The sequence below is a fragment of the Paenibacillus sp. J2L1-98 genome (assembly GCF_056269405.1).
The window spans coordinates 288,239-345,909 of sequence record NZ_JBWDNW010000004.1 but is presented as its reverse complement, the minus strand read 5'-3'; the positions used below and the strand labels follow the sequence as shown (position 1 = coordinate 345,909).

General features: G+C 48.5%; 52 protein-coding genes, 1 tRNA gene, 1 pseudogene and 1 other annotated feature (2 of these 55 running past the window's edge). Of the genes and pseudogenes, 6 read left to right on the top strand and 48 right to left on the bottom strand.

Features of this window, described 5'->3' with window-relative positions:
- The 8 genes and pseudogenes from AC0YNZ_RS11775 to AC0YNZ_RS11740 form a co-directional block, all read right to left on the bottom strand.
- Nucleotides 1–154, bottom strand: partial view of a septum site-determining protein MinC gene (locus tag AC0YNZ_RS11775; protein ID WP_475826778.1) — the start only. 512 nt of this gene lie to the left of the window's left edge; 154 of the gene's 666 nt are visible here — the first part of the coding sequence; it begins with the start codon at nt 152–154; its stop codon lies off the left edge, out of view.
- 65 nt (nt 155–219) lie between these two features.
- Nucleotides 220–744: a rod shape-determining protein MreD gene (mreD, locus tag AC0YNZ_RS11770; RefSeq protein ID WP_475826777.1), complete on the bottom strand. Its 525-nt coding sequence runs from the start codon at nt 742–744 to the stop codon at nt 220–222.
- Nucleotides 741–1,625 carry a rod shape-determining protein MreC gene (mreC, locus tag AC0YNZ_RS11765; RefSeq protein ID WP_475826776.1) on the bottom strand — a complete coding sequence of 295 codons (885 nt, stop codon included), beginning with the start codon at nt 1,623–1,625 and terminating at the stop codon, nt 741–743. The genes mreD and mreC overlap by 4 nt, the downstream gene beginning before the upstream one ends.
- Before the next feature lie 37 nt (nt 1,626–1,662).
- Complete coding sequence (locus tag AC0YNZ_RS11760) at nt 1,663–2,691, bottom strand: rod shape-determining protein (RefSeq protein WP_110774354.1); 1,029 nt, start codon at nt 2,689–2,691, stop codon at nt 1,663–1,665.
- Nucleotides 2,692–2,730: 39 nt separating this feature from the next.
- A pseudogene (gene radC, locus AC0YNZ_RS11755) lies at nt 2,731–3,419 on the bottom strand (RadC family protein).
- Between the two features lie 93 nt (nt 3,420–3,512).
- Nucleotides 3,513–4,142, bottom strand: a complete 630-nt coding sequence (locus tag AC0YNZ_RS11750) for a Maf family protein (protein ID WP_475826775.1) — start codon at nt 4,140–4,142, stop codon at nt 3,513–3,515.
- A 54-nt stretch (nt 4,143–4,196) separates the two neighbouring features.
- A complete protein-coding gene (locus tag AC0YNZ_RS11745; protein WP_475826774.1) occupies nt 4,197–4,439 on the bottom strand; it encodes a DUF4321 domain-containing protein in 243 nt (80 codons plus the stop codon).
- A 61-nt stretch (nt 4,440–4,500) separates the two neighbouring features.
- Complete coding sequence (locus tag AC0YNZ_RS11740) at nt 4,501–5,907, bottom strand: hypothetical protein (RefSeq protein ID WP_475826773.1); 1,407 nt, start codon at nt 5,905–5,907, stop codon at nt 4,501–4,503.
- 206 nt (nt 5,908–6,113) lie between these two features.
- On the opposite strand from AC0YNZ_RS11740, the gene AC0YNZ_RS11735 reads away from it, so the two are divergent.
- Nucleotides 6,114–6,338: a hypothetical protein gene (locus AC0YNZ_RS11735; RefSeq protein ID WP_475826772.1), complete on the top strand. Its 225-nt coding sequence runs from the start codon at nt 6,114–6,116 to the stop codon at nt 6,336–6,338.
- Between the two features lie 686 nt (nt 6,339–7,024).
- On the opposite strand, the gene AC0YNZ_RS11730 is transcribed toward AC0YNZ_RS11735, so the two are convergent.
- The 29 genes from AC0YNZ_RS11730 to AC0YNZ_RS11590 all read right to left on the bottom strand — a co-directional run bounded on the left by AC0YNZ_RS11730 (nt 7,025) and on the right by AC0YNZ_RS11590 (nt 40,398).
- Nucleotides 7,025–7,897 carry an SDR family oxidoreductase gene (locus AC0YNZ_RS11730; RefSeq protein WP_475826771.1) on the bottom strand — a complete coding sequence of 291 codons (873 nt, stop codon included), beginning with the start codon at nt 7,895–7,897 and terminating at the stop codon, nt 7,025–7,027.
- Nucleotides 7,898–7,999: 102 nt separating this feature from the next.
- On the bottom strand, nt 8,000–8,416 hold the full coding sequence (locus tag AC0YNZ_RS11725) for an Rrf2 family transcriptional regulator (protein ID WP_475826770.1): 417 nt from the start codon (nt 8,414–8,416) through the stop codon (nt 8,000–8,002).
- A 72-nt stretch (nt 8,417–8,488) separates the two neighbouring features.
- The gene (locus AC0YNZ_RS11720) at nt 8,489–8,944 is read right to left on the bottom strand and encodes a MarR family winged helix-turn-helix transcriptional regulator (protein WP_475826769.1); all 456 of its coding nucleotides are present in this window, start codon (nt 8,942–8,944) and stop codon (nt 8,489–8,491) included.
- Between the two features lie 42 nt (nt 8,945–8,986).
- Entirely contained in the window at nt 8,987–9,754 is a 768-nt protein-coding gene (locus AC0YNZ_RS11715) for a pirin family protein (protein WP_475826768.1), read from the bottom strand.
- Nucleotides 9,755–9,791: 37 nt separating this feature from the next.
- The gene (locus tag AC0YNZ_RS11710; protein WP_475826767.1) at nt 9,792–10,145 is read right to left on the bottom strand and encodes a DoxX family protein; all 354 of its coding nucleotides are present in this window, start codon (nt 10,143–10,145) and stop codon (nt 9,792–9,794) included.
- A gap of 332 nt (nt 10,146–10,477) precedes the next feature.
- Entirely contained in the window at nt 10,478–10,891 is a 414-nt protein-coding gene (locus tag AC0YNZ_RS11705) for a cupin domain-containing protein (RefSeq protein ID WP_475826766.1), read from the bottom strand.
- Between the two features lie 328 nt (nt 10,892–11,219).
- On the bottom strand, nt 11,220–12,614 hold the full coding sequence (murC, locus tag AC0YNZ_RS11700; RefSeq protein ID WP_475826765.1) for a UDP-N-acetylmuramate--L-alanine ligase: 1,395 nt from the start codon (nt 12,612–12,614) through the stop codon (nt 11,220–11,222).
- A gap of 7 nt (nt 12,615–12,621) precedes the next feature.
- Complete coding sequence (locus AC0YNZ_RS11695) at nt 12,622–14,007, bottom strand: bifunctional folylpolyglutamate synthase/dihydrofolate synthase (protein ID WP_475826764.1); 1,386 nt, start codon at nt 14,005–14,007, stop codon at nt 12,622–12,624.
- Between the two features lie 30 nt (nt 14,008–14,037).
- Entirely contained in the window at nt 14,038–16,680 is a 2,643-nt protein-coding gene (locus tag AC0YNZ_RS11690; protein WP_475826763.1) for a valine--tRNA ligase, read from the bottom strand.
- A gap of 57 nt (nt 16,681–16,737) precedes the next feature.
- Nucleotides 16,738–16,978, bottom strand: a binding site (T-box leader).
- 118 nt (nt 16,979–17,096) lie between these two features.
- Entirely contained in the window at nt 17,097–18,401 is a 1,305-nt protein-coding gene (locus AC0YNZ_RS11685; protein ID WP_475826762.1) for a LysM peptidoglycan-binding domain-containing protein, read from the bottom strand.
- A gap of 89 nt (nt 18,402–18,490) precedes the next feature.
- Nucleotides 18,491–19,495 carry an RluA family pseudouridine synthase gene (locus AC0YNZ_RS11680; RefSeq protein ID WP_475826761.1) on the bottom strand — a complete coding sequence of 335 codons (1,005 nt, stop codon included), beginning with the start codon at nt 19,493–19,495 and terminating at the stop codon, nt 18,491–18,493.
- A gap of 12 nt (nt 19,496–19,507) precedes the next feature.
- On the bottom strand, nt 19,508–20,809 hold the full coding sequence (gene hemL / locus AC0YNZ_RS11675; protein WP_475826760.1) for a glutamate-1-semialdehyde 2,1-aminomutase: 1,302 nt from the start codon (nt 20,807–20,809) through the stop codon (nt 19,508–19,510).
- Nucleotides 20,810–20,813: 4 nt separating this feature from the next.
- Nucleotides 20,814–21,812 (bottom strand): porphobilinogen synthase, encoded by a 999-nt coding sequence (gene hemB / locus AC0YNZ_RS11670; protein ID WP_475826759.1) that lies wholly within the window; start codon nt 21,810–21,812, stop codon nt 20,814–20,816.
- 17 nt (nt 21,813–21,829) lie between these two features.
- Nucleotides 21,830–23,383 carry a uroporphyrinogen-III C-methyltransferase gene (gene cobA, locus AC0YNZ_RS11665; RefSeq protein ID WP_475826758.1) on the bottom strand — a complete coding sequence of 518 codons (1,554 nt, stop codon included), beginning with the start codon at nt 23,381–23,383 and terminating at the stop codon, nt 21,830–21,832.
- 5 nt (nt 23,384–23,388) lie between these two features.
- Entirely contained in the window at nt 23,389–24,360 is a 972-nt protein-coding gene (gene hemC / locus AC0YNZ_RS11660) for a hydroxymethylbilane synthase (RefSeq protein ID WP_475826757.1), read from the bottom strand.
- On the bottom strand, nt 24,360–25,004 hold the full coding sequence (locus AC0YNZ_RS11655) for a precorrin-2 dehydrogenase/sirohydrochlorin ferrochelatase family protein (RefSeq protein WP_475826756.1): 645 nt from the start codon (nt 25,002–25,004) through the stop codon (nt 24,360–24,362). The genes hemC and AC0YNZ_RS11655 overlap by 1 nt, the downstream gene beginning before the upstream one ends.
- Before the next feature lie 35 nt (nt 25,005–25,039).
- Nucleotides 25,040–25,852 (bottom strand): cytochrome c biogenesis protein CcsA, encoded by an 813-nt coding sequence (gene ccsA / locus AC0YNZ_RS11650; RefSeq protein WP_475826755.1) that lies wholly within the window; start codon nt 25,850–25,852, stop codon nt 25,040–25,042.
- A gap of 22 nt (nt 25,853–25,874) precedes the next feature.
- Nucleotides 25,875–27,257: a glutamyl-tRNA reductase gene (gene hemA, locus AC0YNZ_RS11645; RefSeq protein ID WP_475826754.1), complete on the bottom strand. Its 1,383-nt coding sequence runs from the start codon at nt 27,255–27,257 to the stop codon at nt 25,875–25,877.
- Between the two features lie 199 nt (nt 27,258–27,456).
- A complete protein-coding gene (gene speD, locus AC0YNZ_RS11640; protein WP_475826753.1) occupies nt 27,457–27,855 on the bottom strand; it encodes an adenosylmethionine decarboxylase in 399 nt (132 codons plus the stop codon).
- 281 nt (nt 27,856–28,136) lie between these two features.
- Nucleotides 28,137–28,811 (bottom strand): YjgB family protein, encoded by a 675-nt coding sequence (locus tag AC0YNZ_RS11635; protein WP_475826752.1) that lies wholly within the window; start codon nt 28,809–28,811, stop codon nt 28,137–28,139.
- Nucleotides 28,812–28,980: 169 nt separating this feature from the next.
- Complete coding sequence (locus AC0YNZ_RS11630) at nt 28,981–29,571, bottom strand: non-ribosomal peptide synthetase module (protein WP_475826751.1); 591 nt, start codon at nt 29,569–29,571, stop codon at nt 28,981–28,983.
- Nucleotides 29,572–29,770: 199 nt separating this feature from the next.
- Nucleotides 29,771–30,358, bottom strand: a complete 588-nt coding sequence (gene yihA, locus AC0YNZ_RS11625; RefSeq protein WP_110772095.1) for a ribosome biogenesis GTP-binding protein YihA/YsxC — start codon at nt 30,356–30,358, stop codon at nt 29,771–29,773.
- Nucleotides 30,355–32,724 carry an endopeptidase La gene (lon, locus tag AC0YNZ_RS11620; RefSeq protein ID WP_475826750.1) on the bottom strand — a complete coding sequence of 790 codons (2,370 nt, stop codon included), beginning with the start codon at nt 32,722–32,724 and terminating at the stop codon, nt 30,355–30,357. Before lon ends, yihA begins: the two co-directional genes overlap by 4 nt.
- 37 nt (nt 32,725–32,761) lie before the next feature.
- On the bottom strand, nt 32,762–34,465 hold the full coding sequence (gene lonB, locus AC0YNZ_RS11615) for an ATP-dependent protease LonB (RefSeq protein ID WP_475826749.1): 1,704 nt from the start codon (nt 34,463–34,465) through the stop codon (nt 32,762–32,764).
- A 244-nt stretch (nt 34,466–34,709) separates the two neighbouring features.
- Nucleotides 34,710–35,819, bottom strand: a complete 1,110-nt coding sequence (gene ispG, locus AC0YNZ_RS11610; RefSeq protein ID WP_475826748.1) for a flavodoxin-dependent (E)-4-hydroxy-3-methylbut-2-enyl-diphosphate synthase — start codon at nt 35,817–35,819, stop codon at nt 34,710–34,712.
- A 197-nt stretch (nt 35,820–36,016) separates the two neighbouring features.
- Nucleotides 36,017–37,273, bottom strand: coding sequence for an ATP-dependent protease ATP-binding subunit ClpX (clpX, locus tag AC0YNZ_RS11605; protein WP_076271649.1), 1,257 nt, complete (start codon nt 37,271–37,273; stop codon nt 36,017–36,019).
- Between the two features lie 16 nt (nt 37,274–37,289).
- Nucleotides 37,290–37,883 (bottom strand): ATP-dependent Clp endopeptidase proteolytic subunit ClpP, encoded by a 594-nt coding sequence (clpP, locus tag AC0YNZ_RS11600; protein ID WP_056629141.1) that lies wholly within the window; start codon nt 37,881–37,883, stop codon nt 37,290–37,292.
- Between the two features lie 230 nt (nt 37,884–38,113).
- Nucleotides 38,114–39,403 carry a trigger factor gene (gene tig, locus AC0YNZ_RS11595; RefSeq protein WP_475826747.1) on the bottom strand — a complete coding sequence of 430 codons (1,290 nt, stop codon included), beginning with the start codon at nt 39,401–39,403 and terminating at the stop codon, nt 38,114–38,116.
- An 89-nt stretch (nt 39,404–39,492) separates the two neighbouring features.
- Complete coding sequence (locus AC0YNZ_RS11590) at nt 39,493–40,398, bottom strand: hypothetical protein (RefSeq protein WP_475826746.1); 906 nt, start codon at nt 40,396–40,398, stop codon at nt 39,493–39,495.
- 239 nt (nt 40,399–40,637) lie between these two features.
- On the opposite strand from AC0YNZ_RS11590, the gene AC0YNZ_RS11585 reads away from it, so the two are divergent.
- Nucleotides 40,638–40,714: transfer RNA gene (locus tag AC0YNZ_RS11585), tRNA-Arg, on the top strand.
- Between the two features lie 541 nt (nt 40,715–41,255).
- Here the strand turns inward: AC0YNZ_RS11585 and AC0YNZ_RS11580 are convergent.
- The 8 genes from AC0YNZ_RS11580 to AC0YNZ_RS11545 form a co-directional block, all read right to left on the bottom strand.
- Nucleotides 41,256–41,984: a ThuA domain-containing protein gene (locus tag AC0YNZ_RS11580; protein ID WP_475826745.1), complete on the bottom strand. Its 729-nt coding sequence runs from the start codon at nt 41,982–41,984 to the stop codon at nt 41,256–41,258.
- Entirely contained in the window at nt 41,985–43,085 is a 1,101-nt protein-coding gene (locus tag AC0YNZ_RS11575; RefSeq protein ID WP_475826744.1) for a Gfo/Idh/MocA family protein, read from the bottom strand.
- A gap of 29 nt (nt 43,086–43,114) precedes the next feature.
- Complete coding sequence (locus AC0YNZ_RS11570) at nt 43,115–44,659, bottom strand: ABC transporter substrate-binding protein (protein ID WP_475826743.1); 1,545 nt, start codon at nt 44,657–44,659, stop codon at nt 43,115–43,117.
- Nucleotides 44,660–44,724: 65 nt separating this feature from the next.
- A complete protein-coding gene (locus AC0YNZ_RS11565) occupies nt 44,725–45,612 on the bottom strand; it encodes a carbohydrate ABC transporter permease (protein ID WP_475826742.1) in 888 nt (295 codons plus the stop codon).
- Nucleotides 45,613–45,730: 118 nt separating this feature from the next.
- A complete protein-coding gene (locus AC0YNZ_RS11560; protein ID WP_475826802.1) occupies nt 45,731–46,663 on the bottom strand; it encodes an ABC transporter permease in 933 nt (310 codons plus the stop codon).
- A 226-nt stretch (nt 46,664–46,889) separates the two neighbouring features.
- Nucleotides 46,890–48,503 carry a response regulator transcription factor gene (locus tag AC0YNZ_RS11555; RefSeq protein WP_475826741.1) on the bottom strand — a complete coding sequence of 538 codons (1,614 nt, stop codon included), beginning with the start codon at nt 48,501–48,503 and terminating at the stop codon, nt 46,890–46,892.
- A gap of 18 nt (nt 48,504–48,521) precedes the next feature.
- Nucleotides 48,522–50,264, bottom strand: coding sequence for a sensor histidine kinase (locus AC0YNZ_RS11550; protein WP_475826740.1), 1,743 nt, complete (start codon nt 50,262–50,264; stop codon nt 48,522–48,524).
- Nucleotides 50,265–50,577: 313 nt separating this feature from the next.
- Nucleotides 50,578–50,910 (bottom strand): hypothetical protein, encoded by a 333-nt coding sequence (locus AC0YNZ_RS11545; protein ID WP_475826739.1) that lies wholly within the window; start codon nt 50,908–50,910, stop codon nt 50,578–50,580.
- 140 nt (nt 50,911–51,050) lie between these two features.
- Between AC0YNZ_RS11545 and asnB the strand changes: the two genes are divergently transcribed.
- Nucleotides 51,051–52,895 (top strand): asparagine synthase (glutamine-hydrolyzing), encoded by a 1,845-nt coding sequence (asnB, locus tag AC0YNZ_RS11540; RefSeq protein ID WP_475826738.1) that lies wholly within the window; start codon nt 51,051–51,053, stop codon nt 52,893–52,895.
- A 71-nt stretch (nt 52,896–52,966) separates the two neighbouring features.
- Here the strand turns inward: asnB and rdgB are convergent, their stop codons facing one another.
- The 3 genes from rdgB to AC0YNZ_RS11525 form a co-directional block, all read right to left on the bottom strand.
- Nucleotides 52,967–53,629 (bottom strand): RdgB/HAM1 family non-canonical purine NTP pyrophosphatase, encoded by a 663-nt coding sequence (rdgB, locus tag AC0YNZ_RS11535; RefSeq protein WP_475826737.1) that lies wholly within the window; start codon nt 53,627–53,629, stop codon nt 52,967–52,969.
- Between the two features lie 5 nt (nt 53,630–53,634).
- The gene (gene rph / locus AC0YNZ_RS11530) at nt 53,635–54,372 is read right to left on the bottom strand and encodes a ribonuclease PH (protein WP_475826736.1); all 738 of its coding nucleotides are present in this window, start codon (nt 54,370–54,372) and stop codon (nt 53,635–53,637) included.
- Nucleotides 54,373–54,608: 236 nt separating this feature from the next.
- Nucleotides 54,609–55,670 carry a GerMN domain-containing protein gene (locus AC0YNZ_RS11525; RefSeq protein ID WP_475826735.1) on the bottom strand — a complete coding sequence of 354 codons (1,062 nt, stop codon included), beginning with the start codon at nt 55,668–55,670 and terminating at the stop codon, nt 54,609–54,611.
- Nucleotides 55,671–55,798: 128 nt separating this feature from the next.
- Between AC0YNZ_RS11525 and AC0YNZ_RS11520 the strand changes: the two genes are divergently transcribed.
- From AC0YNZ_RS11520 to AC0YNZ_RS11510, 3 genes are all read left to right on the top strand, one after another.
- The gene (locus tag AC0YNZ_RS11520; protein ID WP_475826734.1) at nt 55,799–56,338 is read left to right on the top strand and encodes a phosphatidylglycerophosphatase A family protein; all 540 of its coding nucleotides are present in this window, start codon (nt 55,799–55,801) and stop codon (nt 56,336–56,338) included.
- A 59-nt stretch (nt 56,339–56,397) separates the two neighbouring features.
- The gene (locus AC0YNZ_RS11515) at nt 56,398–57,078 is read left to right on the top strand and encodes a TIGR00266 family protein (protein ID WP_475826733.1); all 681 of its coding nucleotides are present in this window, start codon (nt 56,398–56,400) and stop codon (nt 57,076–57,078) included.
- Nucleotides 57,079–57,219: 141 nt separating this feature from the next.
- Nucleotides 57,220–57,671, top strand: the 5' portion of a protein-coding gene (locus tag AC0YNZ_RS11510) for an aminoglycoside phosphotransferase family protein (protein ID WP_475826732.1). Its footprint extends 442 nt past the window's final position; only the first 452 of its 894 coding nucleotides appear in the window; it begins with the start codon at nt 57,220–57,222; the stop codon falls past the right edge of the window.

The following is a 57,671-nucleotide window of genomic DNA, read 5'->3' as shown; positions in this document are numbered from 1 at the left end:
TGTGAACGAGAGGACCTGTGAGCAGCTGTTGATGCGTTTTTTCCAGCTTGTACTGCAGTTCATCTAAAAGCGTCGCGAATTCACACTTATCGTCGAGAAGGAACACGAGACCTTCTTTTACACCCTTTATAATAATATGCTGCCTCTCGGTCACGTTCGTCCCTCCCCAACCTAATGGATTCTTGCTCCGTCTAACAAATTCCTGCATGCACCGCTATTTTATTCCTCAGACTTCTCCGATTTCACTTTTGTCTGCCCTTCGAACCATTTTCTGGCAGGTACATAGCAGGCAAGGGCAAAAGCCAGCTGCAGAAATAAACTTGGAAGGATATGATCGATCAGTGCCCATGCGTAGCTTTCATTCGTAATCCGAAATACTCTGTAGATGAAAAAAATGACGCTGTCATACAGCAGGCAGGCAAAACCGACAATTGAAATCGCCATCATGATCGTTGAACGACGGCGCTCCAGCAGTACGCCGGTAAAATAACCCATCAGCCCCATTATGAAAGCATTTATGCCAAGCAAATGGCCAAAATAAACAACATCCTGAAGCATCCCAAAGCTTACTCCAAGCAATAGGGCCAAATGTCGTCTGCTGTAGAGTCCGGAGAAAATGACTACAACAAAAACAAAGTGAGGAATGATCCGATGACCGAAGCCGGCCGGAATGATCCATGGCATCACGGCTCCCTCCACAATGAAAAGGAGAAACATAAGCAGGAGGATTCGGTTCATGCTCATTTCCCGGCTTCCTCCAGTTCAGGAACCTGAACGACAAACACCTCGGTCAAATGATCAAAGCTGGCCGCGAGCTTGACCGAAGCAGTATACGTGAGACCAAAATCGCCAAGCTGCATCGTTTCTACCGTTCCGACTACGAGCCCTCTTGGATAAACGTTGCCTAGACCTGATGTGATAACTGTATCTTGTATTTCCATCTTATCGTTTTCGGCGATCTTCGTCATAACGAGCCTGGACGTTTCTTTGTTGTAGCTGCTTAAAATACCGAATGAGTCATTCTCGCGTCCCATGATCGTTACCGCTATGGAATTGAACGTTGGCGATGCTTCGTCCAGCTCCGTGATCGGGGTTACAGCAGCTGTAAAAGGCGTAACCGAGCTTACGAGTCCGATCAAACCATCGACGGTCGTTACGGCCATATTCGGTTTAATGCCATTTTTCGAACCCAAATTAATCATCATCGTCCGATTGTTCGCGTCATTGCTGACGGATATGACCTGCGCGATCAAATAATTATAATTATACATTTCCTTTTGCTGCTGCGTGAACTTAAGCTCTTCCTTCAGACGCTCATTCTCTTTCTCTACGAAATTATAATTGATCTTATCGCGAGAATAAGCAGCCGCAGTAATGCGCAGCTGTTCGTTTTCTTCATAGATCGTACGCAGATTGCCGATATCCTCAAAGAAGCCCGCTATATAACCAGCGGGCTTGTAAAACCATTGCTGCACGTATGCTGCCGAATCCTTCACAAATTTTTCCGGCCAAGTCAATTCCTTGCGATCGCTTAGCGAGAAGCCGATGACCGCTATGCACAAAATAAACCCGATCATAAGCGTAAACATACGCTTATTCCGCATCAGCCTAAACAGCTCGATCACCTGCCCATATCATATCCGTTTCCCCATTAGACGTTATCTAGCGTCTCGAACGAGAAGCTGATCTAGCTTTGAATAAATGAATGTTATCGAGTGAACGGCCCGTACCGATCGCTACGCAATCAAGCGGATTATCTGCAACGATAACCGGCATGCCCGTCTCGCGCTGCAGCAGCTTGTCCAAATTGCGAAGCAAAGCGCCGCCTCCCGTGAGCACGATTCCCCGGTCCATTATATCGGCAGACAGCTCCGGCGGACATTTCTCCAGCGTCACTTTAACCGCATCGACAATGGCGTTAACCGTATCTGCTAATGCTTCCGTAATCTCATCGGATGAAATCGCAAGCGTCTTAGGCAGACCCGAAACAAGATCGCGTCCGCGGATTTCAATCTTTTCCGGACGATCGAAAGGAAGCGCTGAACCGATTTCCATCTTCAGCTGCTCTGCTGTTCTCTCCCCGATCATGAGGTTATATTGCCGTTTAATGTACTGAATAACCGCTTCATCCATCTCGTCGCCAGCCACTCGAATAGACCTTGCCGTAACGATGCCGCCTAATGAAATAACGGCAACTTCCGTCGTTCCGCCGCCAATGTCGACAACCATGCTGCCTGTCGGCTCCCAAACGGGCAAATCAGCCCCGATGGCTGCTGCGAACGGCTCTTCAATCGTATATGCCTCGCGAGCTCCCGCTTGCTTAGTCGCATCTTCAACCGCGCGTTTTTCGACCGCTGTAATGCCTGACGGCACGCAAACCATCACGTTTGGATGGCGCGGGAATAAAGAGCGCTGTTTTTGCGCTTGGCGAATGAAATATTTGATCATCGTTGCCGTCGTTTCGAAATCAGCTATAACGCCATCCTTCATTGGACGGACAGCACGAATATTGCCCGGCGTTCTGCCTATCATTTTTTTGGCTTGCTCGCCAACTGCTTCGATCGTTTTTGTATCAGTACGAAGGGCCACTACCGAAGGTTCCCTTACTACAATTCCTTTTCCTTTGACGAATACGAGCGTATTCGCTGTGCCTAAGTCAATACCCAAATCTTTCGAAAAACCACCAAACATGTTGTTGCTCCCTTCTAATTGCCACATCACTTTATTATATTACATATAGCCTTGTTCCTTCAAACTAACAAATTTTCCGTCTCCGATAACCAAATGATCAAGCACTTCTATTCCGACTAGCTGCCCGGCTTCCGCCAGACGCCCCGTTAACGCGATATCCTCCGGGCTAGGCGCGGGATCTCCGCTGGGGTGATTGTGAACGCAGATGATGGATGCGCTTTTCTCTGAATAGCTGCACGAAATACTTCGCGAGGGTGGACAAGCGACGCGTTTAGCGTGCCGACTGATAGAGTTTCGCGGGCAATAATATGATTCTTGGTATTGAGAAACAAACAAACGAAGTGCTCCTTCTTCAAATAGCGGAGCTCCTCCATCACATAGTCCGCAGCATCCTGCGGCTTGCGAACGGTAACCGCATCGCTGATCCGGCTCCGCGTAATCCTTCTCCCCAGCTCAATACCCGCGCGAAGCTGAATCGCTTTGGCAGGGCCTATACCCCGAATGGCTGTCATTTCTTCCATGCTCATATCCATCAAATTACGCAAGCTGCCGCATTGCTTCAGTATTGCTCCTGCCAGATGAACGGCGGATTGCCGCTGCGTGCCTGTTCGCAGCAATATAGCAAGCAACTCGGCATGGCTAAGTGCTTCGGCCCCATATTTCATCATGCGCTCTCTTGGACGTTCTTCATGGGGGACATCACGCAAAATCATAGATTGCGGCTCCATGTCCCAATCCCGCCTTTTCAAAAAATAGAATGCAATCATATCCTGCCTAATTCTTAAAAAAATAAATCCGATCGAATTGTTTCAAGCCCATCTTTAAAAAACCGCAATGTCATAAGAAGCCAGCATGTCCGAAAGAAGTGACAGCGGCAATCCAACAACATTAAAATAACAGCCGTCGATTTGCTCCACTATCGTCGACCCTAGACCTTGAATTCCGTAAGAGCCTGCTTTGTCGCGCGGCTCGCCGGTTGCAACGTACCTTGCGATTTGATCCTCGCTTAGTGACTTCATAATTACCTTTGTCATGCGATGAGCCGTCTTTGCTTCCCCAGTTGACGAATGTACGCATGCTATGCCTGTATACACCTCATGGGCACGCCCTTGAAGCCGTCTAAGCATAGCTTTAGCCTCATCATCATCAGCAGGCTTACCGAGCACGTCGCCATCCAGCACAACAATGGTGTCCGCACTAATGATTAGAGACGATGCAGCCTCCTGCTTTTGCTGCAGCAGCTTTAATGCCGCATTAGCTTTGCGCAGGCTGAGTTTCTCCACGACCTGCACCGGTGACCAGCCTGCTTCAATCGTTTCATCCGTATCTGTAGACAAAATATAAACCGGCAAAGAAAGGTCCAGCGATGCGACCAGTTCTTTCCGGCGCGGTGACGAAGAGGCCAACACAAGCTGGCTTATCGCTTCGTTGCGTGATGTTTTAGATTCCATAAAATAATGGCTGCGCTCCTTCTTGCTTGTTTCCGTTAGTCAATGACCGCCGCTCTACGTTTTGCGGTACAGCCAAATCGCGATTATAACTCCAATCAAGCTGAACAAGCTGAACTGAAGATGAAGCGATAAGTTGAAGCTGAGCACATATAGATCAATGGCAGGAGACCATGATGCTTCGATCGGTTTCGTCAAAAAAGAGATGCCTTGAACTGGAGCCAGCCATCGCGCCACTAGAGCGCCGGCTAATAAGCCAAGAATGATAAAAATGAGAAGAATCCAGCCGTTTTTCTTCATCTTTCAACGCCTCTCGCCATGAAATGACACCTAACACTATTATACGCATGATATGATTCGTTTACAATGCGCTGATGGTCTCAAACCATTCTTTTTGCGTAATGATAGCTTTCATCAGCTGTGTTTGCGTCGACCATAAATGGGCGCGAGACGGTTTTTTATCATACTCAACCATTGATTTTGCTGCCGAATTGACCGCTTGAATGACTTTGTCGAGATAGGCTTTGCCTTCCGTATCCATTATACCTATTCGCACCGTTGCTGCGTTTTCGGTCCATTTTTGATACTCTGACTGCCATGAGGCGGCAGCGGCTTCGCTAATTGAAGATAATGCCGGCTGCTCCAGCTGAGCAAGTACCAATTCATCCAACATTTGGACGAGCTCCTCAGTCTGCTCGAAGAAGGTTTGCGCTGCAGCTTGGTCGCCTTCAAACGGCATTTTGGCCGGTGTAGCTATACTCACTTCCTTGATGTACAAATCTAAATCCGGCATCATCTCGCGAACCGTCTGCGCTTTGCCGCGATCGCCAGCCATTCCCGCGTATACGCGATAATCGGCAGCACTTGTCATAGCGGCGCCGGCAAGTCCCTTCTCTTCCAGCTGCACAAGCGCGGCATCCCTGCCCTCCGTATTGCTGAAAACGCCGAACTGCAGCAAATAGTAAGTCCGGTCCAGCCCTTTGAGGCTAATCATCACTGAATTCGAATCAGGTTTTGTATCGGGATTATTATCCGCTGCAGGCAGCGTCCCATCACCGTTTTTACCTCCACTCACAGTTGCTCCCTGGCCTGTTTCACCGGTATCTATATTGCCTGTCACGGTCTGCGAATCTGGTTTGTCGCCTGCCCCTTCAGGCCAAATGCTTGCTCCTGTAAATAAAGACAACAGCAAATAACCGAACAACGCTCCCGTAGCGAGCGCAGCCGCGACCGACAAGAACACATTAAACCATGATGGCGCTCCTGCTCTGCGCTTGATTCGCGAGTAGTGGAGCTTATTCCTGTTAGATTCATCATAAACGCGCTCATCTATATCAGTCTGAAGAGGCTCCTGCACATCCTCCGGCTTAAAATAGCTTTGTTCGCCAGCAGAGAGATTATTCTCCTGCTTGACGGGAACCTCCATTAGAGCTGTTTTTGAGCTTTTCGCCTTGTCTTTTTGCTTGGCCGGGGCAGCCGAAACCGGTATTGTATCGGTATTTCTTATTAGCTGCTCCAGTGCGCCGATATCCTCCTGGAATGGACTGTTCCAAGGGCTGATTTCGCTGATCGAATGCTGCTCCGTAGACGGGTATAGCGGTATTACGTTCATTTTTGCCGGTTTAATAGCATTATTATTATTAGGAGCAGCGTGAGTGACATCGTTACCGGCAGGAGACTCCTGCTGTTTGTCAGTGCTGCGGTTTTCTTCGTACACAGATTTTCCGTTACGGTCAAAACGATAAGTAATACGGTTTTTGTTATTCATTTCATTCACTCCTTGTCCCGTTCTTCTATTTTAATCTATGAGACTTTTAAGAGAATTAGACCGGGGCCCTAGCTCTTTGAGGGTTTTCTACCCGGCGCCTTCAAGGGAGTTTTAAAGCTTTTCGAAAAGTTCAAACTAAATGGAGGAGCTTTTAAAAGCTTTTCGAACCCTCCCAAACCCTCCCTTCCAAGGGAGGGCCCCAAGGGTTGCACCCTCTGGACACCCGCAAATGGACTAACGTAGGAGGCAGACAGGCGCTCGCGAGCTGCGTTTTTGGAGGAGCGCTCTCCATCCCTGCGGGACACGCTGTAAGTTGGGGAGACATTGGCTTGCGGGTTGCGTTTGTGTGGGGCATTCCATCCCTGCGGGAATCGTTCGAAGTTGGGGGCACCGGCTTGCGAGCTGTGTTTGTGCGGGTGCGCCATCCCTAAGTGACTCGTTGGAAGCTGATGCCTGTCCTAATAACGGGATAGATTTATTTTTTAGTTTTATTTTGCGTGCTTAATTTGGAACTTTTTAAATTTAAGTGGTGTTTAACACCATTTTTAGAAACTAAACAGCCTTTTTTAAACATAATTTCTGATTTAGCGCATTTAGTTCTACGAAGTGCAGCTAATCGGCCTTTTTGTAAAAGACAACTTATTTTAAGTAGATCAACTGAAACTAAACCGAGTTGAGAACTATCATGCGCATTCAGTATCACTCCAGCGTAAGCAGAAGACTGCGGGGCGCTTCATTATGGATGGTTCACTAAACCCTGCGAGACCCGCTGGAAACCGTAGGTCTTTACTCACCTCCAAGCTCTGATTAACATTGGCGATAGTCTGATGCTTAGCTGCTTAATATGAAAAGGAGCGTACTTTCCTTATAGGATAAGCAATAGAATTGATTTCTTAGTTAGTTTGGGGTTGACGCTTGATGTGCCGTTAGGCGTGTGTTTTGTTCGAGGTTAGTGCTCTTTAGCTTATCTGGGGAGGAGCGCGTGAAGGTTTAAGTGCATTTTACGAAATTAATTCCAAGATAAAATTGAAATGCTGTGTAGGTGTTCCATGAAAATATAGTAGAAAACTAAAACCGCCCTCTCATTACGAAAGGCCGGTTTTCTAAGTAAATTCATTTATTGCGCTTGTGAGATTTCATTAACGATTTGAGTCAGTGCCTCTCTGATTGGTGTAACTGGACGACCGATCAGCTTTTCGAAATCGTTGCTTTCGATCTCCAGCGCTCCTTCCCGGATGCCTTGCTGGATACCTACGAGAATAGGGATGACGAAATCGGGAACACCCGCGCCTTTTATGATTTCGGCATACTTGGCATCATCGACTTGCTGCACGGATACTTCTTTGCCTAATACCGATTCAATAACAGACACTAGTTCTTCTTGAGTCATCAGTTTACCCGAAAGCTCATAAATGGTATTCTCATGCCCATTTCCCGCCAATACTGCTGCAGCTGCCTCCGCGTAATCTTGTCGCGTTGCCCAACCTGCCTTGCCGTTCCCAGCAGACGTCACCCACGGCGCTCCTGCCAGCACACCTTGAATATTCCCGATCTCATTCTCCAAGTACCAGTTGTTTCGCAAGATGGAGTATGGAATGCCCGTTTTGATAATGGCTTCCTCCGTGACACGGTGCACCAGAGCAAGGAACAACTTGCTTTCACTTGCATTTACTGCACTCGTATATGCAATAAATTCAACTTGTGCACGTTGTGCCGCTGCTACCGCATTTGTATGCTGCCGAATTCTTGTTTCGTTGTCCCCATCTGCAGATATGATTAATAGCCGATTTATACCTGCAAAGGCGGAATCCAATGTTTCCGGGCGGTCAAAATCTCCATGTCGAACTTCTACTCCCTTAGCTTGCAGCCCTTCCGCTTTTTCCGGATTGCGAACACTGACAACCAGTTGACTCGCTGGTATAGATTTCAATAACGTCTCTACAACTTTTGTTCCCAATTTGCCTGTCGCGCCTGTGATTAATATTTTCATTTTTCTTTTCCCTCCAAGGAGTTTTTTGTTGTAATTCCAATTGTTATAACTTATTTAGTTACAACTAATGTATAAAATAAAAGCTCTTAAAGGAGCTCTCATTTATTTGAAGCTTGCTGTGAGTTGACTCAAAGTTGTTTGTGCCAGCCTGTGTTCCAAAGCGGATTGAGCCTCCTTCAATTCGGATTGGAGAGCTGTCTCAATGTTCCGCCCAACTAGGCATTTCACATTCGGATCTTCGTGAACACGGAATAATTGGTTTTCTTCGATCAAATTTACAGCGTGATAAATATCAAGAAGCGTAATTTTCTCAGGTGCTTTGAGCAGAGAAGCGCCTCCTACCCCAGGACGTACTTCCACTAATCCTGCCTTTTTCAACATCCCCATAATTCTTCGGATTACCACAGGATTTGTATTTACGCTACCCGCAATGAAGTCCCCTGTCAATTCGTTCGAACTGACAGCAATCAGAGAAAGGATATGAACAGCCATTGAAAAGCGCGTGCTTATTTGCTTCAAGTTTATCACCACCGTTGTAACCATTATAGTTACTACTATTTGTTATGTCAATGCCCGTACCGTGAGTTGAATTTATTTACTTAAACTTTGACTAGCACCTAATCCGAGCCTTTTTAAAAGATCCGTTAACTGTATTTTTTCCTCATTGCTTATATAAGACAAATTTCTGGAAATGACTTCAACGTGTTGAGGAAAGATTTCTTGAAATAAACTCTGACCTTTGTCAGTTAAAACGACATTTGAAGCTCGACGGTCTGTTGGACTTGGATTCCTCTTTACGAATTCATTTTTTTCAAGCTTATCCACAACGTAAGTGATGCTGCCACTAGGAATAGACAATATTTCACTTATTTTTTGGATGGTGTGGGGTCCTTTATTATAAAGAAGTTCCAGAATCATAAAATTCTCTGGACTAATGCCGTGACTTGCTATATCTTTTACGACATGATCAAAAATAGTTTTACTAGCCTTTAGCCAGACTCGGAAAAGCCGTAAATCAATCTGACTCTGTTCATCCCCTTGATACATTCACCGAACCTCCTATTCCATAACTTAAAAATTACAATAGGTTTATCTTAGTTTATTGTATAAAGGATAATCAACTTCCTCCGGAACTTCAATCAAAAAGATTCTAAGGTCTTTATCTAAAGCTTGAATTGCTACTTCTCCGCCTTGTCCTGATTGAACGATAACAAAATCTTTATGTGTAAAACGAGTTGGTTGATTCGTGTCTACTGTTAAAGCCCCATCGCCTCTGATGGCTAAACCAGCTAATGTCCGCTTTTGCGGTAGACTATGGGTATAAACCGAACCATTTGGAATACGTATATCCCACATCCCTGCATCTGTCACAATTTTCATTGGTGAACCGTTTCCTAGTATGGTCTTAATCGTCACACCTTGTTTATCGATTACGGAAAAATCCTCAGAATTGTATTGTGAATAAGTTGGTGTACGTTTTACTGCCTGGCTTAAATGCGGTTCAAACCAAATTTGAAAAATTTCCGACGGTTCTTTTAATGCTTCTGCATGATATACACCGGAGCCTGTTTGCATGAGTTGGGCGCCTCCAGCATCTACAACACTTTCCGTACCAAGCGTGTCACGATGATAAGCGTTACCCTTGATTACATAAGAGATGATTTCAAAACCTTGATGCGGATGTAAGCCAATTTCTGCGGGTCCCTGAGAATGTCCCCAAGCCCAGTAAAATAATGGTCCTAACCGGTCTATTAATGAGCCTTCTCCAGAAAAGCCAATCGGCTTTTGCTCTGTTATTTTACCGCCATCGAATTGTCCGTTCGCTTGATCCTGTGGTTTAATAATTTTAACTTCCATCTCTCTCTCTCTCCATTCTATAAATAAATTGGGTTTATCAAAGCAAAGAGCTGAGGTTTAACAGGAACACTGCTAATCCTAAAATGAATAAAATGATCGGCATCATCATTTGTTGTACAGTATCTTTTATTTTAATATGAGTAAAAATGGCCCCGATCATCGTTACTACAATGAATAAACCACCCCAAGCAGCCAATGTCTTATTCCAAATACCTGCAATAACTAAAATCGCCGAAATGACTTCTACCATTCCTGTAAATACTCTGAACCATCCGGGATACCCATAATGCTTAAATCCTTCCACCATTTGTTTTGATCCGAACTTCATTAATCCAAACATGATAAAACCTAAACCTAAAATAACTTGAAGAACAATTGATAATATACTCATTACCATTCTCTCCTTATATCTTAATATTATTTATCCTATAAGTAGATATCCTAGTTATAGGATATATATTTATGCTAACACTAGGATATATTCGTGTCAACAAAAATCTCAAACCTACCCCATAACGAAATAGAGGCTGCCGAACGTTGTCGGCAGCCTCCTGTCGGAATGGCGCTTACGAAAACATACTTCATCCGAAAAGGATGCAATCAGTCCCATGAAATAAGAACCTGGTCCATAACCGGAGCCAAACAACAAGAAAAACATTGCATTGGCATTTCCTCTACAGTATCCAACGTGTCGCAAGAATATAAAAGTTAAGCAGCCTGTTATTATAAATTGTTATACTCTTCATCCGTTACGGGTTCCAACCATTCGGTGTCTCCCATTTGGACGTTTGTGCTTATCGCAATATGAGTAAACCAACTATCCGCTGCAGCTCCATGCCAATGCTTCACATCCGGAGCGATCTTCACTACATCTCCTTCACGAAGCACTTGTGCCTGTTTGCCTTCTTGCTGATAATATCCTGTGCCGCCAGTTACAAGCAGAATTTGGCCACCTGCATGCTTATGCCAATTATTTCTTGCACCTGGTTCAAACGTTACATTGCCGATCGGGCAATTAAAGGTAGGGTCAGAAGGAACAATCATTTCAAGCCAGGCTGTTCCAATGAAATAGTTATTAGTGATTTTTTCACCTTTCGGGAAGATTACACTTTCAGATAATTCCTTTGCTTGATTCATTTTTCATTCTCCTCGTCTAATAAATTTAGTTTTTACTTCCCTTTCGAAAAGAATTCTTTTGCTGCTACAAAAATAAGTATTGATACGTTAATAAACATCTGTCTATAATTATAAACAGATATAGAACGCAAACAATTGTTAGATGAGCGCCATTTGTTAATTAGTGAACGAAAGCTTGATAATTGTTTATTATCTTAGAAAGCCTGGCGACCCTAAATGTCATAGAACGTTAGCAAAGTGCTTGTTCATCATTCCGATCGCGGCTCGCAGTATAAATACAAAAAATGCCCGGGCGATTCCAAATAGGAACCACCCGGGCATTATGCGTTTAGTGAGCTGCTTTCAACGATTTGGCCAGAGAATCCGCTACCTTCCAGATATCGCCTGCACCCATCGTTATGACAAGATCGCCTGGTGCGATCCGTTTAGTCAAGTGAACAAGTACCTCTTCTTTAGTCGGAATATACTCGGTGTTAGCGTTGCTGTTGCTCTTGATCAGCTCTACCAGCTTCCGCGAGGTCACACCCTCGATTTGAAGCTCACCCGCCGGCGAGTAAATATCGGTAATGATTACTTCGTCCGCCTCAGGGAACGCGCGGCTAAATTGTTCGAACAAGAAGAACGTCCGCGTGTAACGCTGCGGCTGGAATACCGCAATAATACGTTTGCCTGTCGCTTTAGCCGCGCTGATCGTCGCTCTGATCTCCGTCGGGTGATGGGCGTAATCATCAATGACCAAAATATCATTAACTTCTCCAAGCACCTGGAAGCGGCGTTTAGCGCCTCTGAACGATTGAATCGCCTCTGCGATTTTGTCGAAAGACAAGCCCGCTTCAAGACATGTAATTACTGTAGCCATCGCGTTATATACGTTATGAAGCCCTGGAACAGATAATTCTACATCACCAAGCGCCGCCCCGTTATGCGTCATCGTAAAGGACACCTTGCGGTCACCCAGCACGATGTTCTGTGCTTTATAGTCTGCATCGCTGTCAATTCCGTAGGTAACAAGCTGCGAAGATTCACTATTGCCCTTATACACCTGCGGTATCAGTTCTTTAACCGTCTCGTCATCCGCGCATACAATTGCCTTTCCGTCCGCTTTCACCTGCTGCAAAAATTGCACGTAGGCAGCCTTCAGCTTAGCGAAATCGCCGTCATAATTTTCAAGATGATCCGGCTCGATATTCGTCACGATCGCCAGCGTTGGGTGATAGTGCAGAAACGAACCATCGCTCTCATCCGCTTCAGCTACGACATATTCACCTTTACCTGCTTTTGCGTTTGTGCCTACATTAACGATCTCTCCGCCGATAATATAGGTAGGATCTGCATCGCAAGATTCCATTACAAGCGCAATCATCGAAGAAGTCGTCGTCTTGCCGTGCGCGCCTGCCACCGCGATTCCTTTGCCAGCGTTCATCAATCTGGCCAGCATTTGTGAACGGTGCAAAACGGGAATGTTAAGCTCCTCTGCGGCCTTCCTTTCCACGTTGTCCTTTGAAAGCGCTGTGGAGTAAACGACCAGATCCGCTCCCTTTACATGCTCCGGCTGATGACCGATATAAATGCTGGCACCATTTGCTGCAAGCTTCTCTGTTAATTCTTGACGAGCGACATCGGACCCAGTCACCTTATAGCCCATTTCCAGCATAACGCGGGCAATGGCACTCATTCCGTAACCGCCGATTCCGATGAAATGAACGTGTTCTGCCGTATTCAAAGACGGTTCACCAACCTTTTTCAGAATCCGAGTTGTACAATATGCGGGAGCGAACGTCAGCTATTAAATAAAGCGTGCCTGTCACGACCCCAAGGTCTGTTTCCCCGGTTAACTGTTGTAATTTTTGTAAAGCAGTTTGCCAATTCTGTTCAACGATCAGCTCGAAACGATACTTATCCGGCTGCTGCTGCTGCATTTCCAGTACCAAATCTGCCAAAGCGCGGGCTTCTTTTTTCATCCGAAAATCAGGCTCGGTCACAATAAGCGTATCCACTATTGGTAGTATATGCTTAAGAACATCCTGATGATTCTTATTCTCCAGCATACCCATCATAAGATGTAAACGATCATACTTATAGGTGTTTATTAACGCGTCGGCGAGCGATTCTGCACCTTCCGGATTGTGGGCGCCATCGATCAAAATCCGAGGCTGCTGCGAAACCATCTCAAGACGTCCAGGCCAAGCGGCTGCTCGAAGCCCTTCCGCCAGTACATCATCCTCGACAACAAGCGCATTGTATTGACGCAGCACCTCAAGGGTCATAACTGCAACTGCCGCATTCGCACGTTGATGCGCGCCGTTCAGTGTGATCGTTAGCGGCTCAATGCTGCGGAACAAATTATCAAAGCGGAAGGTTTGCTCATCCTCGCGAACCGACAGCACCGTCTCATGAAACTGCTCGCCAAGCAAATAGAGCGTGCTTTGCTTCTCGGCTGCAACCCGTTTAATGACCTCAACCGCTTCAGGCTGGGATACCGCGCTTACGACCGGAATTCCTGCTTTAATAATGCCTGCTTTCTCGCTGGCAACGGCAGCGATCGTATCGCCAAGCCGGTCCATATGATCATGGCCGATATTCGTAATGACCGAAACGACCGGATGTACGATATTCGTCACGTCGAGACGGCCGCCTAGTCCTGTCTCCCATACGACATAATCAGGATATGTAACCTTGGCATAGAAAAGCACGGCAAGTGCTGTAGACACCTCGAACATCGTCGGCGAACCGAGCTCTGTCTCCGCAAGTGCTTCTACATGGGGCTTCAGCTCGTTTGCCAGCTTTAGAAGCGTCTCTTCTTCGATATCGACTCCGTTATATTGGAACCGGTTCGTAAACTTCGTTATATACGGCGAAGTAAACGTCCCTACATCATATCCGCTTCGAAGCAGCACGCTAGTCAAGTAAGCGCAAGTTGAACCTTTGCCATTCGTTCCTGCAATATGAATAAACTTCAGTCTGCGATGCGGATTTTCCAGCAGCTCCATCAGCTTCTCGATCCGCTCAAGACCTGGACGAATGCCAAATGGAATGAGACCTGTAATCCAATCAACCGCTTCTTGGTAAGATTGCAGCGGCTCTGCCGGCCGCTGCTCTTTTGTTTGATCCGTCATTCTATTCGAACCTTCTTCCGTTTTGCAGCGTTATCCGCGCAATTCCGCAATTCTAGCCAGCACTTTATCGCGTTTGTCTGCATAATCATTCATTTTGGCGCGCTCTTCATCGATAACCTTAGCCGGCGCTTTCGCTACAAAGCCCTCGTTGCCGAGCTTCTTCTCAACCCGCTCTACTTCAGCGTTCAAATGTTGATGTTCCTTCTCCAGACGGGCGATTTCCTGCGCGATATCGATCAAACCGGCAAGCGGCAAGTAAAGCTCAGCCCCTGTTAGAATAGCAGTCATCGCTTTGTCTGGTGCAGCAATATGCAAGCCCGTTTCCAGCTTAGACGTACCGCAGAAACGTTTGATAAATTCTTCATTGCGGGACAAAATCGCTGCTTCCGCTTCACCTGAAGGCTTGATCAGCATTTCAATCTTCTTGCTCATCGGTACGTTTACTTCCGCACGGATATTGCGCACCGCACGGATCATCTCCATCAACAGCTCCATTTCTTTCACCGCATCCGGTGCCTCCAGCGCTGTATCATACACCGGCCATTCTGCCATTGTAATCGTCTCGCCAATATGAGGCAAATGCTGCCAAATCTCTTCGCTGATATAAGGCATGAACGGGTGAATGAGACGCTGAGTCTGATCGAGCACGTAAGCAAGTACCGATTGTGTAGCCTTTTTCGCTGCTTCATCCGTATTGTATAGGCTAAGCTTCGCAAATTCGATATACCAGTCGCAAAGGTCATCCCAGATGAAGTTGTACAATAAGCGTCCGGTTTCACCGAACTCGTAGCTGTCAATTAAACGGGTGACATCGCGAACCGTTTCATTCAAGCGATGCAGAATCCAGCGATCCGCCGTACCCAAGCTAACGGTAATATCGATGTCCTTCGCTTCAACACCTTCCAGATTCATCAGCGCGAAGCGTGATGCGTTCCAGATTTTGTTCGCGAAGTTGCGCGCTTGCTCAACCTTCTCCCAGCGGAAGCGCAAATCCTGTCCCGGCGTGCTGCTTGTCGAGATCATATAACGCATGGCATCCGCTCCGTATTTCTCGATAACCTCAAGCGGATCGACGCCATTGCCCTTCGACTTGGACATTTTCTGGCCTTCGGAGTCACGAACGAGGCCGTGGATCAAGACGTCCTTGAATGGAGACTGCTCAGTAAACTCAAGTGCCGTAAAAATCATCCGCGCAACCCAGAAATAAATGATATCATAGCCGGTAACGAGCACATCCGTCGGATAGAAGCGTTTCAGATCCTCCGTTTGATCGGGCCATCCGAGCGTTGAGAACGGCCATAGCGCGGAGCTGAACCAAGTATCGAGCACATCGTTGTCTTGGGTAAGGTGGTCTCCCTCCATATCCTCGCGGGATACGTGCATCTCACCGGTCGTTTCGTCATACCAAGCCGGAATCCGGTGACCCCACCACAGCTGCCTGGAAATACACCAGTCGCGTACGTTTTCGATCCAGTGCAAATAAATTTTCTCGAACCTCTCCGGTACGAAGTTGACACCTTTACCAGCCTTCTGAGCTGCAATCGCCGCTTCAGCCAGCGGCTTCATCGCAACGAACCATTGTGTGGACAGGTACGGCTCAACAACGGCGCCGCTGCGCTCGCTGTGTCCAACCTGATGCACATGATCCTCTATTTGAATGCAAATTCCTTGTTCCTGCAAATCTTTTACGAGCTGTTTGCGGCAATCGGCGCGGTCCATGCCTTGGTACGGACCTGCTTCAGCGTTCATCGTTCCTGACTCATCCATAACGGTAATTTGAGGCAGGCTGTGACGCTCTCCAACCTCGAAGTCGTTCGGGTCATGCGCCGGCGTTATTTTCACAGCACCCGAACCAAATTCCTTATCTACGTATTCATCAGCGATAATCGGAATTTCACGACCGACAACCGGAAGCACGATCAGTTGGCCAATCAGATGCTTATAGCGTTCATCCTCAGGATGAACGGCTACAGCCGTATCGCCCAGCATCGTCTCCGGACGGGTCGTCGCTACTGTAATAAAGCCGGAGCCGTCCTTCAAGGGATATTGCAAGTGATACAGATGCCCGTTAATCTCCCTGTGCTCTACCTCAATATCGGAAAGCGCCGTGCGAGCGGCAGGATCCCAGTTAATGATTTTTTTGCCGCGGTAGATAAGCCCCTTCTCGTAGAGACGTACGAAAACCTCGCGTACTGCCTTGGAGAGACCTTCGTCCAGCGTGAACCGCTCTCTTGAATAATCAAGGGAAAGCCCCATTTTTGCCCATTGCTCACGAATCGTATTCGCGTATTCTTCCTTCCATTCCCAAACCTTCTCGAGAAAAGCTTCCCGGCCAAGGTCATAACGGGAGATCCCTTGCTCCCGCAGCTTCTGCTCCACTCTTGTCTGAGTTGCTATGCCCGCATGGTCTGTGCCTGGCAGCCAAAGCGCATCATAGCCCTGCATCCGCTTCGTTCTGATCAAAATATCCTGCAACGTAAAATCTAACGCATGCCCAATATGCAGCATTCCGGTAACGTTTGGAGGCGGGATTACAATCGTATACGTTTGCGCGTCCGGGCGTTTGCCTGCCTCGAAATATTGGCCCTTCATCCAGTAATCGTACCATTTCTGCTCTGCTGCCTTCGGATCATAGGTTGTCGGCATTGCAGTAGTCGTTTGATTTTCTGACATTCGTTCCATCCTCCATAAATCGATCTACAAAAACAAAAAAAACCTTCCGCCCTTATCATAAAGGACGAAAGGTTTAGCTTCCGTGGTACCACCTTTGTTCCATGCGAACGATATTCGCACAGCACTCAAACAGATAACGGCTGCGGCCGGCCTGACTTCGGTAGAGCACAGTCTGCTCCTACTTGATCCAGGCAACTCCGGGGCGACTCGTAGCAGTCACTTCCTGCAGAACCTCTCAGCGTAACGGTTCCACTCTCTGAAGGCTTTGCTGCGTACTATTCCCCTTCAACGTCGTTATAACGCATATATACTCAATCATACCTTTGTTGAACGTCTGAGTCAACCAAACTCACATAACAAATGCCCTTATTACTCCTATTTATGAGTAAAAAGGGCATTTTCATCATTTTTGAGCGCTATGGAATGTATAAAAGCTGTCCTTCCGACACGCCGGAATCGTCCAACCGGTTATAATTGATTATTTCTCTCGGATGCAAGCTGTAACGTGAGGCGATAACGTCAAGCGTCTCATCCCGCTGCACGATACACATCCGAATTTTGCGGAATTCCGTATCCTCCGAACGCTTGCCTAGAAATAAATTTTTCCATTCGATCTCATCACCCGATGCTTGCGCTTTCGCTTCCTCGACCGCCCGCTGCTGAGCGACGACCTTCTCTGCGGCCTGACGAGCCGCTTGCTCACGCCTGCTGGTCTGTAGCAGCGTGTGAAAACCGACATCAGCCGCCAATCCGCTGCCCTCTTGAGGCTGCTTGCCTGATAACGCGATGCGAAGCTCCTGCTTTTCCTGCCCGGAAACCGGCTCCTGAGGCGCAAAAGCTTCCGTAATCGGAGAAAGCGGCGGCTCCTTCGCTTCGGACTCCGCTCGTTCCTGCTCAAGCGCTTGCTGCGAGTCAGGGAATGATGCTTCATCTTGTGAAAAATCAGTAGAAAAATTCGAGAACGCTTGGGATGTCGCTAGCCAGCCTTCATCATTCGTTTGCTGTGAGGCTAGTGTAATTTCTTGCTCATCTTCCCGGAGTTCTTCTTCCTCTTCTTCTACTACTTCTTCAGACTGCTGTGCTTGGGCAGCGAACAACTGGGAGGATGACCACCCTGTGTCAAACGATGCAGCCGAAATCGTTACTGCAGCCTCTGTTTCATCCGTCATCTCCGGCCCCTGCTGGAAAGAGTGATCCTCTTGCGCAGCGAAATAGATCTGCTCCGGTATGTACGGCTGTTCATGATCGGCGTTCTGACTGTTAAAAAAATGCGAAGCTTGTTCATCATAGGCTTCCCGTTGATGGACGACAGTAAACGGTTCTTCCCGCCAAATTTCCTCCTGCTCCTGAACAGGCTGAGCGGAGATGCCTCGCAAGGAAAGGACACCTGTAATGTTTAATGTGCGGGCAGACAATAAATCGACGTCGAAATTATCAATTTCGATCGAAATATCGTCCAGTCGTGATATGCGGTTCATCGGCAGCGTTATCTCGACGGGTATCCAGTGCTCAAGCGTCTGCGAGTGTTCGGAATCATTTTGACTCCTATAAACCCCGCTCAAGAGCAGCTGTCCTCTAAGCACGGCATGATCCCCCTGATCGATTACTTGAATACGGGGAACAAGCTCAATTTCCTCCAGCTCGTCAATTGCCGCAACATCATCGGGCAAATGGACGCGCTCGTACACATCAAAGCGTAATCCGTTGGTTTGATCCGACACGCCTTAGTCCTCCCCTCTCGTACTGAATGCTTGGGCTAACGTTACATTCACTACTTATCTATATGGCAGGCAGGGCAGGAGCATGACTATCATTTTGAACGGGTATGTATGTTTTCTGAAAGACGCATCAGCCATTGCGGCCAAGGCGAAGAGGCTTCGGTAAGAGAATCCGTCCATGGATGAGGAAAAATCAGCCTTTCCCCGTGCAGAGCCTGATGCCCGAGTAACCGCGAATCCCCTCCATACAAAGCGTCTCCGACCAGCGGATGGCCGATATGGCTCATATGAACTCTTATTTGATGGGTTCGTCCCGTTTCCAGCCTTACTCTAATTAAAGACAGCTGGGAGCTGGTCTTAATAACCTCGTAGTGCGTAATAGCCTGCTCGCCGTTTTCCGAGACGCGGCGCCTTGCACGGTGATGCCGGTCCTTCCCGATCGGCAGGTTTATCGTGCCGGATGGCCCGGGCATTCGCCCGTGCACCGCTGCGATATAGTGCCTGTCAATTGCCTTCGCCCGCATGGCCTCATCGAGCTTCCACTGCGCTAAATCATTTTTGGCGTATAAAACAGGACCGGACGTATCATCATCGAGTCTATGAATATGCCTTACGTTCAGCGGATCGCCTTGGCTGAGCAGATGTCTGGCGGCCGCCTCGTCTAAAGTTCCGGTTTGCCCGGGAGCACCTTCGTGCACGGCCATCCCTGCCGGCTTGTCGAACACGATGCAAAAATCATCCTCATAAATAACAGCAGGCGCTTCCCTATTAGAAGGCACTGACGCTCTGCGGTACAAACCGTCACTTCGCGGGTCTACGGGCGGAAAGGCTAACAGCTGCAGCATATTGCCGTTCCACTGGATGCCTCCAATAGAAAACAACCGGTTGATCCACTTTGGCGGAAACAAGGAACGGGCCAGCAGCCACTGCCGCACAACATGCGGATGACTGCCAGCCCGCGGCTGCGCAAGCACCGGCGAATCCGCCGGCTCCTTTTCCGTATCGGGATCAATGGCTGCAGAAACAGGATCAGAACCAAGAGCTGACCAATCCAGCTCAAGCCACTGCCCCTTCCGCGTTGCTTGCCCATTGATCATGTCACTTTCCTCCTACAGTCGACTAAACGAGGTATCATGGGCTTCGATCGTTGCATCGATATCGTCATTCGTATGAACCGCAGAGACGAACATGCCTTCGAACTGAGAAGGAGCAATGCTGACTCCCAAATCGAGCATCGATGCAAAATACTTCTTAAACCGTTCGAGATCGGATGTTTTAGCCGTATCGTAGTTAATGACAAACGTATCGGTGAAGAACGGGCATACCATCGAGCCTACACGATTGATCGTGCTTGCAACGCCATGCTTGCGTGCATTCGCCTCAAAGCCGAGCTGAAGCCTGACCGCTTGACGCTCAAGCTGCTCGTAAACCTCCGGCGTAAGCAGCTTCAGCGTCGTGTAACCTGCAGCCATTGCCAGCGGGTTACCCGACAGCGTTCCCGCTTGATAAATCGGGCCGCTTGGGGCAATCAGTTCCATTAGCTCGCGTTTTCCGCCGTAAGCGCCCACCGGCAAGCCGCCGCCAATAACCTTGCCGAAGCAGGTTAAATCCGGTTTGATATCATAAAGGCCTTGCGCACAGCTGTAGCCGACGCGGAAACCCGTCATAACCTCGTCAAAAATAAGAACGGCGCCGTATTGAACCGTTACATCCCTCAGTCCTTGCAAAAACCCGGGCAGTGGCGGCACAACGCCCATGTTGCCTGCAACCGGCTCAACAATGATGCAAGCGATTTCCTCGCCAAACTTCTCGAATGCGAGCTTCACCGATTCAATATCGTTATAAGGTACTGTAATCGTATTAGCAGCCACATGCTCTGGAACGCCGGGGCTGTCAGGCAGGCCCAGCGTCGCAACGCCCGAGCCTGCTTTGATCAGCAAGCTGTCCGCATGACCGTGATACGAGCCTTCGAATTTCAAAATTTTGCTGCGCTTCGTGTAGCCTCTCGCAAGTCTTAGTGCACTCATCGTCGCTTCCGTGCCGGAGTTAACCATTCGAACGATGTCAACCGAAGGAACACGCTCGCAAACGAGCTCCGCCATCAACGTTTCCAGCTCGGTCGGAGCGCCAAAGCTCGTTCCTTTCTCAGCCGTTTTTTTAATCGCCTCAATTACCTCCGGATGGGCATGTCCCATAATTAACGGCCCCCATGAGGCAACGTAATCGATATAGCTGTTACCGTCGATATCATATATGCGACTGCCTTGACCCCGTTCCATATATACAGGATTCAAGCCAACCGATTTAAACGCTCTAACGGGACTGTTCACTCCGCCTGGAATGACTTGCTTCGCTCTTGCGAATGCAGCCACCGAGCGCGCGTCATTTCTAAGGCCCGACTGATCACTCATCTGCTTACCCCTCTCCTCTCAACCAACGAGCCGCGTCCTTTGCATGGTACGTAATGATCAGATCAGCGCCGGCACGCTTCATACCCGTTAAAGTTTCAAGTACGATCGCGCGTTCATCAATCCATCCATTGGCAGCAGCGGCCTTTACCATCGAGTATTCTGCACTTACGTTATAAGCGGCAACAGGCAAATTATATTTATCCTTAAGCAGTCTTAGTATGTCCAAATAGGCTAACGCTGGCTTTACCATAAGCATGTCAGCGCCCTCGGCAATATCCGACTCCGCTTCGCGCAGTGCTTCGCGCACGTTCGCAGGGTCCATCTGGTACGTCTTGCGATCGCCGAATTGCGGCGCCGAATGGGCGGCATCACGGAATGGACCGTAATAAGCGGAAGCAAATTTTACTGAGTACGAAAGAATTGGAATATCGCTAAAGCCTGCTTCATCCAGCCCTTCGCGAATGGCGAGCACAAAGCCGTCCATCATGTTCGAAGGCGCGATAATATCAGCCCCGGCCTCTGCTTGCGACACGGCAGTCTGTACGAGCAGATCCAGTGAAGAGTCGTTATCGACTTCAGCTATCCCGGATTCCTCGTGGATATGAACGATACCGCAATGACCGTGATCGGTGAATTGGCATAAGCAGGTATCCGCAATGACGACAAGCTCCGGCGCCCACTCTTTGACAGCTCTAATCGCTTGCTGAACAATACCATTCGCATCATACGCGGAAGTGCCAATTGCATCCTTATGCTCTGGAATGCCGAATAACAGAACGGATTGAATACCGGCAGCTACGACATCGCGAATTTCTTCCTCCAGGCGATCCATGGAGAAATGATACACTCCCGGCATCGAAGGAATTTCATCTTTAATGTTTTGACCGTAAGTAACGAAGATCGGATATATAAAATCATTTGCGCTCAGCACCGTTTCTCTTACCAGACTCCGGAGAGCGGACGTTTTGCGCAATCTGCGATTTCTGACTGTCGGAAAACCCATAACTCATTATTCCTCCCTCACTGTAATGGCTTGCTGCTAAGCTGATAATCGACGATCGCTTGGAGCAGCCCGTCCAGCGTTGAATCTTCCGGCTCAATCGCAACCTTCAAGCCTGCTTCAACAGCCGTCTGTGTTGTAATGGGCCCAATACTCGCAACCGAAATGTCCGCCAGCAATTCCGCGGGATTCGATATCCCTTTGCGTTTCAATACCTCCAGCAGATTTGTCACCGTTGAAGAGCTCGTGAACGTGATCATGTGAATCTCTTTCTCGCGTATCCAATCGAGTGCCAGCTCATCCTGTTGATCTGCCAGCACCGTTTCATATACGTCTATTTCCGTAGGAATAAGCCCTTTAGCCTTCAGCTCTCGCGGCAATACTTCACGCGCTAGATCGCCTCGCGGCAGCAGCACTCGTTCACCGGCCTTCAGCCGTGGACCAAGCTGTTCAAGCAGCCCTTCCGCGTGGAATTTCACAGGCAGTTCTTCGGCCATTAAGCCCCGCTGCGCAAGTGCTTCTGCCGTCTTCGGACCAACCGCTGCAATTTTGGCGCCAAAAAACCTTCTAATGTCAATTTGAAATTTACGGAGCCATCCGAAGAAAAACTCAACGCCGTTTACACTCGTAAACATGAGCCATTGATATTGCTCTGCTTGCTCCAGCTGCTCACGCAGTAATTCAATAACAGCCGGATCAGAAGGCTCGATCGTTTCAATAACGGGAAATTCGCAGGGCTCTCCACCGAGCGTTTCAATCTGATCCGCTAGCTCGCTCGCCTGCGCTCTAGCGCGCGTAACCAGTATCCGCAAGCCGAAGAGCGGCTTTTTCTCATACCATTGCAGCTTCTCACGCTGCAAGACAACCTCGCCGACGACGATGACGGCAGGCGGCTGGAAGTTAGCCTCTCTGACGATCGCCTCAATTGTTTCAAGCGTGCCGACAATGGTACGCTGCTCGACTCTTGTTCCCCAGCGGATGAGCGCAACCGGCGTTTGTGGCGGTTTGCCGTGCTTGATAAGCTGCTCGGCTATGTATCCTATTTTGGAAACACCCATCAGGAAAATAAGGGTTCCCGTTGCATTCGTAACTTTATCCCAGTGAATGGAGCGGTCCAGCTTATCCGGGCTCTCATGGCCTGTTATGATGGATAAGGATGAAGCGAGGTCACGATGCGTGACCGGAATACCCGCATATGCGGGGACGGCGATCGCCGAAGTGATGCCGGGAATAATTTCGAACTCAATCCCGTTATCATAGAGCAGCTCCGCCTCTTCGCCAACCCGTCCAAAAATTGTAGGATCTCCGCCTTTCAGACGGGTAACCGTCTTGCCTTGCAGCGCCAGATCCACGAGGAGCTGGTTAATCTCCTCCTGCTTCATCGTATGGCGGTCTGGCAGCTTGCCGACGTAAATTTGCTCCGTTCCCGGCTTCACATGCCTCAGCAGCCTAGGGCTTGCTAAACGGTCATATACGACAACGTCGCAAGCCTCTAAACATTGCAGTCCGCGCACAGTAATCAGCTTCGGATCTCCTGGTCCGGCGCCAACCAAATAAACCTTCCCCTTATCCAAGCTAATCATCCCCCAATTTCAGCTAAAATGCGGTCTGCACCACGTGCAATGAGCGCAGCTGCAACATCCCGTCCAAGCTGCTCAGGGTCCGCACCCTGCTTTATTTCCTTCAAAATTGTCGAGCCGTCCGGCGATCCTACCATGCCCGTCATCACCAGCTGGCGTTTCCCGTCAGGACCTTCATCTTCTTCGCCGAGCACGCAATATGCGCCAATAGGTACTTGGCAGCCGCCGTTCAAAGTGCCCAAAAAGCTGCGCTCAGCGCGTACAGTCAGTTCGGTCTCATTGTCATTGATTAGTGCCAGCAATTCCCGAATCTGCCCGTCGTTCTCGCGGCATTCAATGCCGAGTGCGCCTTGGCCTACAGCAGGCAGACATACATCTACAGGTATATTGGAGGAAATACGGTCCTGCCAGCCCATGCGCGTAAGCCCTGCAGCAGCAAGCACAACCGCATCAAAGCCTTCGGTTTCCAACTTACGAATACGGGAATCGATGTTGCCCCGAATGGATTCCAGTTGAAGATCCGGTCTCGCGTTTTTGAGCTGGCTCGAACGACGCAGGCTGCTCGTTCCAACGCGCGCGCCAAGCGGCAAGTCATCCATGCTGCTTCCCTGGCGCATAACCAGGCAATCTCTTGGATCGACACGCTTTGGAATCGCGCCATTCATTAACCCTTCCGGCAGCTCGTAAGGCATGTCCTTCATGCTGTGAACAGCCAAATCGATTACCCCGTCAACGAGCGCTTGCTCGATCTCCTTCACGAATAGTCCTTTGCCGCCAACCTTGGACAGTGTGACATCGAGTATACGGTCACCCTTTGTCACTATTTTTTTCACCTCGAAGGAATAATCGAAGCCATGCTTTTCGCTGATTCGTTTCAGCTCATCGATGACTTGTCCCGTTTGTGTCAAAGCGAGTGCACTTTGCCTTGTTCCTACGACGATCACTCTCTGCCCCTGATTTGTTGTTGCCATTATGTAAGCCCCCTGTCTATCCGATGAAGCAGGCTTTGCAGCCACTCATCTATGTCAATGTTGTTCCGCTTCTGCTGCAAGGCCTCTTCGGCCGCAAGCTGCAGCACGGTCTGCCTGTCCTGCTCATCAAGTATTCTGCTTCGCGCGCGCTCACGCAAGCGGCGAAGCCGCGCAGTTATTTCTTCATATTCCGCTCCGTATTGCTCTGCCAGCTCCAGCTTAATTCGCTGCGACAAAGCGGGACTTGCGCCAGAAGCGGTAACAGCAAGCAATAAATCTCCCCGCCTGACGATGGAGGGAGAAATGAATGAGCTGTTGCTCGATTCATCCGCCGCATTTACCAAAATGCCAAGCCGTTCCCCGTCAGCCGCTATCGCCGCATTTACCCGGTTATCATTTGTTGCTGCAAAAACCAGCCATGCCCCGAGCAGGTCATCTTCCCTGTACTCGCGCTGCCAGCTGCGGATCTTCCCTTCAGCGGCTAAGCTCTCAATTGCCTTAGTGAACGACGGGCTGACCACCCATACATCATCGGCCCCTGCTTCCAAAAGTCCGATCAGCTTCCGCTGAGCGATGCCGCCGCCGCCAAAGACAACGCACCGTTTGCCTTTCAGCTGTAAGACGACCGGATAAAATCCATTCATTGGGGCAGTACCTCCCAGTTACCTCGTTCGATTCGTTAATGAAATGAGGAAAAATAATTGGAAAATAAATTTAAGAGCAGCAAGCTGAACGAAAAAATATACAACCGCGCCAATTGAAAGCCGGGCCGTTTCAGCCTTGCTCTTTGATACACGTATATAATATACATAATCAAAGTTCCAAAGGATGACAGCACCTTCCAATCAAGCAGAAGCGCGGCTCGCCCTTCGACGAGCAATGAGGTTACCGCTATTGCGAGCGACATCGCCAGCAGCGGGACGCCGATAATGACCGCCCGGTCCCCATAGCGTTCAATGACATCCAAACTCGGCAGCCTTCGCACGAAGTTAGTCCACCGCTTTCGTTTTAACTGATTATGCAAAAACATATACATGCCAGCGAATAAGGCTCCAAGCGTCAGAGCCGCGTATGCGCAGAGAACGAGGCTGATATGAATGTACAATAGATCTCTCGTCGTTTCCCAAACCGCAAGCGATTCACCGTCACCGGGGTTGCTGTAGAGGTTGAGCGCTAACACCGCAAAGCTGATTACATTTACAAAGAACACGACGAAATCAATTTTTATAAACCGGCTAATCACCAACGATATGGTGACTAGAAGCCAGGAAAAGCCTAACCAGTACTCAAACGCCGTTACAGCGGTCATTTGCAGATGGGATACGATGCGGGAAACCAAATAACCAGTCTGTAAAACCCAAACAAAAATAAGCAGCCCTGTACCCATCCGTTTTGCTCTCCGACTTGCGTTCATGAAGTCGGAGAAATAAAACAGCAGGCTCAGGGCGTAAATATAAAGTATCGCATCATATAAAAAGTTTTGCGTCACCATAGCTCCTCCACATTGCGGCCCTCTATCTTGTAATAGGTGCTAATACCGCCGCGGCTGCATGGGGTTGAACGTTTTTCTTTTTTGCTGCAGCGACAGTATCTGTTGCCGTTTCAAGCTCCGCTTGACGCGTCTTAGCAAGCTCATTCTCCAGCGCAAACAGCTTGACGAACATATCCATCGCTTCGTCTGATCGCTTCTCGCCGGCCATTTCTTTGATGCGTATAATCGGATCCTGCATCATTTGATTAACAATGCTCTTCGTAAGCTTACGGATGACCTTAAGCTCATGCTCGTCAAGGTCAGGCAGCTTATTGGTCAAGCTGTTCATCGTTTCCTCATGAATGCTCGCTGCTTTCGTTTGCAGCGCTCTAATAAGAGGAACCACGCCAAGCGTTTTATACCATTGCTCGAACAGATCTATTTCCTCGCTGATCATGGCTTCGATTTTGGCAGCCTCCTGACGGCGATGCTCAAGGTTACTCTCCACAATGCCTTCCAGATCATCAATATCATACAAGAACACGTTCTCGACTGCGGCAATCGATGGATCCAAATCACGCGGAACCGCAATATCGATCATGAAAAGCGGCTTCGCTTTGCGCCGCTGCATCGCAGCCGCAACCTGCTGGCGTGTCAGCACGTATCCATCCGAGCCTGTAGAGCTAATAATAATGTCCGCTTCGTGCAGCTTCTCGGCCGCTTCCTCCATGGACCAAGCATAGCCGTTAAACTTGTCTGCCAGCTTAGCCGCCCGCTCGAAAGTCCGGTTTACGACAACAACGCGGTCAGCGCCGTTCGCATACAAGTGTTTAGCCGTAAGCTCGCTCGTTTCACCAGCGCCGATGACCATCACCGTTTTTTTGTTGAATTGACCAAAAATCCGTTTCCCCAGCTCAACCGCAGCGTAGCTGACAGAAACCGCCGATTCGCCAATTGTCGTCTCGGAATGAGCACGCTTGGCCATTGTGACGGCTTGCTTAAACAGCATGTTAAATACGGTACCCGTAGTCTTCTGTTGCTGTGCGAGCAGAAAGGCGTTTTTCACTTGGCCCAATATTTGCGTTTCGCCAATGACCATCGAATCAAGCCCGCTCGTGACCCGGAATAAATGATCGATTGCCTTCTCATCCTCATACATATATAAATGGTTCGTGAATTGCTCTCTAGGCAACTTAAACCACTTCTCCATAAAGCTCCGAATGTAATGCCCGCATAGATGGTGCCTGTCTACAACTGCATATAGCTCCGTACGATTACAGGTCGCTACTATGACACATTCCATTATGCTTTGTGTCTGAATGAGCTGCAGTACTGCCTCCGGTAAATCCCGTTCCGCGAACGCAAACTGTTCTCTTACTTCTACGGGAGCCGTTCGATAATTCAGTCCTACTGCGATAATGTGCATGCGCGGTCACCTGCCTCCTTCTCTAGTGCGTATCTGCCATTGATGTTACCGATAATTATAGCATATTTAGACTTTCAGATAATGTTCATTTATGAATAATATTTGAAATGTACAGACTCATTATTCCCTTTTCATACAAAGAAATAACCATGGATACAATCCATGGTTATTCCGCTATGGCCGATAAATTTTAAAGCTCTTAAACGAGCTCTGTTTGCTTCATTTTTGGCTCTTCTACTTGCAGTTCACCCATACCGCGTACAAGCTTCTTCGCATATGCCGCTTTTGGCTTCAGTACAGCGAGCATGTAGTCGATCGCAAGCTGAGGATCTACAGTTTCACCGCAGGTGTAACAGTCCAGTGCGGCAAATCCTCTCTCAGGATACGTATGAATCGAGAGGTGACTCTCCGACAGCAGCACGAGCACAGTTGCGCCTTGAGGATCGAATTGTTTCGCTTGAACCGACAAAACAGTAGCACCACATGCTTCAGCAGCCTCTACCATGTGTGATTGCAAAAATTCAGCGCTGTTCAGTAGATCAAAGTCTACACCCCAAGTATCAACAGCAACGTGTCTTCCGAAAGTTGAGTATTCCATCTTCCGGTTCCCCCTTCCTAGGAATAAAATGTTTGAAAAATTTCATCCGCTAGGACCTACGTCATTCACTTCCCGAGGGATTAATCTCTCGCAACATAACTATGTCCTGAGTGAATCCTGGTTCCTATTATTATCATCAACAATCTTTTCAACGAGAATAAAAATAACATCTATCCGTGATAATTGCAACAGTTTTTTTTCAGAGGATGGAAATGGCATTTCGTCACCAGCTCCGTTTTCAATGTATGACGTGACAGCTTATCCCGCAATGGGCTGGACGGTCATCCCGCCATATTATTTTTAGCATCCTCCGGGCTGTATACAGATATATGATCTACCTTGCCCGTAGATTGTGACACCGCAAATTTAAGCTGATATTGGTCGTTAACCTGATACGTATAAATATCGTCCGATCCGCTAACCGTTTTTTCGTCCGCTTTGCCGAGCGCCGCTTCAATATCCTTTGGAGCAATCGTTTGAAGCACGCTGTCATAGGATCTTACATCAAAGACAAGCATACCTTTATTGTATCCGAATGTAATGCCTTTGTCCTCGTAAACGGCATACTGCCCTTTACCTGCTGAATCGTCGCTGTCTGGTTTGCCCCATTTCTGTTCAATATCATCAAATAGCGCCGTATGCGCGGCATAGCTGCAATTCGGAACTTTCCCCTCTTTGGCCAGCTCAACGAGCGATCCGATCGTCACTGCAGCCCCAGAGCTGCTGTTTGACGGCTCTGGAGCATCGTTACCATTCGCGGCATTTCCAGGCTGCGCAGAAGGCTCTGTACCCGGTGCTACGCTTGGCTCTAAGCTCGGCTGCACGCTGGGCGCTTCTGTTGTGGGCGGCGGCGTTTGATCCGCACTTGTATCATTATTGCTGCAAGCAGTCAAAGATATGGCAATTGCAAAGGATATGCTTATAGCGAACTGTTTAAACCGTTTCGTCTGATTCATCCCCATCCATCTCCTCATCCTAATTACTTATCAACCGCTAAATCGCGTTCCCCTGTTACTAACTGTAAATGACCGAAATATGTTTCACTATTCACAAAAAAATATTAGAAATAAAAAAAGAAGCCGCAGCAGCGGCTCCTCTATGATTCTTTCCTCTTTACACTAGCCATTAAGCTTCTAGAACAAAGAGCTTATGCGTCAAATCTGATAAGCGCTCATCGATTTTGGCAATCTCTACGGCGTCCTTCGTTTGGTTGCGAAGATCAAGCAGCTCATTGACTGCACTGGACACCAAGCCAATCTCACGCTCGATCAGACGACTGCGGAATACACGTTCCAATTGACCTAGCGTATCCTTAAACTCGAACACGACACGCTCGCCTGTATTGGAGCTTTCGACAATTTGGTGAACGGAACCATTCTTATAATGATAGATCATCGTATAATGACTATAGATTCGGTTGACGATCGCGTTGCCTCGGAAAGCAGATACTGCTTTTCGCATGGCATTGGTCAGCCTTGGCTGCACAAGACGGCAAGATAGTACGCATACATAATAGTCTTGTTGACGTTCAAAGGTCAGTCGGACTTCTTCCCTCCCTGCCACATCTTCGAGAACGAGCTCCTGATTTCCATTATCGAGCACTAGCACCTGAAGGCGGATTTGTTGCTCTTCGAATAAACGGATAAACTCAGCCATCTCTTCATTCGTCAATTGCAGTTTGGCATTTACATACTCTGTGGCTAGCCGCTTAGCCATAAAAATCTCCTCAATTCTTTGAACTTGCACGCTTTGGTCTTGTTGCTTACATATATTATACGTGATCCGAGCATTTTATTCCTGCCGTCCATCCCCGATATTTACGCATATTCCACAAAATAACGGTAGAATTCACGAGGAATGCCGACTTTTTCACTGAATACTCTGCTTTATATAAGAACTTGCTGCACTTGCTACCTCATGTAGCAATCGCTTCCGTTATGACATCCCAAAGCTGCTCCCGTCCCAGCCCCGATTCCGAGGAAAATAATACGACGGAATCGCGCGGGTCCGCTTCAAGCGTTTTTTTAATCATTTTGATATGCTTGTCCCACTTCGATCTCGGAATTTTATCCGCCTTCGTTACGACGATGCAGGTTGGAATTTCGTAATGCTTCAGCCATTTATACATTTGTTGATCCTGCTGCGACGGCTCGTGGCGAATATCGATGACAAGCAGTTGAAGCTTAAGCGGCTCCCGGTCTCGAATGTAACGTTCAATCATTTCGCCAAATTGCTCGCGCTGCGTTTTTGAAACCTTTGCATAGCCATAGCCCGGAAAATCAACCAAATAAATCAGGTCGTTAACCCGATAATAGTTGAGCTGCTGCGTCTTGCCTGGCTGCGAGCTCGTTCTAGCTAAGTTTTTGCGTAAAATCAGTTTATTAATCAATGAAGATTTTCCGACATTCGAACGCCCTGCCAGAGCTATCTCTGGCAAGGCGTCCTCTGGGTATTGATGTGGTTTTACTGCGCTGATGACGAACTGTGCTTGTGTAATTTTCATAAAATCGGTGTACCTGCCTTCTCCTCCGTTTGAACCGGAAGCAACGCATGCTGCAGCACTTCATCCATATGACTGACAGGAAAAAATTGCATATCATGGCGTACGCTATCGGGAATATCCCTTAGATCCCGTTCATTTTCTTTCGGCAACAGCACCTTGCGGATGCCTGCGCGATGCGCGGCAAGCGACTTTTCCTTCAAACCGCCAATCGGAAGCACGCGGCCTCTGAGCGTTATTTCGCCTGTCATCGCCACTTCCTTATTTACATAGCGATTAGTAAGAGCCGAAATAAGGGCTGTTGCAATGGTAATGCCTGCCGATGGACCATCCTTAGGAATGGCTCCCTCCGGAATATGAATATGAATATCGTTTTTCTCATGGAAGCCCGGATCAATGCCCAGCTCGATCGCTTTTGAGCGTGTAAAGCTGAAGGCCGCTTGAGCAGATTCCTTCATGACATCACCCAGTTTACCAGTTAACGTCAGCTTTCCGCTACCCGGCATTACCGTTACCTCGATAACAAGCGTATCTCCGCCCACCTCTGTCCACGCAAGTCCGGTAACCGCACCTATCTGATTCTCGCTCTCCGCGAGGCCATAGCGGAACTTAGCAGGTCCCAGCCATTCTTTGAGAAGCTCACTCGTAACCTCAAGCGGCTCATTCGATTCCGTCTGCTCCCTGGAAACAAAATGCTTCGCCGCCTTCCGGCAGACTGCTGCGATTTGCTGCTCCAAATTACGAACGCCGGACTCACGCGTATACTCCCTAACGAGCTGCAGCAGCACTTCTTCCGATACGATGAGCTGCTCCTCTGTTAATCCGTGCTCCTTCTTCTGCTTCGGCAGCAGGTAACGCATACCGATCTGCAGCTTCTCGAGCTCGGTATAGCCTGGAATATACAAGACCTCCATCCGATCCAGCAGCGGACGCGGAATGTTGTGCATCGCATTAGCCGTCGTCACGAACATTACGTTGGACAGATTGAACGGCACCTCGACAAAATGGTCGCTGAACGTGTTGTTTTGTTCCGGATCGAGCACCTCTAGAAGCGCCGAAGCGGGGTCTCCACGGAAGTCCATGGCCATTTTATCGATTTCATCGAGCAGAAACACAGGATTTAACGACCCTGCCGTCTTCATGCCTTGAATGATTCTGCCCGGCATAGCGCCCACGTAAGTACGGCGGTGACCGCGAATCTCCGCTTCGTCACGCACGCCTCCGAGTGAGATACGAACAAACTTACGGCCAAGCGACTTGGCGATTGAACGGGCTAGCGACGTTTTGCCGACGCCTGGAGGCCCTACCAAGCAAAGAATCGGACCTTTCAGTTGTTTGACGAGCTGCTGCACCGCCAAGTATTCAAGCACCCGCTCCTTCGGCTTCTCAAGGCCGTAGTGGTCATCATTAAGTATCGCTTCTGCCTTGCTCAAGTTCAAGTCGTCATCCGTCGTCTTATTCCATGGCAAGGACAGCAGCCAATCGATATAATTGCGAATAACGCCGCCTTCCGCCGAGGTAGACGGCATTTTCTCAAGACGGTCGATTTCCTTCTCGATCTTCTCCTTCACCAGCTCCGGCACACCCGATTCAGCCAGCTGTGACCGCAGTTCATCGACTTCGCCGGCACGTCCTTCCTTCTCGCCGAGCTCCTTCTGAATCGCCTTCATCTGCTCGCGCAAATAATATTCCTTTTGCGTCTTCTCCATTTGTTTCTTGACGCGTTGGTTTATTTTGCGCTCGAGCTCAAGCACCTCGCGCTCATTGTTCAAAATATCGAGCAGCTTCTCCAATCGCGCTCCGACATCGACGGTTTCAAGAATATCCTGCTTATCCTTGATTTTAAGTGATAAATGGCTTGTAATAACATCCGCAAGCCGCCCCGGATCATCGATATCAGATACAGCCGCATACGTTTCCGGCGTTACCTTCTTCGACAAGGAAATATAATGCTCGAATTGATTTAAGACGGACCGCATAAGGGCATCCACTTCAGGATCATCCGTTTCCTGCTCCGGCAATTCTTTAGCCATTACCTCGTAAAACTCGTCATTCGGCAAATAGTCCAAAATCTCCGCGCGCGAGACCCCCTCCACTAACACGCGAATTGTACCGTTAGGCAGCTTCAGCATTTGCCTTACCTTTGCGATGGTGCCGACTTTATATATGTCTTCCTCCGTCGGCTCCTCAATGTTCACTTCAGACTGTGAACAAAGCAATATCATATGATCTTCGACCATCGAGCGCTCTAACGCTCGTACCGATTTGTCCCTACCCACATCAAGGTGAAGCACCATGCTGGGATAAACGAGTAGCCCTCTCAGCGGAAGCAAGGGCAGCCGACGACCTTTCGATTTACTAGGTCCCACTCCAGCACCTCCAAATATTAACGTCCACCCTAGTTTATCATTCTACGGAATCAGCCTGCAAATATGGAACGGCAGATGCGATAAAAAGATCTGTTCCGAGCGGTGCTTCCACCCGAACAGGAGACACCTCAGCACCCGGAAACACATATTTGAACACTTCCTCCACTTTTTCAACCGGAATGACCTTTAGGCCTTCCAATTCCGCGAAAACAGCCTGCCAGTTCTCCCTCGGGATAATGACCGTCTTCGCACCGGCTTGGAATGCCGCCTCAACCTTAGCTAATACGCCGCCAACGGGCTTAACGTTTCCATGAATGCCAACCTCGCCGGTCATCGCCAGCTTGTTATCGATCGGAATACCTTTAATCGCTGATGTAATAGCCGTAGCCATTGCAATACCGGCAGACGGACCATCGATTGGCGTGCCCCCGGGAAAATTGATATGCAAATCGAAGTCCTGCGGGTTGAGCCCAATGCGTCTTAATACGGTTAGCACATTTTCCACTGAACCTTTTGCCATGCTTTTCCTTCTGAGCGTACGTGAGCCGCCTCCCAGCTCTTCCTCGTCAACGACACCGGTAATGGTGAACTGCCCCTTCCCGGCAGCAGCGGGGATTGCGCTCACTTCAATTTCAAGCAGCGTCCCCATATTCGGTCCGTACACGGCAAGTCCGTTCACGAAGCCGATTTGCGGCGCTTCCGGCACCTTGCGGTCGGGACGGGGCGGAATTTGGCTGCTGTTCACGACCCACTCCATATCGCCCGCAGAAATGCTGTCACGCTTCTCCGATAAAGCGACGCCAGCTGCAAGCTGAATGACATTTACCGCTTCACGTCCGTTTGTCGCATAACGCTTGACGACTTCAATCGCTTCTGGACAAGGCGCAAAGCCGATTTTCTTAACTGCATTTTCCGCAACCAATCCAATTTCCTCAGCAAGCAGCGGACGGAAGAATACCTCCATGCAGCGTGAACGGATGGCTGGCGGAATCTCCTGCGGCGAACGCGTTGTCGCTCCGACAAGACGGAAATCAGCAGGCAGGCCATTTTGGAAAATATCATGAATATACACCGGTATATTCGAATCCTCTGAATTGTAATAGGCGCTCTCCAGAAACACCTTACGGTCTTCCAGCACCTTTAATAATTTATTCATTTGAACCGGGTGCAATTCACCTATTTCATCAATAAACAAAATCCCGCCATGCGCCTTCGTAACGGCACCCGGCTTAGGCTGCGGAATGCCCGCTACGCCCATTGCTCCAGCTCCTTGATAAATCGGGTCATGCACCGAGCCGATGAGCGGATCGGCTATACCACGCTCGTCGAAACGCGCAGTTGTCGCATCGATCTCCGTAAATTTGGCTTCCGGCAAAAATGGCGAGGAAGGATTTTTCTTCGCTTCCTCCAGCACGACACGCGCAGCAGCCGTCTTCCCGACTCCCGGCGGACCATAGATGATGACATGCTGCGGGTTAGCGCTGCACAGCGCCGCCTTCAGGGCACGCAGTCCATCACGCTGCCCCACAATGTCCTGCAGCGCCTGCGGCCTGGTCTTCTCTGCAAGAGGCTTCGTGAGCGATACGCTCCTTTGCTTCCGCAGCTTGTCCATCTCCTTCCGTGATTCACGGTCAACGGCTGAGCGGTTCGTCTTCTGATTGCGCAGCAAGTTCCAGAAATACAAGCCAATAACGACAGCGAAAAAAACTTGAATCAACATCAATATAACACTTAAACTCATTAACAATCCGCTCCTCTCAAGCGAAAACGGCTGAAGCCGTCTTAGTAGTACAGGCTTATGTTCATATAAGCAACCTATCCGTAATAAGCATCCGTAATTGATAGTATTGCCCCTACAAAGTGGTAATAACCGTTAGTGCAGTTATTTTTCCCGAGCCTGGAAAGGAAGCGGGCGAACCGCGTTAAAAGAACAAAAAAAAGGCTTACTCACGTCTATACCTGACGCAAATAAACCTTTTATCCGGTTAGGCCGGTGTATGATGCTTGCGGCCTGGAATTTCACCGGTCGCTTCAAACACGCGTACGATTTCGTCGATTTCCTTCTTAAGTTCATTCAAAAGCTCTGCTTCCGGCACTTTACGAATCATTTCACCGTAACGGAACAGCATGCCTTCTCCTCTAGCGCCTGCGATACCGATATCCGCCTCGCGAGCCTCGCCGGGGCCGTTAACGGCACAGCCGAGCACGGAAACTTTAATCGGCACTTTAATTTTGGCAATATAATCCTCCACTTCATTGGCAATGGAGAACAGATCGATATCAAGGCGACCGCATGTCGGACATGAAACCAGCGTTGCCGCGTTCGTAATAAGTCCGAAAGTTTTCAGCAGCTCGCGGGCGACTTTAACTTCTTCAACAGGGTCAGCGCTAAGGCTAATCCGTACCGTATTGCCGATTCCAAGCGCCAGCAATGCGCCGATGCCTGCCGAGCTTTTTATGGTGCCGGTATGCAGCGTACCGGCTTCCGTAATGCCAAGATGCAAGGGATACTTGATTTTTTCTGCCGCCATACTGTATGCGGCAATCGCCATCGGCACATCGGACGCCTTCAGCGAAACAATAATGTCGTGGAAATCGAGCTCTTCCAAAATACCGATATGGAAAAGTGCGCTCTCGACCATTGCTTCCGGTGTCGGATAGCCATACTTCTCGAGCAGATGGTTTTCCAACGAGCCGGCATTAACGCCTATCCGAATCGGGATCCCCTTGTCCTTGCAGGCCTTTACGACCGCTTCCACCTTTTCGCGGCGGCCGATATTGCCCGGATTAATCCGAACCTTGTCCACACCGTTCTCGATAGCCAGAAGCGCCAGACGATAGTCAAAATGAATGTCCGCAACAAGCGGAATATGAATGCGCTTCTTAATCTCTTTAATCGCATCTGCGGCTTCCTTGTTATTAACCGTTACTCGGACAACCTGGCAGCCGGCTTCCTCTAGGCGCAATATTTCCGCGACAGTCGCTTCCACATCCGCAGTCTTCGTCGTGCACATACTTTGAATAATAACTTCGTTACTGCCGCCAATCGTAAGATCACCGACTTTAACCGCTGCCGTATCTTGACGTAAGTACATAAGCATATCTCTCCCATGAACGTCAAAGTCCACCCTTTGACTGGCGGCAAAAATAACCGCGCGGCTGGGTGGAAACAATGACGGTAGTCAAGCGTAAACGGCTGTAGCCGTCAAATGGCGGCAGAGCTCGTTTCGCGGTGAAAATATAAGCTGTGCTAAAAGCGTTAACTTATATTCTATTATCGTTGAACGCTGGTTTATGCGCTCTCTTCTTTCTTCTTACTCTTCTTAGCAGTAAGCTCAGGCATAATTTTTTCTTGAACCGTTTGTTCGGTTATTAAGCAAGTACTCAGGTCATCGCGTGACGGCACCTCGTACATCACTTCAAGCATGATGCTTTCGATGATCGCACGCAAGCCGCGGGCGCCTGTGTTCCGCTTAATTGCTTCCTTCGCAATAGCATCGAGTGCAGCCGGTTCGAAATCAAGCTTCACGTTGTCCATCTCAAGCAATTTTTGGTACTGCTTCACAAGGGCGTTCTTCGGTTCGGACAAAATCCGAACGAGTGCCGGCTCATCAAGCGGCTCAAGCGTTGAAATGATCGGCAGACGTCCAACAAACTCCGGAATAAGTCCGAATTTCAGCAGATCCTCAGGCAATACCATCGTTAGGTATTCGCCAGCTTTCAAGTCCTTCTGCAATTCGCCTGTGGAGCTGAAGCCGATAACCTTCTTACCGATACGACGCTTGATCAAAGACTCAAGCCCGTCGAACGCGCCGCCGCAAATGAACAAAATGTTCGTCGTATCAATTTGAATGAACTCTTGGTGCGGATGCTTACGTCCGCCTTGCGGCGGAACGGATGCAACGGTACCCTCTAATATTTTTAGAAGCGCTTGTTGAACGCCCTCGCCCGACACGTCGCGCGTAATTGAAGGGTTTTCCGATTTGCGGGCCACTTTATCGATCTCATCGATATAAATGATGCCGCGCTCCGCTTTTTCTACATCGTAATCGGCAGCCTGAATCAGCTTGAGCAAAATGTTCTCAACGTCCTCGCCGACATAGCCCGCTTCCGTAAGCGAGGTAGCATCAGCGATAGCAAATGGAACGTTCAAAATTTTCGCCATCGTTTGAGCAAGCAATGTTTTACCGGAGCCCGTAGGACCTAACAGCAAAATATTACTCTTCTGCAATTCGACGTCTTCAATTTTGCTTCCGGAATTAATCCGTTTGTAATGGTTATATACCGCTACAGACAACGATTTTTTTGCAAATTCTTGACCGATGACATACGAGTCCAAAATGGCGCGGATATCTTTCGGTTTTGGAATATCCTTAAGATCAAGCTCTTCCTCGTTGCCGAGTTCTTCCTCAACAATTTCGGTACACAATTCAATACACTCATCGCATATATAGACACCGGGACCGGCAACCAATTTACGTACTTGATCCTGCGATTTGCCGCAGAACGAACATTTCAATTGGCCTTTTTCGTCGTTGAATTTAAACATGTTATCACCCCTTCGATTAAATCGTCGATACCGGTGCAGTAATCACCTTGTCAATCAAACCGTAGGCAAGAGCCTCTTCCGCGCTCATGAAATTGTCACGGTCGGTATCGCGGTCGATTTTTTCATAGGGCTGTCCGGTGCGATCTACGTAAATTTGATTTAGCTTTTGTTTCGTTTTCAAAATCCAATCCGCATGAATTTTGATATCAGAAGCTTGACCGCTTATGCCGCCAAGTGGCTGGTGAATCATTACCTCAGCATTAGGAAGCGCAAAGCGCTTGCCTTTCGCACCCGCTGTTAGCAGAAGCGAGCCCATGCTTGCTGCCATGCCCATGCAAATCGTGGACACCTCAGGCTTAATATATTGCATCGTATCAAAAATACCCATTCCCGCAGTCACGGAGCCGCCGGGAGAGTTGATGTACAGATGAATGTCTTTCTCCGGATCGTCGGCCGCCAGAAACAGCAGCTGTGCAATGATGGAGTTTGCTACATCATCATCGATTGCGCTCCCAAGGAAAATAATACGGTCCTTCAGCAAACGGGAGTAAATATCGTAAGAACGTTCCCCGCGATTCGTTTGTTCGACTACGATCGGTACCAGATTCATGCGACCAACCTCTTTTCGTTTATGACTTTTGTTACTTACTTATTGTAACACGTCGTCGTAGTGATGTCATTTTTCCGATAATACAGTATACGACGACGGCCGTTCGATATGTACGGAGATTAGCCTCCATGGCAAGCACATTTTCATATGTAGGGTCAAAATAAGGCACGTACCAATGACGTGCCTTATCTTGAGACAAACGTTTTATTTAATTTTGCTTATGTGAGCGATTAAACCGTTTTGCTGTTTTCAAGCAAGAACTTGATTGTTTTGCGAAGCGCGATATCTTCTTGCAAGCTGTTTAGGTTGCCGTTTTTCGTGAAAATTTCACGAAGCTCCTCGGTAGGACGGTTGTACGCTTTGGACAGCTTCTCAAGCTCTTCGTTCAAATCCTCGTCATTTGCAACAATTCCTTCAGCTTTAGCGATTGCGTCAAGCACAAGGTTGTTGCGAACGCGTTTCTCAGCATCTCCGCGCATTTGATCGCGAAGTACGGATTCGTTTTGACCGGAGAATTGGAAGTACAGCTCCATGTTCATGCCTTGCATTTTAAGACGGTTTTCGAAATCCTTGATCATGTAGTCCGTTTCAGAAACGATCATCGGCTCAGGAATTTCAACTTCCGCTGCTGCAGTAGCTTTATCAACAACTGCTGTTTCGCGAGCTTGCTCAGCTTCTTGGTCTTTGCGCACTTTCAGTTTGCTTACGAGATCCTGCTTGTACTCTTCAAGCGTATCGAACTCGCTAACGTCTTTGGCAAACTCATCGTCAAGAGCTGGAAGCGTTTTGCGTTTGATTTCGTGCAGCTTCACTTTGAACACAGCAGGCTTGCCTGCAAGATGCTCTGCGTGGTAGCTTTCAGGGAACGTTACTTCAACGTCCTTGAAATCGCCGATTTGCATGCCGACAACTTGCGCCTCGAAGCCTGGGATGAAGGAATTCGAACCAAGCTCAAGCGAATAACGCTCGCTTGCTCCGCCTTCGAATTGTTCGCCGTCTACATAACCGTCGAAATCGATAACCGTGATGTCGCCGTTCTCTGCAGCGCCTTCTTCAATAACAGAAAGCTCAGCATGACGCTGCTGCAAACGCTCCAGCTCAGCTGCAACTTCCTCTTCCGTCACTTCGGATGCGACCGCTTCAACTTCCAAACCTTTGTAATCGCCAAGCGTTACTTCAGGCTTAACAATAACTTTTGCTTTGAATTTGAAAATTTCGCCTTTTGCGAACTGCTCAACATCAATCTCAGGACGGTCAACCGGCTCAAGATTATGTTCTTTCACTGCATCGGAATATGCATCCGGCAGCAGAATGTCAATTGCATCCTGGTACAGGCTCTCAATTCCAAAACGGGATTCGAAAATGCCGCGCGGCACTTTACCTTTACGGAATCCAGGTACGTTTACTTTTTGAACCACTTTCTTAAATGCCTGATCAAGAGCACCAGCGACTTTCTCCGCTTCTACCTCCACGTCGATTGACACGATGTTCTTGTCTATTTTTTCCCATGTTGCTTTCATTTTATGCCTTCCCCTCCGAAAAATGCTCATGCATCTCTAGTTATCACGTTTCATAAACCATTCTATTATAAACAAGCTGGGCCAGATTATCAAGACTCTGGTTCGTCTTCCCGTGATTGCTGCAGGACAGCAACCTGTCTTAATGCTTTGCACGCTTGTTCATAACGGAATCTTAGTCCTTCGGTAATGCCGTATGTATCACGAATATCGTCATCGTTCGCCGAGCCGTAAACGGTTAGGAGCAGCGTCAAATGCAGTGCAGCCGCAAAGTAATCAACCGTATCCTCGTCTTCCCTCAGCATCCAATGATAAGCTGCCGTACCATACAAAAACTGTAAACTTTCCTTCCATAACTCTCTGGCAAAATGCGGCAATGTTGGATCATCAACCTCAGCGACCTGCTCCGTCCGCTCTAAAATCCGATTAACCGGCGAAGGGAAATCATCCATTGAAAGAGGCGTAGCTTCCAGTATGAGCTCTACGGTCTCCCCCAATCTCTCCAGGGCTAGCGGTCCGGTGGCGCCTCGCTTGCGCAAGCATTGGAGCGCCTTAAATTGAACGACAGGATGTGCCTGGCTAGTTACCAGCCATTTCTTGATGGAATCATTCATATCAGGAGATTGGATATAAACAGCGCGTTCAAGGGCAAGTATTTGCTGATCGATCATCGGATGATTTTGCATGATGTAGAGCACTTGATTCACATAAGCCTCATCCTGGTCGGGAGGATTTAGAAGCTGCTCGCGCATTGTCGCCTCGTCGTCCTCCTTCTCTTGCTTGGCTAAAATAAATCCCGTACCGTCTTCACCATTTCCGTCTTCGGGAAAGGCCATGTCGAGCCATGTCAGAAGACTGTCCCACTCTTCATAATGGCGCGCATCCTCGCCCTGGCATTGCAGCAAAAAGCGCAGCAATTCCTTGGCCTCCCCGTATTGCTCCGCTTCTAGCATACGGGTTAACTGTACCTGATAATGGTCCAGCATGCTAGGGAACAAATAAACGTTATCCTTGTTGTCGCCTTGTGTGTCGTTGGGAGTTGTAATGATAACACCGCCTTATGGTCACGCCGTTTGATCATTCATTCAATCTTGCGTCCAATTATACCATGTACAAACAAAAGAAAAAACAAATGAAGTATGCCAACAACTCATAAACCGTATTTTAGATGAAATAAACTAATAAATTAAAAATGTGCTTGCAATAATACAATACCATGTGTTATATTATTTCTTGTGTCCCGGTAGCTCAGCTGGATAGAGCAACGCCCTTCTAAGGCGTCGGTCGGGAGTTCGAATCTCTTCCGGGACGCCATTTATTTTTCACAAACAAAGCTATTGTTAATACATAAACCTCCTTCAATCATTAAATTCGAAGGAGGTTTTTTTCGTCTAGTTAAGATCTGTCCGGGTGCTATATATAATATCACATTTATCTCCAAACCATCCGCTAAGCAAGAAAAGGCGGAACGCTCCCAGTGCTTCATCGGGGTTAGTTGAACGAAAACAGACTGTCCGGCAGTACTAGCTGAAATTAGGTTCATTTCGTCGGACTAATCCGCAGCAGGTTTGAGCAAAGCCCGATTTAAGTTTATATCATCGCATTAATTGCTTATTTTTGAGTGACGAAAGAAAAAATAATGGGTTTAGTTTCGCAAATCGAACTATTCGGTCATGCCAACTTTACATCGCTCAATTAAGTTCACGGAATGTAATTAAATCAAATGTGCCAGCTTGTTTGACGGCTATTTCACACTCTTCGGTCTTCCAGCTAATGATACAAGGCTCTATCTACGCCTTAAAAGGGCTGTCTCAGGTCAATGACCTTATGAGACAGCCCTTTTCGCCTTGCCGGCTTACCGGCTTACAATCGCTTCCATCGGAACGGGGATATGCCCGTAATTAGGCTTCGCGCCCCCTGCTGCCCCGCACCATTGCACAGCGTTGGCAATAACCCGCATCACATCCGCATTGTGATAAGTTGGATAGGTTTCATGGCCCGGCCGGAAATAGAACACCTTTCCTTGCCCTCTAAAGTAGGTGCAGCCGCTGCGGAACACTTCTCCGCCTTCAAACCAGCTGACGAATACGAGCTCATCGGGAGTAGGGATATCAAAATGCTCGCCGTACATCTCTTCCTGCTCAAGCTCGATGTATTCACCGATTCCGGCTGCGATCGGATGCGCCGGGTTCACGACCCAAAGCCGTTCCTTCTCGTCCGCCTCGCGCCATTTCAATGCGCAGCTGGTACCCATGAGCTTTTTAAATATTTTCGAATAATGACCGGAATGAAGAACGATAAGTCCCATGCCCTGCAGAACGCGTTCATGCACCTTCTCAACAATTCGGTCATCTACCTCGTCATGCGCCATATGCCCCCACCAGATCAATACATCCGTATTGTTCAATGTCTGCTCATCAAGCCCATGCTGCGGTTCATCCAGCGTCGCGCCTTTCGTATCGCAGCCGTAGTCCGCCAAGGAACGTGCGATAACTGCATGAATGCCTTCCGGATATATGGCCTTAGCTTTTTCATTCGTCCGTTCATGACGATATTCGTTCCATACGGTAACGCGAGTTTTCATCTATCTTTCTCCTCCTGCTGATGCGAGTTGATTGGACCGGAATTGCTCTAAGGATACTGTCCGTTTGTTTATTGCAGCCTGATAAATAGCTTCAAGCACTTCTTGATTAGCATAGCCGTCTTCAATCGTAGGAAGCTCCTCGCGTACATGGCCGCGCACCATATCGAAGAAATCCTGCATCTGGGTGAGCTCGTATCGGGACGGCACCCTCTGCACTTCTGTCACAACGGAGGCTTGATGCTCCTCATTGGGGTGTATCCATGTTAATTCATTCCCCCGCTCACAGCCTACCGATATCGTTCCCAACTCGCCGTAAATCGTCAATTCAAGCTGGTTTCCTGAACCGTATGCATTTCTTGACGTTTGGAACACCCCTGTTACCTGCGAATCAAGCGTCGCCAGAAAACCGGTGAAATCATCTACATCTACCGTACCCTCAGCACCTGCAGCAGGGTCGCGCCGGTTTGTAATAAATGTCTTCATATGTGCCGACACTTCATCAAATTCACCAATCATAAACCGGGCCGCATCGACCATATGGGAGCCGAGATCGGCGAGTGCGCCGGTTCCCGTAATTTCGCTGCGATAGCGCCAATTCATCGGCGTATCGTAAACCGGAACCCCCCATGACTGTAAATATTGGACGAAAACATGCCTGATCTGTCCCAGCTTTCCTTGCTTAATCAAATCACGTGCATAGCGGAAGGAAGGCACATAGCGATAGGAGAAGCCAACCATTGATGGAATGGGATTAGCAAGATATAGCTGATTCAGCTCGCAGGCTTCTTCGTATGTGCGGGTGAAAGGCTTCTCCGTCATAATGGCTTTGCCCTGCTGCAGACAGCATTTCACGATCCCGAAATGAACATCATTCGGCGTAATGGATAGTACGGCATCCACCTCTTCGCAAGCGATCAAATCCGAATATTGATTAAATCTGCGCTCAGCCGGGATGCCTAATTTGTCGCCGGCCCGGTTTACAGCCTCACTTACCGAATCACATAGAGCGGTAATGCGCACCCCTTCCAAGCGGGACATGTTTTCCATATGCGAATTTGCCATGCCGCCCATTCCGATAATGCCAACTCTTATTTCTTTCATATGATTTCTCTCCATTTCCGGTATAAGTGCTATTTGTTGTTTGCTTTCGCCCAAATGTCCAGCTGTCTTTGCTTCTCCGCAATAATTTTATCCATCCCTGCCGCTTTCATTTTCTCAATGAATACGGGAATATGCTCTTCAGGATCGACAGATCCGGTTACAATGACGTTTTTGTATTCTTTCTCCACGTTGCTGGTCGCCGCAATCTCCGTTTTGACAGGCTCCGCGTTAAATGTAAATCCTAATGCGCGGGATTTCTCGGCGCTCTCGTTATAGTCCAAATACGCTTGCCATTTGTTCGGATCCTCATTCGCCCAAATATGAATCAATGGAAGATTGCCAAGCATCCAGTTTCGAGAAGGCGGGTAGCCGGTATTGCTGCCATCTACACCTACTGGAAAATCAATGATGTTATCCGATTTTTTGACATAATGCGTGCCTTCAATCCCGTTAATGAGCAGATTCATAAGATCGCTGTCTGTAAATAAGAGATTAACGAACATCATTGCCCGCTCCGGATTTTTTGAGGTGCGCGAAATCGCAAGCACGGCACTGGTTGCATCCGTTGTGCTCGTAAACGGCGACATTAACTGAATTTCCACCAACTCTGTCCCTTGCGAACGGGAGTTTTCCAGATTGGAGCCCGGCTTGAACGAACCGGTTTGGGCAAACGCTTTGCCTGAGCCTAAAGCTTTGCCGACATCTTGCAGCGTAGCCGCATCTTTATTGATGTAGCCTGCCAGATACCATTTACGCATCAGCTTTGCGTATTCCATATATTTCGGATCTTCGATTTTACTAATGACTTTCAGCCCTTCGCCGGTGCGGACAAGCTCTCCCGGACCGTCGCCCAGCAAATCGTAATAACCGTAATCAAGGATGGCCGCGTTCGGGGAAGCCCCTCCGTTCACGATAAACGGCGTGACGCCCGGTTCATTGTCTTTAATGGTTTTCAGCAGCGGCTCCAAATCCGCCAATTCTTTTACTGTCGACAGGTCGAACTTATATTTGTCCACCAGATCCTTGCGCAATATCAAGCCTTTGTCAGCCGCAAATTCCTTGTTAGCAACCATTCCGTACAATTTGCCGTCTACTTTGGCAGCATTGACGATTTCCGGATCGATTGTATCTAGGAAAGCTCCGCCATACTTTTTCACCAAATCGTCCAAAGGCAGAAATTGACCTTTGCCGACCTGCTGCGAGAAGCCGTTCCAGCCCGCCGAGAAGATAAGATCAAACGCTTCGTTGGATGTAAACATTAGGTTCGTCTTATCTCCCCATGCACTCCAATCGATCGAACGGATTTCAAGCGTCGCATTGATTTTCTCTTTCAAAATCACATTTACCTTATCCAAAACGAGCTGTTCATCTTTAGGCTGCGAGCCCGGAAGCACAAGAACAATTTTGTACGGATCAAGCTTCTTCTCTGCCGCTTCGCCGTTGTTAGCGTTTGCCGCTTCGCCCTTATTATTGCCGCTTACATCAGGAGCGTTCGAATTGCCGCAGCCAGACGCAATGAGTGAAATCATAAGCACCATGAGCAGCCAAACGTATTGACCCTTTCTTTGTTTCATCGTGATACCCCTCCTAATATGGTTAATGATCATATCTATACTAAACTGGCCCGTTTGCTCCAGAATTAGCCTTTCACAGCACCAACCGTCATCCCTTGCACAATATAGCGTTGGAAGAACGGATACGCGAGCACGATCGGCCCAAGTCCGACAACCGCCATCGCCATCCTGACCGTTTCCGTCGGAACGCTCGCCAGCAATTGCGATTGAAGCGCGCCGGTCGTCTGATTTAATACGACTTGTATGTCCGTTAATGTTTTGTTCAATAAATACTGGATACTGTACATATCAATATCATTAATATAGATCAAGCTGTTGTACCAATCGTTCCAGTAGGCTAGCGTCATAAACAAACCAATCGTCGCCATGACAGGCAGAGACAGCCGCAGGACGATTTGAAAAAAGATACGCAGCTCGCCTGCTCCATCCATCGAAGCCGATTCAATAACCTCCGGCGGAATCGTCGTAGTGAAGAACGTTCGCATAATAAGTACATTGAACCCCCCGATCAGAAGGTTTGGTATAATTAACGCCAGCAGCGTATTATTGATATTCAGCACATTCGTGTAAACCAAATACCAAGGCACGAGTCCCCCATTAAAGAGCATCGTGAAAAACACGTAGAAGGTCAGCGCTTTCCGCAGCGGGAAATCTTTGCGCGAAATCGGATAAGCGAAGAGCGCCGTGAGCAGCAGTCCGCAAACCGTGCCTATGACCGTCACGAATATCGTTACCCCGTAAGCGTTAATAATGGTCGATGAATCATTGAACAGGTAAACGTATGCGCTGAAATCGATCAGTTCAGGAAAGAAGGAGTAGCCGTTGCGCAGAAGCGATTTTTCCTCCGTAATGGATACCATAAATATAAGCAGTAATGGAAAGACCGTCGCCGCGGCGTACAGAACGAAAAACAGATGGATGATAAACTGCGGGCTCCTTTTTAGTAAAGTCATTGCCTTGTTCCCCCTTGCCCAAGCGTAAACGGCTGTCGCCGTCCTTTGGCGGTAACAGCTCGTTTCGCGGTGAAATATAAGCTTATTTATAAATGTGAAACTTATAAATTCTTATATTTTAAAATAGCGCGTGATCGCTGTTTATTTTTCTGACGATGTAATTTACGCCGAAGATGACCATAAATCCGAGCACCGATTGATACAAGCCGGCCGCTGAAGCCATCCCGACGTCTCCCATCTGCATCAAGGCACGGTACACATAGGTGTCAATCACGTCCGTAGTGGACATTAACGCCCCCGAATTCATCGGAACCTGATAAAACAGCCCGAAATCCGCATTGAAAATTTTGCCCACCTGCAGCAGCGTCATAATCATAATGACAGGCATAAGAAGCGGAACGGTAATCGAACGCACCTGCTGCCATTTGCTTGCCCCGTCCAGCGTTGCCGCTTCGTAATATTCGGTGTCTATACCGACTATAGCCGCCAAATAAATAATGCTGAAATACCCGACGCTTTTCCACACGTTTACGATCGTCAAAATGTAAGGCCAATACTTCGGCTCGCTATACCAGGTAATAGCATTAATCCCTAGCGGTTCAAGGATTAACTTATTAATAAATCCGTACTCCACGCTCAGAAAACTAAAAGCAAGATAACTGACAATGACTGCCGAGAGCAAATAGGGAAGCAAAATGATGCTTTGATAGAACCGCGACATCAGCTTTTTTTTCAGCTCATTCAGCAAGATGGAAACTCCGACGCCTAGTATAACGTTAATGAGAATAAATAATGCGTTGTAGAGCACCGTATTGCGCGTAATCAGGTAAGCCCTGTCCGTCTGAAACAGAAACTCGAAATTTTTAAAACCGACCCATTCACTGCCGAGTATGCCCTGCGCGTAATTTAAATCTTTAAATGCGATAATGATTCCGAACATCGGCAAATAATTGTTGATGAGAAAATACAAAATGCCCGGCACCGTCATCAGCAGCAAAATGTGATGCTTTCTCAGCTTCTTCCAGAAGGATGCCCCGCTGTTTCCTGTCATTATGGCTTTCAATATGCATCGCTCCAAATCGTTGTTTACTATAGTGCAATCATATCTTGTTCCCTGCATTCGACCTACCTCTTATATGACTTGATCGATACGGATTGTGACATTCAAGCGGAAACGGCAGATGTCCTCCTTACGAAGCATAAAAAAAAGAGCCCGTGCTTGGCACATGACTCTTCGTAAAAGGGCTGGGCATGAAGCTTGAACGCTTGATCGCCAGCTATTGGTTTTTGGAAAATTGCTTCCGGTACTCCTGCGGATTTAGCCCGTAATATTTGCGGTACAGCTTGGAGAAATGCGAAAAGTTCGTGTAATGAAACATTTTTGCTATGTTACTGACGGTCTCGTTCGTGTTCAGCAGCAGCTCGTTAACCTTTTTCATTTTTTCCTGGATCATATAATCAGAAAGACTCATCCCGCATTCCTTGCGGAACAGTCTCGATAAATAGGCAGGGTTAATGTGGACGCTTGCCGCCAAGCTTTCACGGGACATCTCATCGAACAGATGAAGATCAATAAATCGCTTTACTTTCTCCACAATGGTCGACTCTTTATCCTTGTCGGACAAATGAGTGCATGCCTCCTGGATCAGCCGCTTTGTCCATGCCCGCAATTGAACGAGCGACTTTGTAGCAGTTGACGGATCAAGACCGACGCTGCTTCTGAGCACCGCATGAGCAGGCACACCGCGTTTCTGCAGCACATAATAGACGGTCTGTAAAAGTCCGTGATAAATGATCGTCAGCGTCTCTCCCTTAATACCTGCATCCGCTTCCAGCCTGTCGAACATTTCGGAAGAAATGTTTTGCAGCTGATCATACTGCGCTTGCTCCAGCAGTTCTGCCCATTCAAAAAATGCAGGCAGCTGAACCTCTTTCGCGGAGGGAGTCTGTTCCTTATAAAACATCACCGCCCGGCTGACCGTGACGTTGTTCCTCTCCATTTGAAGCAGCGCGTTGTAAGACTGCGATACGGAGGTAAGCACAGACCACTCGCCGATGTAGCACGATATCGAGCTATACAAGTAGGTCGAGCATGCATCGATATAAGCTTGGCATCTTTTCTTCATCCGGTCAAAAGACAGCGTCAGCTCCTTCGTTCCATCGTCAAAGAGCAAGGCGAAAATGACACCGTTGCCGTCCTGGACAACTTGACCGGCATCGTTTTGGAGCACTAGCTCTTCGGCCGTTTTGCGCAAAGCATATTCCATCACTTCTTCATCCCGCGTGTTGAACGGCTTCTCCCATTTCTCCATACTGATTAAGACCGGAAGCACTCTATAATCGGACTTAATAGGGATGTCATTCGTGGCTAGCGCCCGTTCGATATGCGACTGCAAAGGAACGATCCGCTGCCACATCAAATCCTGCCAAAATCGCTCATAGAGCACTGTTTTGTTCGATTCCCACATTTTATAGTACTTCATGTAGATCTCATTTTGCTGCTTATCCCTTTTCACTTCGAGCTGCTGATCCAGCGCTTTGTTCACCGTCAATTTTAATACATCGAAATCAACCGGCTTAAGCAAATAATCGAAGCTGCCAAGATGAATAGCTTGCTGCGCATATGCGAAATCAGCGTGACACGTCAAAAAGATGATTGGAATGGAAGGAAACTGCTTCCTCACCCATTCTGCCAGTTCGATTCCGTTTTGCCCCGGCATTTCAATATCGCAAAGAATGACATCAACCTCTGTTTGAGCAAGTCTTGCTTTCGCCTGGTCCACATTATGCGCCTCGTAAATATGTGTGAACCCGAGGCTTCCCCAATCAACGCCCGATTTGATTCCTTCTACAGCAAACCATTCGTCATCCACGATTAACAATTTATGCATATTTCAGCTCAGCTCCTTTCAATCGGAATGGATTAGGAATGGAATTATTAGTTTAATACAGGTCCCTTTGGGCTCGCCGGGGGATATAATCATCTGTGCGGCAGCACCGTATTGAAGCTTAAGCCGCTGACGCACATTCCATATGCCCAAATTGCCCTCACCGGAATAAAGAAAGAAATGATCATCGTTGAGCTCGGCGAGCTGCTCCTCCGATATGCCCCTTCCATTATCAAGAATGATAATTTCATAAGAGGGATTCTCTTCCCCCTCCGAACTTCCCCATCTCAAATGCACCTCAATTTGAAAGGGCTCCTCACTCATTTCAAACCCGTGCTTAATCGCATTTTCCACGAACGGCTGTATAAGTAATGGCGGGATAGCCGCTTGCTCCAGTCCCTGCTCCACAGACAGCTCAAACTTTAAATAGTTCGGAAAGCGCAGCCGCTGAATTTCCAAATAGCTTTCGATATGCTCCAGCTCATTAGCTACGCTTACAAAGCTCACATTCGTACGCGTCACGAACCGGAAATATTTGGATATATGCGTGGACATTCGTTTAATTAAGTCGTTTTTGTTCAGTTCCGCCAAATTGTATATGATATTAATCGCGTTTAGTAAAAAATGCGGGTTTATTTGCGCTTGCAAATGTTTTAATTCAGCCTTTTGGGTTCGGATTTGCTCCTCATACACGTTGATTTTCAGATCCTGAATTTCAGCCGCCATGTCGTTAAACGTATCGTTAATAATCGAAAATTCCTTTGATTTCTCATTGCCCAGCCGCGCTCTGAGCTCTCCCCTCTTTATTTGTCTCATCCCTTTTATTAAATCGCTCATTGGTTTCAATAACGTATTTCGCAGAAACAATAAATAAATGGAGAGCACGGCTGCTCCAACTAAAGGTATGAGATAAATAAGACGCTGAAAGTAAGGGAGCTGCTGCAGCAGCTGCGATTCGGGTACGAGCAAGGATAAATAAACATCGGAAAACTTCGATTTTGTAGCGACTATAATATAATCCGCCTCGCCCTCAAGCACACTGTAAGGCTCACTTACTGAAGGCAGCAAAAGCTTATTGCCCTGTACAATTTCTCCAATCGACGTATCTGTTAATATCGTTCCGTTTTCCGATACGAACATCGCTTGTCCGCTTTCCCCGATGTCCAAATAAAGAAAAGGAACCATCAAACGGTTCATATCAATCCAAATGCCCATCACTTGGCCATAATCGGTCTTCACAAGCCGAACAATCGCCGATTGTCCATTATACTGTATGACTTTCCACTTCTTCTCCGCAAGCGAAGCATCATCTTGCCGAGAAAGGAATTCGCGCAAAGCTGAGCTCGCGTCCTCGTAATCGGTAACGTCTCCGCCTCTATATACGGTACTTAGAAGCTCGTCATTATCCGGTGAATAAACAAAGATCATATTCACATGCTCGAAGCTGCTCATATCTGCAACCATCTGATTTTGAGTCCGCACTTTAGCAAAAAAATAGTTAGCGCTGCCTATTTCAGACGTTGCGTATGTCGTCAAATCCGAATTTTTCGCAATATAATTGTATATATAGTTTTCGCCATCCTCAAGTGTCCGGTCAATCTCATTCATATACATGGAAAGCATATTTTTCGTTGATTGGCCTACCTGATTGCGAACGACGTCCATTGCATAATAATTGATATAAATCAGCAAACAAAACAAAGGTACCGTAACCGCCAAAAAGCCGACTATTAATCTAAACCGCAATGACGCTTTTTTTTTCATATGCTGCCTGTCCTTTTCGTTGAACTATTGGGCGAAAGGTCTATTCCTATTCCATTCTTTCGCTGATCTTTCACTGATAAAACAACCGCCCCCAATATAGACGGGGACGGTTTGATCGTTATTTACATCGACAGCGTCGTCTGCTTCTCATGAACGAAATGAAATAATTGCTCCGATTTCTGTAGAAGTATATCATTAATTGAATCATTTTTATAGAATGGACTGTTCAATTCACTGCAACAAAAAAAGGATGCTCAGCAGCCGCTTCACTACTGACACATCCTCTCTCGTCCTGCAAGTCCATTACCGGTCGTTACAGCAGCTGCATCGATTCGATATGCCGCTTTGTCGTCTCCGTGCCAAACTTATGCAGCAGCTTGTAAATTCGTTGAATCAACTCGTCATAGCCGGCACTCATTTCACTTTGGAGCGCAGAGCCGAAGGGGTGGCTGGAAAAATGATACATCTCCGCCTCATCCATGCTGGACAGCTCGTCAAACAGCTCCCTTATCTTCGTATGCTCTTCCTCGTTCACTATAATCTCAAGCTCATATGCAGCTGCTTGTGGATCCTCTAATATTTGTCCCGCCTGAACCGATACGTAATAAGGCTTGCGCTCCCCGCCGCCATCATCTTGTTCAACCATTAATCGCATGCTCCTTCCTGCTTCGTTAACTTTTACAGCCACCTCTAGCATCCCCCGTCGGACAGACATTTTATCCCTTTTTCCGCATATAACTGATATTATCGCTACTTTGAGACCAGCAAAAGAGAGGAATGAGATCGATGTGTGGAATTACCGGCTGGATCGACTGGAACCGTGATCTGACTAAGCAAAGTGAAAGCTTAGAGAAGATGACCGACACTCTTGCACCGCGCGGTCCCGACGCTTCCGGCACGTGGATATCAGCGCATTGCGCTTTAGGCCACCGGCGTTTATCCGTCATTGACCCGGAGAACGGCGCACAGCCGATGATCCGCCATACCGGCGATGACAAATATGTCATTGTCTATAACGGGGAGCTGTATAATGCGCCAGAGCTCCGCAAGGAATTGGAAAGCAGAGGCAGGGCGTTTACGACAAATTGTGACACGGAAGTGCTGCTGGTCGCTTTTATGGAGTGGGGCAAGTCGTGTGTGGAACGCTTTAACGGGATATTTGCGTTTGCCATTTGGGATGCAGCAGAGCAGGAGCTGTTCCTTGCGCGCGACAGGCTCGGCGTAAAGCCGCTGTTCTACAGCACGCAGGACGGTTTATTTATTTTTGGCTCGGAGCAGAAATGTATATTGGCCCATCCGGCAGTGAAGCCGGAGGTCGGCGCGGAGGGACTGGCGGAAATCTTCATACTTGGCCCAGCCCGCACTCCGGGCCATGGTGTATATAAACAAATCAGCGAGCTCAGACCTGGCCGTTGTATGACTGTCAATCACGCTGGTTTAAAGACGATAACGTACTGGCAGCTTGAGAGCAGCCCGCATGAGCAGGATATCGAAGCAACCGCAGAGCAAGTGCGCGAGCTGCTTAAAGATACGGTTGAGCGTCAGCTCGTTTCCGATGTGCCCGTGTGCACCCTGCTGTCCGGCGGACTCGATTCCAGCGCGCTAACGACGCTTGCCGTTAATTATTACAATGACAACGGGCAAGGAAATGTCCATACTTATTCCGTCGACTACACCGATAACGACAAGCATTTTAAGGCGCATGCGTTTCAGCCTAATAGCGATGCTCCTTGGATCGAGAGAATGACGACGCATCTGGGTACGGTCCATCATCCGATACAATTCGATACGCCTGAGCTGGTCGGAGCTTTAGAGGCAGCCACCTTCGCCCGCGATCTTCCCGGCATGGCCGATGTCGACGCCTCCTTGCTGCTGTTCTGTCATGAGATTAAAAAGGACGCAACCGTAGCGATATCCGGCGAGGCGGCCGACGAAATTTTCGGAGGTTATCCTTGGTTTCATCGTGAAGATGCGCTTGGTGCGAATACATTCCCATGGTCGCTCGCCTCGGCTATGCGTGCCGACCTGCTCTCCCCCGACGTTGCCGCATGGATCAAGCCGCTTGATTACATTGGAGACCGTTACCTGCAAGCGATAGCCGAGGTCCCTCATCTGGATGGCGAAACCGAACAGCTCCGCAAAATGCGTCAAATGTCATATTTGAATATCACCCGCTTTATGCCGACGCTGCTTGACCGCAAGGATCGAATGAGCATGGCAGCCGGCTTGGAGGTTCGGGTTCCCTTCTGCGATCATCGGCTGGTGGAATATGTATGGAACATCCCTTGGGAAATCAAGACAGCAGGCGACCGCGAAAAAGGCATCCTTCGCAAAGCGCTGCGCGGTGTGCTTCCCGATGACGTGCTGACCCGAAAAAAGAGCCCTTACCCGAAAACGCATAATCCGAACTACTTGGCCGCCGTTAAAGGGCTGCTGCTTGACGTGCTGAACGATCCCGGCTCACCGCTGCTTCCGCTTATCAACGTCCAAAAGGTAAGAGAGCTCGCCGAGTCGGATTCCGCGAAATCGAACATTCCCTGGTTCGGTCAGCTGATGTCCGGCCCGCAGCTATTCGCTTATTTGTATCAGATGAATGTATGGCTGAAGCAATATAAAGTGATTATTGGTTAATGAGAAGAAACAACCCCGTCTACAAGTCGCCGCCTAAAGCGGCTGACCGTGGATGGGGTTGTTTTTAACGATTAGGCTTGCTCAAGCAGCGGAATAAGCCGTCTTAGCGCTTCGCCGCGATGACTGATTTGCTGCTTCTCTTCCTTCGACAGCTCGGCCATTCCGCGGTTCAAGCCAGGCAGCCAAAACAACGGATCATAGCCAAAGCCGCCGGAACCATGCGGCTTATCTGTAATAACACCGTCAACGGCGCCCTCCGCTTCGACAAATAAGCCGGTTGCCGGATCATACAGCGCTAACGCGCATACAAATTGCGCATGGCTTAGCAATTGCGAGCCGTCAGGAAGCTGCCCTAAATCCGTTTGTTCCTTATTCGCGAGCATATGCTTCAGCTCCCGGATCAGCTTCGCATTGTTATCGCCGTCAGCCGCGCCCTCACCCGCATAGCGCGCAGAATAAACGCCCGGCTCTCCACCCAGCGCAGTCACGCGTAATCCGGAATCGTCGGCCAGCACGGGAACGCCCAGCGCATCACCCGCCGTCTTCGCTTTAATGCGCGCATTCGCCGCGAACGTCTCGCCATCTTCGACGATGTCCGGAAGTTGCGGGTAGTCTAACAGGCTTGCCGTTGTTTTGCCAAGCTTCTGGAGCGCGTGCGCGAACTCCTTCACCTTACCGGCGTTTTTGGTGGCAACGACAATAACATCATGAGATAATACAGAATGCTTCGACATCGATGTTAACCTCCAATGCGGTCCGCCAAAGAGCCCAGCGCATCCTTTTGCTTGCCGATCAGCTCCGTGATGCCCTCTTCTCCCAGAGCCAGCAATTGGTTAAGCTCTTCCCTTGAAAATGGCGCTTCCTCGCCCGTTCCCTGTACTTCAACGAATTTGCCGCTGCCAGTCATGACGACGTTCATGTCAACCTTTGCCTTGGAATCCTCTTCATAGTTCAGATCAAGCAATGCTTTCTCCTGAATAACGCCTACGCTTACCGATGCCAGAAAATCAGTGATCGGGTATTTGGCGAACTGGACTTTCTGGGTAAGCTTATTGACCGCGATAGAGAGCGCGATGAAAGAGCCGGTAATGGACGTCGTACGCGTACCGCCATCTGCCTGAATCACATCGCAGTCCAGCGTGATGGTCCTCTCGCCGAGCGCCTGCAAATCAACGACCGAGCGCAGTGCGCGCCCTATCAGGCGCTGAATTTCCATCGTCCGCCCGGTGAGCTTCCCCTTTGCTGCTTCGCGAATGTTACGTGAATGCGTTGCCCGCGGAAGCATCGCATATTCTGCTGTAATCCAGCCCTTGCCCTGCCCCTTCATGAAAGGGGGAACCCGCTCCTCGACGCTTGCCGTACAAATGACCTTCGTATCGCCAACCTCGATGAGAACCGAGCCCTCTGCGTATTTATTGACACCTGTAGTTATGGTTACCGGCCGAAGCTGGTTCGGTTGCCGACCGTCGTTTCTCATGCTAATTTCCTCCTGAGTGATGCGTTGTATTATTCGTTATGCAGTTTATCGTCCATGAAACCAATGGACCCCATCTACAATCCTTCCTATTTTAACAAAGTAGCCTGCGAATTGCATCAGCCGCACCCGAAAAAAGATAACAGCCGCCAATCGGCAGGCTGGTAACTGGAGCCAAACACAATAGAGCCTGCCCAAAAGTTTTCACTTTTGAGCAGGCTCTTTATTCATGCTGATGACTAAGATTTAATGGCATTGACGTGATGCGGTCTGCCTACCGGCTCGCTGTAAGAATTGTTAGCCATATCTACAATGTTAGCTTCCCCGTTCACTTTGATTTGGACGGTTGCTGCGCCTGTATTTTCTGTAATGGAAAGGACTAGTGCCTGAAGCATTTCGGTCGGAAGCTTCTGGCCTTCCTGATAGGCTTCATCCTGCAAATCTACAGTGACGACGTCTCCATCCTGCACGACGTTCTTCACCTGCACATCCGGCAAAATGACGCTGGTCAGCTCTTTTTTGTTAAGCGGGCCGGAGATCAGCTGCTCAAGCGCCGCTTGTGCAGGAGATGAAGAGCGGGCAACAAGGCGGGTAACCGGGACATAATATTGTTCATCGCTTAAGGTTTGAGCTGAGAAGTAAAGCGTCACCGGCGTAGACTCCGCATAATTCACCCCTTCAGCCGCTTCGATATTAATGCCGATCGCCCGCGTCAGTGTTTCATCAAGCGGGTAGCCGTCGACTGGCATTTCCGGCAGTTTGGCGCCTTCGTACCAGATCTCAACCCCTTCGATTCCAGGCATCGCCGTGAGTGTCCATGTGATTGCTTCTACAATTGTCCGCTCGTCCTGCACGTTGTAGTCTTTGAAGGGCTCGGAAAATTCAACCGTAGCAAGCTTCTGTTCTTTATCGTATTTGTACGATTTAATTTGAGTGCCTTGCGGGATAACAGCGCGGAAATCCTCCGGCAGCTGATTCGCGTAAGCGCCGTTCTCCACCATCATTTCAAGCGCCTTCTGTGCTGCCGTCTCGTTCGTGCCAAGCGCTGTCTGGAGAGAGATCGGGGCCAAGTAGCCATTTCGGTCTTCGAGATAAACCGTCATTTGCGATTCTTCGCCAAGTTCGGCGGCCTGTCCGGTTTCCGCTCCATCCGTTCCATCCGTTCCATCCTTCACCTCTACTTGCGGCGGGTCTATTGACTGGCTTGTCTCTTGCGAGAACAGGCCGCATCCTGCAGTAAGAATGGGCAGTACCAAAACACCAGTAAGCACAGCACCCCTAATCCATCTTTTTTGAATCATATTTACCTTTCCTCCCTAATCAAGTTTTGCCTGGCTTTGTACAACTCCTTATTTGTAGTACTATGTATACGAGCCCTTCCCTTTTTTAGACCAGTTTTGTCCATAAAATCCTAAGGGGGAACAAAAACATGTCCAATCCCGAAAATTATAGCCTTAATAGCCGTAAAGTGGCTGAGGCTACAGACGAATGGCTCATCAAACGCGGAGTGACAAAAATGGCAATCGCCGAGCTCGTGCATTTTTTGCAAAAGGACTATTTTCCTGACTTGACGCCTGAGGATTGCATGATGCATGTCGATGCTGTCCTATCGAAGCGCGAAGTGCAAAATGCTGTACTGACCGGCATTCAGCTCGATATACTTGCCGAGGAAGGCAAGCTGATGGCACCGCTGCAGGATATGATTAAGCATGATGAGGGTTTGTATGGCTGCGATGAAATATTGGCGCTGTCCATTGTCAATGTGTACGGCAGCATCGGATTCACAAATTTCGGTTACGTCGACAAGCTGAAGCCGGGCATTCTGGTTAAGCTGAACGATAAAAACGACGGGGAGATTCATACGTTTCTGGACGATATCGTCGGGGCTATCGCAGCGTCGGCAGCGAGCCGGATCGCGCATCGCAGACAAGCGGAACGGGAAGGCTTCACGCAGCCTCCGCTCGATTAATAATCAACTTGCTTACGCAGCAGGATTTTGCTATTGCAATATCTTAAGGAGGGCATGCCGTGAATTACGACATTTATTATAAAGGCGCATTTGCCATGCTGAAAGTGAAGCTGAATCCGGGTGAGAGCGTTAAAGCCGAAATGGGCGCGATGGTTTCCATGTCGCCCAGCATCGACCTTAAAGGCACAACCGATGGCGGATTTATGCGCGGGCTAGGAAGAATGCTGAGCGGGGAAACGTTCTTTTTTCAAGAAATGACAGCTGTTCGGGGGCAAGGTGAAGTCCACCTTGCTCCTCCCTCCCTCGGCGATATTGAGGCGATCGAGCTCGATGGCTCCTATAAACTTTACGTGCAGAAGGATGGCTTCTTGGCTGGCACCAGCGGCATCGAGGTCAACACGAAGATGCAAAATCTAGGCAAGGGACTCTTGTCCGGCGAAGGTTTCTTTATCATTGAAATCAGCGGCAGAGGCACCGTGTTTCTATCTTCCTACGGTGCAATCCATGCGCTCAACCTGAATCCCGGCGAAGAGGTCATCGTTGATAACGGTCACTTGGTCGCTTGGCCGAGCTATATGAATTATTCGATTGAGAAAGCATCGAAGGGCTGGCTGTCCAGCTTAACGAGCGGTGAAGGCATCGTGTGCCGCTTCCGCGGCGAAGGCATCGTTCTTATCCAAACACGCAATCCTACCAGCTTCGGAGCCTGGTTGAAAAAATTTATACCCGGCGGCAGCTAACAGCAATAGAACTCATAACAAAGGATCAGCTTGTCCACGGACAGGGCTGGTCTTTTTTGTTTATACCTGTTCTATCCCTTTTAAAGCATACAGCCCTAGAGCTAAGATAAATTTATACCGAATATTAAGGGAGATGTTTTATTGACTGAACTAGATGAACTTGTTTCACAAGTGCTATCAGCTGCAAAGCTGCTCGGACTAACGGGAATTACTCCTGTTATCCTAAGTAAAGGCGGAAACGTGATTATCCATTTGGCTCCCCATCCGATTGTTGCCCGGGTGGCCGCTGTCCTATCAGAAGAAAATAGTGAACTCGCATACCGTATTCTTGAACGGGAGCTGAGGGTAGCACGTCACCTGCAAACCAGTGGCGTCCCAGTATTGTTGCCAATTCATAATGCAGGACCTCACAATGTTAATGGCAAGTGGGCGACATTCTGGAGCTATGTGGCTCTTACACAATTAGAGCCTGTTTCGCCGGGACATGCAGTATCATTGGTCAATGACCTCTCCTTAGCAATGAAAAGCTTGTCTTTCTCAATTCCCGTGCTCGGTGTGTGGGAGCGGGCATGCCAGGCTGCCGCAAGGCTGGG

Coding starts and splice junctions, on each gene's coding strand:
- mreD (WP_475826777.1), bottom strand. CDS start 744: ATGAGCATGAACCGAATCCTCCTGCTTATGTTTCTCCTTTTCATTGTG.
- AC0YNZ_RS11760 (WP_110774354.1), bottom strand. CDS start 2,691: ATGTTTGGTGGTTTTTCGAAAGATTTGGGTATTGACTTAGGCACAGCG.
- AC0YNZ_RS11750 (WP_475826775.1), bottom strand. CDS start 4,142: ATGGAATCTAAAACATCACGCAACGAAGCGATAAGCCAGCTTGTGTTG.
- AC0YNZ_RS11745 (WP_475826774.1), bottom strand. CDS start 4,439: ATGAAGAAAAACGGCTGGATTCTTCTCATTTTTATCATTCTTGGCTTA.
- AC0YNZ_RS11740 (WP_475826773.1), bottom strand. CDS start 5,907: ATGAATAACAAAAACCGTATTACTTATCGTTTTGACCGTAACGGAAAA.
- AC0YNZ_RS11730 (WP_475826771.1), bottom strand. CDS start 7,897: ATGAAAATATTAATCACAGGCGCGACAGGCAAATTGGGAACAAAAGTT.
- AC0YNZ_RS11720 (WP_475826769.1), bottom strand. CDS start 8,944: ATGTATCAAGGGGATGAACAGAGTCAGATTGATTTACGGCTTTTCCGA.
- AC0YNZ_RS11715 (WP_475826768.1), bottom strand. CDS start 9,754: ATGGAAGTTAAAATTATTAAACCACAGGATCAAGCGAACGGACAATTC.
- AC0YNZ_RS11710 (WP_475826767.1), bottom strand. CDS start 10,145: ATGAGTATATTATCAATTGTTCTTCAAGTTATTTTAGGTTTAGGTTTT.
- AC0YNZ_RS11705 (WP_475826766.1), bottom strand. CDS start 10,891: ATGAATCAAGCAAAGGAATTATCTGAAAGTGTAATCTTCCCGAAAGGT.
- AC0YNZ_RS11695 (WP_475826764.1), bottom strand. CDS start 14,007: ATGACGGATCAAACAAAAGAGCAGCGGCCGGCAGAGCCGCTGCAATCT.
- AC0YNZ_RS11690 (WP_475826763.1), bottom strand. CDS start 16,680: ATGTCAGAAAATCAAACGACTACTGCAATGCCGACAACCTATGATCCG.
- AC0YNZ_RS11680 (WP_475826761.1), bottom strand. CDS start 19,495: ATGATCAATGGGCAAGCAACGCGGAAGGGGCAGTGGCTTGAGCTGGAT.
- hemL (WP_475826760.1), bottom strand. CDS start 20,809: ATGAGTGATCAGTCGGGCCTTAGAAATGACGCGCGCTCGGTGGCTGCA.
- hemB (WP_475826759.1), bottom strand. CDS start 21,812: ATGGGTTTTCCGACAGTCAGAAATCGCAGATTGCGCAAAACGTCCGCT.
- hemC (WP_475826757.1), bottom strand. CDS start 24,360: ATGGCAACAACAAATCAGGGGCAGAGAGTGATCGTCGTAGGAACAAGG.
- AC0YNZ_RS11655 (WP_475826756.1), bottom strand. CDS start 25,004: ATGAATGGATTTTATCCGGTCGTCTTACAGCTGAAAGGCAAACGGTGC.
- ccsA (WP_475826755.1), bottom strand. CDS start 25,852: ATGGTGACGCAAAACTTTTTATATGATGCGATACTTTATATTTACGCC.
- hemA (WP_475826754.1), bottom strand. CDS start 27,257: ATGCACATTATCGCAGTAGGACTGAATTATCGAACGGCTCCCGTAGAA.
- speD (WP_475826753.1), bottom strand. CDS start 27,855: ATGGAATACTCAACTTTCGGAAGACACGTTGCTGTTGATACTTGGGGT.
- AC0YNZ_RS11635 (WP_475826752.1), bottom strand. CDS start 28,811: ATGAATCAGACGAAACGGTTTAAACAGTTCGCTATAAGCATATCCTTT.
- AC0YNZ_RS11630 (WP_475826751.1), bottom strand. CDS start 29,571: ATGGCTAAGCGGCTAGCCACAGAGTATGTAAATGCCAAACTGCAATTG.
- yihA (WP_110772095.1), bottom strand. CDS start 30,358: ATGAAAATTACACAAGCACAGTTCGTCATCAGCGCAGTAAAACCACAT.
- lonB (WP_475826749.1), bottom strand. CDS start 34,465: ATGAGTTTAAGTGTTATATTGATGTTGATTCAAGTTTTTTTCGCTGTC.
- ispG (WP_475826748.1), bottom strand. CDS start 35,819: ATGTACTTACGTCAAGATACGGCAGCGGTTAAAGTCGGTGATCTTACG.
- clpX (WP_076271649.1), bottom strand. CDS start 37,273: ATGTTTAAATTCAACGACGAAAAAGGCCAATTGAAATGTTCGTTCTGC.
- clpP (WP_056629141.1), bottom strand. CDS start 37,883: ATGAATCTGGTACCGATCGTAGTCGAACAAACGAATCGCGGGGAACGT.
- tig (WP_475826747.1), bottom strand. CDS start 39,403: ATGAAAGCAACATGGGAAAAAATAGACAAGAACATCGTGTCAATCGAC.
- AC0YNZ_RS11580 (WP_475826745.1), bottom strand. CDS start 41,984: ATGAAAACTCGCGTTACCGTATGGAACGAATATCGTCATGAACGGACG.
- AC0YNZ_RS11575 (WP_475826744.1), bottom strand. CDS start 43,085: ATGAAAGAAATAAGAGTTGGCATTATCGGAATGGGCGGCATGGCAAAT.
- AC0YNZ_RS11570 (WP_475826743.1), bottom strand. CDS start 44,659: ATGAAACAAAGAAAGGGTCAATACGTTTGGCTGCTCATGGTGCTTATG.
- AC0YNZ_RS11565 (WP_475826742.1), bottom strand. CDS start 45,612: ATGACTTTACTAAAAAGGAGCCCGCAGTTTATCATCCATCTGTTTTTC.
- AC0YNZ_RS11560 (WP_475826802.1), bottom strand. CDS start 46,663: ATGACAGGAAACAGCGGGGCATCCTTCTGGAAGAAGCTGAGAAAGCAT.
- AC0YNZ_RS11555 (WP_475826741.1), bottom strand. CDS start 48,503: ATGCATAAATTGTTAATCGTGGATGACGAATGGTTTGCTGTAGAAGGA.
- AC0YNZ_RS11550 (WP_475826740.1), bottom strand. CDS start 50,264: ATGAAAAAAAAAGCGTCATTGCGGTTTAGATTAATAGTCGGCTTTTTG.
- AC0YNZ_RS11545 (WP_475826739.1), bottom strand. CDS start 50,910: ATGGTTGAACAAGATGATGGCGGCGGGGAGCGCAAGCCTTATTACGTA.
- asnB (WP_475826738.1), top strand. CDS start 51,051: ATGTGTGGAATTACCGGCTGGATCGACTGGAACCGTGATCTGACTAAG.
- rdgB (WP_475826737.1), bottom strand. CDS start 53,629: ATGTCGAAGCATTCTGTATTATCTCATGATGTTATTGTCGTTGCCACC.
- rph (WP_475826736.1), bottom strand. CDS start 54,372: ATGAGAAACGACGGTCGGCAACCGAACCAGCTTCGGCCGGTAACCATA.
- AC0YNZ_RS11525 (WP_475826735.1), bottom strand. CDS start 55,670: ATGATTCAAAAAAGATGGATTAGGGGTGCTGTGCTTACTGGTGTTTTG.
- AC0YNZ_RS11520 (WP_475826734.1), top strand. CDS start 55,799: ATGTCCAATCCCGAAAATTATAGCCTTAATAGCCGTAAAGTGGCTGAG.